Below are 57,671 nucleotides of genomic sequence, written 5' to 3'. Positions count from 1 at the left end.
CAGCAGCGGCTTCTTCAGCTCTTGCGCCAGACCGCGGAAACGCCCCCAGTGGTAGGGCACGGCGCCGCCGCCATGCGGAATCAGGAAGCGCAGCGTGGGGAAGTCTTTGAACAGATCGCTGGTCAGGCACTGCATGAAGGCCGTGGTGTCGGCGTTCAGGTAGTGCGCGCCGGTGGTGTGGAAGCAGGCGTTGCAGCTGGTGCTGACGTGGATCATCGCGGGGATGTCGTACTCCACCATCTTCTCGTAGATCGGGTACCAGTGCTTGTCGCTCAACGGCGGCGAGGTCCAGTGGCCGCCGCTGGGATCAGGGTTCAGGTTGATGCCGACGTTGCCGTATTCCTTGACGCACTTTTCCAGCTCGGGGATGCAGGTCGCGGGGTCCACGCCCGGGCTTTGCGGCAGCATGGCCGCGCCGATGAAGTTGTCGGGGAACAGCTGGGCCACGCGGTAGCAGAGCTCGTTGCAGATCGCCGCCCAGGTACTGGACACATTGAAGTCGCCAATGTGGTGGGCCATGAAGCTGGCGCGCGGGCTGAAGATGGTCAGGTCGCTGCCGCGCTCTTTCATCAGGCGCAGCTGGTTGTTTTCAATCGTCTCGCGCAGCTCGTCGTCGCTGATCTTCAAATCCGCCACTTTGGGCATCAGGGCCGGGTCTTTGATGCCGGCGATCTGCTGGTTGCGCCAGTTCTCCAGCGCCTTGGGCGCCGTGGTGTAGTGGCCGTGGCAGTCGATGATCAGAGGTTTTTTCATGCAATGTCTCCTGGGGGTTCAATGTCTTAAATGGGGTCCATGCCCTGGCTGCGCTTGACGCCGGCCGCGTCGGGCGAATTCATGTAGTCCAACATAGCGCGCACAGCGTCGGCCTGCAAACTACCCGTGGCCACTGCGGCCGAAAAAGTGGTGATGACCTGGATCGCCGGGGGCAGTGGCCCCAGCACGGTGATGCCGTCGAGGTTCAGCAATTCGCTCAGCTGCTGAAAGCCCAGCTCGACCTCGCCGCGCGCCACCAGCGTGCCGACGGGCACACCGGGCGGGGCTTGGACGATGCGGCCTTTGATTTCCTCGGCAATGCCCCAGCGCTCGAACAGCTTGGCCAGCGCCACGCCGCTGGGGCCGGTGGAATAGCTGATGCTGCGCGCTGCGCGCACGGCGTCGCGCACGGCGTCTTCGCTCGCAATATCGGGCCGGGGCGCGTCGGCCCGCACCGCCACCGCCACGCCCGAGCGCACAAGGTCCACCTTGGAGCCGGCCTGCAGATGGCCGGCCGCCAGCAGTTTGTCGATGGCGTCCGAGGCCAGAATCACCACATCAAAGGCCTCGCCGGCCTGCACCCGCTTGGCCGCGTCCACGCCGCCCACGGATTCGATGTCGACCCGAAAACCCGAGTGCAGCTGGAACCCGGCTACCAACTCCGCCAGCAGCTGGCGCGTGGCCATGGAGGAAATACCTTTGATTACCGTGGTCATGCAAGTCAGGCGGCAGAGTTGAACATTGCAAGCATTGTGGCAACGCCAGCGTATGCAGCCAAGGCCACGCAGCCTCTATCAGATATTGCAAATCGGCATAATCACGAGAAAGGTATTCAATAAGTCATCCGCACGACACCACGTCCCCCATGAATCTGAAACAGCTCGAATACTTTGTGCGCGTGGCCGAACTGGGCAGCTTCACCCGTGCCTCGTTAGCCCTGAACATCGCCCAGCCGGCCCTCAGCCGCCAGATCCGCCTGCTGGAGGTGGAGCTGCGGCACAACCTACTGGTACGCAACGGCCGGGGCGCGGCGCCCACCGAGGCCGGCAAGCTGCTGCTGGAGCACGGCCGCGGCATCCTGCACCAGGTGGAGCGCGCGCAGGAAGAGCTGGGCCGGGTCCGCGGTGGCCTGGCCGGCCGGGTGGCGATTGGCCTGCCCAGCAGCCTGGCGCGGGTGCTCACCGTACCGCTGACCCGCGCATTCCGCCAGCAGCTGCCCGATGCAGCCTTGTCGATCCGCGAAGGCCTGTCGGTGGAGCTGCAGCGCTCGCTGGTGGCCGGCCAGCTTGATATTGCCGTGCTGTACAACGCCCAGGCGAATGCCGACATCGAAATCGCCCCGCTGATGACCGAAGAGCTGCTGCTGGTACAGGCGCGCCCGCCCGGCCTGCCCGAAGACCCGCCGCCCGGCCCCATCGGCCTGCGCGAAGTGGCCCAGCTGCCGCTGGTGATCCCCAGCCGGCCCAACGCCATCCGCATGCACGTGGAGACCGAGATGGCGAATATCGGCTGCCGCCCGCGGGTGGTGCTGGAGATCGACGGCGTGGCCGCCATCCTGGACCTGGTGGCCGATGGCGCGGGCTGCGCCCTGCTGTCGCGCAACGCCGTGGCCAGCTCGATCCGCCCCTCGGCCTTTACCACCCGGGCGGTGGAGCCGGCTTTGCAGACCCAGGTGGCGCTGGCTACCAGCTCGCTGCGGCCCAGCACGCTGACCCAGCAAGCCACCTTGGAGCTGATACGCCGCACCGTGGCACAAGGCAATAGCGGATAAGGATATGCCTAAAAGTGGATGTGAACCCACGCATAATCCAGCCCTGCTTTATTCCCAACTCACCATAAGCCGCCTTGCGCGGCCTCTTGCCATGCATTTCAAACGCCATTTCCTCCTGTCCGTTGCCGCTCTGTCCGTGGGCGTATTGCTCAGCGCCTGCAACAAGCCCGCGTCCGAACCCGCCGCTGCGGCCCCCGCCGCTCCCGCTCCCGCGCCAGCCGCCCGCGTGGTGACCGTCGGCACCGACCCGACCTACGCGCCCTTCGAGTTCCAGAACGAAAAAGGCGAGATCGTGGGCTTCGATATCGACGTGGTACGTGCCGCCGCCCAGAAAGCCGGGCTGGAAGTGAAGTTTGTCAGCACCCCCTGGGAAGGCGCGATCAACGCCCTGACCCAGGGCGACCGCGACCTGCTGGTGTCGGCCATCACCATCACCGACGAGCGCAAGCAAAGCATCGATTTCACCGAGCCCTACTTCGAGGCCAGCCAGCTGATCGCCGTGTCCGCCAGCTCCACCGCCACCCAGCTGGCCGATCTGAAGAAAAGCAAGATCGGTGTACAGACCTCCACCACCGGTGAAGAAGTGGTGGTCAAGCTGCTGGGCAAGACCAGCAGCAACATCAAACGCTTTGAATCCACGCCGCTGGCCCTGTCGGAGCTGGCTGCGGGCGGCGTCGATGCCGTGGTGGCCGACAACGGTGTGATCAGCCATTACCTGGCCAACAACCCCAGTGCCAAGTTCAAGGCCTTGAGCGACCCCAGCTTCGCCCCCGAGTTCTATGGCCTGGCGCTGAAGAAAGGCAATACCGAACTGCAAACCCTGCTGAACAAAGGTCTGGCCGACATCAAGGCCGATGGCAGCTACCAAAAAATCTACGACCAGTACTTCGCACCCGCAGCCAAGTAAAGCTGCGTAGACAAGGAGCACACAGTGGTGTGGCGTTGGGACATTCTGGCCGGCTACGGCCCCCTGTTTGCACAGGCCCTGTGGATGACGGTGCAGCTCACCGTGATCGCCACCGGGGCCGGCATGCTGCTGGGTGCGGCCATAGGCCTGGTCAATACCAATAGCCTGGCGCCCGCCGCCCCACCCTGGTCGCTGGCCTGGGCGCTGAAGCTGCTGCGCCTGCTGGCCACGGCCTTCGTTACCTTTTTCCGCGGCACGCCGCTGTTCGTGCAGATCCTACTGGTGCACTTTGCGCTGATGCCGTTGCTGGTGCATCCCGACGATGGCTGGCTGCTGCGCGGCGAGCTGGCGCGCGAGTTCCGGCAGAACCACGGCGCCTTTTTGTCCGGCGCGCTGGCGCTGACCCTGAATGCCGGGGCTTATATCTCCGAGATCTTCCGCGCCGGCATCCAGAGCATCCATGGGGGCCAGACCGCCGCCGCCCAAAGCCTGGGCATGACGCCCTGGCAGAGCATGCGCTACATCGTGCTGCCGCAGGCCTTCCGGCGCATGGTGCCGGCGCTGGTGAACGAAAGCGTAGCCCTGGTCAAAGACACCTCGCTGGTCTCGGCCATCGGCCTGTTGGAGCTGGCCATGGCCGCCCGCACCGTGGCCGGCGCCTATTCGCGCTACTGGGAGCCGTACCTGGCGATCTCGGCCATGTACCTGGTGCTGACCTGGACTTTGTCGCGCCTGGCGAAAAAACTCGAAGTGCCCGAACATGCACGCGGACGCTGAACGTACACACTAGAACATGCAAAACTCTCCTCTTGACGACTTTTTCGCCCAGCGCGCGCTGGTGATACTCGACGGCGCCCTGGCCACCGAATTGGAGCGCCGCGGCGCCGACCTGAACGACCCGCTGTGGTCGGCCAAGCTGCTGATCGAGCGGCCCGAGCTGATCCGCCAGGTACACCTGGACTACTTCCTGGCCGGCGCCGATGTGGCCACCACTTCCAGCTACCAGGCTACCTTCGAGGCCTTCGCCAAGCGCGGCTTCGACCACGCGGCCTCGGCCCAGCTGATGCGCGACTCGGTACGTCTGGCGGTCGAGGCGCGCGATGCGTTCTGGGCCGAGCCGGCGCACCGCGTAGGCCGCAAGCAGCCCATCATTGCCGCCTCGGTCGGCCCCTACGGCGCGATGCTGGCCGACGGCTCCGAATACCGCGGCCACTACGGCCTGGGCGAAGAAGCGCTGATGGACTTCCACCGGCCCCGCCTGCAGGTGCTGGTCGAGTCCGGCGCCGACCTGCTGGCCTGCGAAACCATCCCCTGCCTGGCCGAGGCCCGGGCCATCGCCCGCCTGCTGCCCGAGTTTCCGGGCGCCGCGGCGTGGATCAGCTTCTCCTGCCGCGACGGCCTGCACACCAGCCAGGGTGAGCTGCTGGCCGACTGCGTGGCCGCGCTGGAAGGTTTTGACCAGGTGGTGGCGGTGGGCGTCAACTGCACTGCGCCCGAGCACATCGCCTCGCTGGTCGACCAGATGCATGCCCACACCCGCAAGCCCATCCTGGTCTATCCGAATTCGGGCGAACACTACGACGCCGCCCACAAGCAATGGCATGGCAATCCCAGCGCCTCGCACTTTGCCGAACAGGCACGCGGCTGGCACGCCCGCGGTGCACGCCTGATCGGCGGCTGCTGCCGCACCGGGCCGGACGACATCGCCGCCGTGCGCCAATGGGCCGCGGCCTCGCTGCCGCCGTCCAACGCCAGCGCATGATCCTCTGGCGCCGCACGTTGCACACCGCCTCCCTGCTGGCGCTGGCAGGCTTGGCGGGCACCGTGCAGGCCATCAGCTTTGAACAGGTGCAGCGCATCAAGGCGCAAGAGGCCATACCGCGCTGGAAGATCGAAGCCCTGCGCGCCCAGGCTCTACGCAACACCCCGCCCGATGCCGCCACCGCCAGCGCTTGGCGCGCGCTGGATGCGCAAACCGACCCGCAGGTCGGCAAGGCCCCGCTGGAGCAGGTGGCCGCCGCGCGCGACGAAGACGAGCTGTTGACCAACGCCAGCTGGCTGCGCTGGCGCATCCTGTCCGAGAACGCCGATGCCCGGTTTTCCTTTGTCTACGCCGCCCAGCTGAGCCGCATGCGCGACGAGCAAGGCAATTTCGACCAGGAAGCCACGATCTTCTACTTCCACGCCAAGCTGGCGCTGACCCTGGACGGCATGCGCTGCAGCGACCGGACCAAGGCCGAACACCTGAGCAGCTGGTACGCCCAGCAGGACGATCTGCAGGCCCTGGCGCAAAAGTCCAGCCGCATGCCCGCCGCCGAAAAATCCGCCGCCATCCTGGAAGCCATCGCCATCGAAGAAATGCTGGGCGAGCGGCCACCCATGGGCTGGCTGTGTCCGCGCCGCGGCGCCGACGACAACAGCGGCCCGGCCCGCTACCTCAACGACACCGAGTGGCGCAAATACCGCGCCGACCAGCTGGAGCAGCTGACGCGCAACGCCATGCGCGATTTATAAGAAATACGGCTCTAGCGCAGGTATATAGTGCGCCACCAGCTACCATATTTATAGCAATTACAACTATGCCCACAGACCACCCCACCCTGCTCGCCTGCCTGCGCTGGCGCCCCGCCGCTATCGGCCTGGCCTGCAGCCTGCTGTGGGCCGCTGCCAGCGCGCAAACCGCCCCCAGCCTGCAGCCCAGCAGCGGGCCCTGGGACAGCGGCGCCGGCTTCCATTTCGACCTGGGCAAGAAGAAGGCACTGAAAACCCGGCAGTCGCTCAGCGGCCTGGCCTGCACCCTGAATGCCGCCCAGCAGCGGATTTGCCTGGCGGCATTTGACGAAGGCGTGGAAGCCCGCTTTGCCACCTTGGGCAAGCAGGCGCTGATCCCTGACGCCGAGCCCGTGCGCCTGCGCAGCGAGGACGGCGAGTTGGACGCCGAAGGCGCAGCCACCGACGGCCAGATGGTCTACATCACCGGCTCGCATTCGGCCAAGCGCAATAGCTGCGACAGCAACCCCGACAGCCGCCACGTGCTGCGCTTCCGGCTGGACCCGGCCACCGGCCGCGCACTGCGCAACCCCAACGGCAGCCTGGTGGATTACGCCGACACGCAAAACCTCTGGTCGGTGATGCAGGCCCAGCCCGGGCTGCAGGCCTATGTGGGCGAACGCAAATGCCTGGGCTCCGAAGGCGCGGGGCAGAACGGCGTCAACATCGAAGGCCTGGCGCTGCAGAACGGCCGCTTGTACTTCGGCTTCCGCGGCCCGGCGCTGGATGGCGCGGCCGGCGTGCTGGCGGTGGATGCCGACGCCTTGTTCAGCGGCGGCGAGGTGCATGCCAGCCTGACGCCGCTGGCCCTAGGCCCGGGCCGCGGCATCCGCGACCTGGTGGCCGTCAAGACCGGCTTTCTAGTGCTGGCCGGCCCGGACGATAACGACGGTCACAAGAAGCGCAGCTGGACCATCTCCTGGTGGGACGGCCTCCACAGCGCCGCTACCGCCACGCCCAAGCTGCTGGCGACGCTGGACCTGTCCAAGGTCATGCCACGCGCCTGCGACAAAGAGCTGAAACCCGAAGCCATCACCGTGCTGGCCGAAACGCCCAAGGCCTACCAGGTGCTGGTGCTATCGGACGGCATGTGCGACGGCGGGCCGCTGGCGTTTACGCTGCCGCGTTAGTAGGCAGTCAGCCGGCCATCGGCCAACTGCAGACTCAGGGTGCGCCCGCCCGCGGGTAGCAGCAACTGCCGGCCATCGGTGCTCCAACGGGGTTCGCCGGCCAGCCAGGCGCCCTGCACCGCGTGCTGCGCCACCGTCTTGCGCGGCAGCTGCAATATGCCGACCAGTTCGTCAAAGTTGTAATGGGCGCGGCGCCGCCCTTGCGGGTCGAGCAGCAGCAGCGCATGGCGCGACGGCACGTTGATCCATTCGTCCAGCAACACCACCTCGCCGCCATCGGCCACTACCGCGGTGCGCGGCCCTTGCTCGTGCGGCAAGGCCTGGCGCCAGAGCGGGCGCCGCCCATCCGCCGCCACGGCAAACAGCTCGGCCTGTGCGGACTGGCCTTGGCTGGGCGCCGACAGCACCAGCTCGAACGCCGCCGACGGCGAGGCAAACACGCGTTGCGCGTATGGCAGTGAACGGGCATCGTTCATGGCAGGTGGTGCAGCCAGGGCCGGCAACGTCGCCACGACACTGCACAGCAGCAGAGCACGGCGGCTGGGCACAGGCCGGCTTTCAGCCAAGGCTGCGGCGCCGCCAGGCCAGCACCAGCAAGCCAGCCGCCAGCAAGGCCAGGCTGGAGGGTTCGGGCACATTGTTCACCGCCACATCCTGCAACAGGCTGCTGCGCTGCGCCAGGGCGATCTGGTCGGCGGGTAAAAAGTCGTACCCCAGGCCGTCGGGCGCGATATCGTTCAGCGAGCCCGGCACCAGGCGGATATTGCCCCCGGCCATCAGGTAGTTGGGAACGCTGGAATGCGCATTGCTGCCGCCCAGGCTGTTCGGCACCAGGCCCAGGTTGTGGCCCAGCTCGTGGGCGATGGTGTCGATCCGGCCGATGCCGCCGTTGAACGCGCTCACCAGGTCCATGTCGATCGCCAGGCCGCCCACGCCTATCCAGCCTTCGCCGTAAGCGGTGCCGCCGTTGATCGAATGGACCAGGAACATGTTGACCACCGTGCTGCTGAGGTTGCTGCCCGGCGTGTAGGTCTGGCCCAGATTGAACAGGCTGTTGCCCGCCGAATCGTTGATGGTGCTGAAGAAAGTGCTGTTGATCTGCTGCACGAAGTTGAACAGCACGCTGATGCCGGCCTGGGCCCAGATCTTGTTGGTTTCGGCCGCAAAGTAGCTATTGCCGGCCGGTCCGGTCGAGCTGCAATTCTGACCCGCGTCGTCGCACAGCTGGTAGACCTGCACGGTCAGCGTCTGGGTGACGGGGATGGCCGTCGCCACGCCGGGCAGCAGTACCGCGCATGCCAGCACAAAGGCAGAAATCAGGCGCAAGAATTTGTGGGGCATGGTGGGTGTCTCCGAGGTGTCAGCGGTTTACTTTACTCCACAGCCGTTACAACGCGACACATTCATCCCCTGTTTGGAGGATGTCCCAGGCTCGGTGGCCGTGCCTAGGCTTGCATCAGCGACAAGGCCCGGGCTGCCTCCAGCAAATAGGCCCGGGCGTCTTCTTCGGTCGGGCCGGCATGCAGGTCGATGCGCCGGATATACGGGCAGGTCAACGCGGCCAAGGCATTGCCATCCACGCCCAGGATCGGGTACGAGATGTCCACCACGCCAAACGACTGCAGGCTATTGCCCTGGCGGTAGCCCTGCTGGCGCACGGTGTGCAGCACGGCGGCCAGGTCGGCACTGTTCATAGGCACTTCGCCGTCCAGCGAGGTGTGCTCGGCCAGCATGCGCTGGCAGCGCTCGGCGTCACTGAAGGCCAGCAGCACATGGCCCGAGGCCGAGTCCAGCAGGCCGACGCGCGCGCCCAACCGGGTCGACATACCCCAGGCACTGGGCCCGTTCACCTGGGCGGTGATCAGCACGCTACCCCGGTCGTACACGCCCATGTGGCAAGACTGCTCGGCCCGGCTGGCGAACACATCCATCACCGGCAAAGCCTGCGAGACCAGGCGGTTCAGCGGCGGATGCATGTGGGCCAGGGCAAACAGCTTCAGGCTCAGCGCGTAGCGGTCGCCCGACAGCGAGCGCATCACGTACTGGCGCACCACCAGGCGCTCCAGCATGCGGTAGATCTCGCTGGCGCCGCGGCCCGTGGCCTTGACGATCTCCGCGCGGGTCAGGCCCTGGGGCTGGCTGGCCAACAGCTCCAGGATGTCCAAGCCCTTATCGAGGGCGGGCGCCCGGTAGCGGTCGTCCGGCGCATCGGCGGCGGCGCGCGTGGGGGCAGATGGAGCGGTGGGCTTGGTCATGGCGAGTCAGACAAGAAAAGATCAAAAGGCGCGGAAATGGATGGAAGTTACACGCTACGCGGGTGCGGCCTACAAGGGAAAGTACCAGCATCTTGTGCATCGAAACCCACTAACATGAATGTTCATATTTAAACACTTTGTTCGCTTATGAACAAAAAAACATTCGCCGCCATTCTCACACCCGTTTTGAGAGCCCCATGAACAGCACAGGTTTTGACAGCACAGAAACACCGATGGCGGACACCTCTCCTTTGATTTCCATCACCCACCTGAGCAAGTCCTTTCCGGGCGTGCGGGCGCTGAACAACTGCCAGTTCGAACTGGCGGCCGGCGAGGTGCATGCACTGATGGGCGAAAACGGCGCGGGCAAGTCCACGCTGATGAAGGTTCTGGCCGGGGTCTATACCAAGGACGAAGGCGAGATCCGCATCGACGGCCAGGTGGTGAACATCCCCACCCCGCGCGCCGCGCAGGCCCTGGGCATCAGCATCATCCACCAGGAACTGAACCTGATGAACCATCTGAGCGCCGCGCAGAACATCTTCATCGGCCGCGAACCACTGGGCCGCATGGGCTTGTTTGTCGACCAGGACAAGATGGCGGCCGACACGCAGAAGATCTTCGACCGCCTGCACCTGCAACTGGACCCGCGCGTCGAGGTCGGCGAGCTCACCGTGGCCAAGCAGCAGATGGTGGAGATCGCCAAGGCGCTGTCGTTCAACTCGCGCGTGCTGATCATGGACGAGCCCACCGCCGCGCTGAACAACGCCGAGATCGACGACCTGTTCCGCATCATCCGTCAGCTGAAGGCCCACGGCGTGGGCATCGTCTACATCTCGCACAAGATGGACGAGCTGAAGGTGATCTCCGACCGCGTGACCGTGATGCGCGACGGCGAATACATCGCCACCGTGCCCACGGCCAGCACCAGCATGGACACCATCATCGGCATGATGGTGGGCCGCGCACTGGAGAGCAACGACAACCCGGCCCGCTACACCCACACAGACGACAGCCACGAGGTGATGCTGGAGGTCAAAGGCCTGAACCGCGGCCGCAGCATCAAGGACGTGAGCTTCAGCGTGCGCAAGGGTGAGATCCTGGGCTTTGCTGGCCTGATGGGCGCCGGCCGCACCGAAGTCGCACGGGCCATCTTCGGCGCCGATGCGCTGGACTCGGGCGAGGTCTGGGTCAAGGGCCAGAAGGTCGCGATCAAGGCGCCGTCGGATGCTGTCAAGGTCGGCATCGGCTATTTGTCTGAGGACCGCAAACGCTACGGCCTGGCCACCGGCATGGACGTGCAGTCCAACATCCTGCTGGCGAACTTGAAGAACTTCGTCTCCATGGGCTTCTGGCTCAAGCAGGACGCGATCGAGGCCGTGGCGCAGAAATATGTGACCCAGCTGGGCATCAAGACCCCGTCGATCTTTCAGCTGGCGCGGCTGCTGTCGGGCGGCAACCAGCAAAAAATCGTTATCGCCAAATGGCTGCTGCGCGACTGCGAGGTGCTGTTCTTCGACGAACCCACACGCGGTATCGACGTAGGTGCCAAGAGCGAAATCTACAAGCTGCTGAATGCACTGGCCGAGCAAGGTCGGGCGATTGTGATGATCTCCAGCGAGCTGCCCGAAGTGCTGCGCATGAGCCACCGTATCGTGGTGATGTGCGAAGGCCGGGTCACCGGCGAGCTGTCGGCCGCCGAAGCCACGCAAGAAAAGATCATGCAGTTCGCCACCCTGCGCGAGACCAATACCGCCACCGCCGCGACCACCCATTAAAAAACCCAAGAGACGCATCCCATGTCCGACCTCACGCCCATGCAACGCCTGAAGAACAAGCTGTTCAGCCAGAGCACCCGCCAGAAGCTGCTGGCTTTTGCCAGCCTGGTGGGGCTGATGGTGTTCTTCAGCGCCGCCTCGCCCAACTTCCTGCAAACCGACAACCTGGTCGGCATCCTGCAAGCCACGGCCGTGAACGGCGTGCTGGCGATTGCCTGTACCTTCGTCATCATTACCTCGGGCATCGATTTATCGGTCGGCACGCTGATGACATTTTGCGCGGTGATGGCCGGCGTCTTCATGACCTACTGGGGCCTGCCCATGTATGTGGGCGTTCTGGCGGCGATCCTGTTTGGCGCACTGGCGGGCTGGGTGTCGGGCTTTCTGATCGCCAAGCTGAAGATCCCGCCCTTCATCGCCACCCTGGGCATGATGATGCTGCTCAAAGGCTTGTCGCTGGTGATCTCGGGCACCAAGCCGATCTACTTCAACGACACGCCGAATTTCAGCTACATCTCGCAGGAGTCGTTCATCGGCTACTTCTTCCCCAGCCTGCCGATTCCGAACGCGGTGCTAATCCTGTTCGTGGTCGCCGTGGTGTCCAGCCTGATCCTGAACAAGACCATTCTGGGCAGCTATACCTTCGCGCTGGGCAGCAACGAAGAGGCGGTGCGCCTGTCGGGTGTCAACGTAGACCGCTGGAAGATCATTATCTATTCACTGAACGGCGCAATCTGCGGCGTTGCCGGATTGCTGATTGCCTCGCGGCTGAATTCCGCCCAGCCGGCTTTGGGCCAGGGCTATGAGCTGGACGCGATTGCCGCGGTGGTGATTGGCGGCACCTCGCTCAGCGGCGGGGCGGGCACGATCTTGGGCACCATCATCGGCGCCTTCATCATGAGTGTGCTGACCAACGGGTTGCGCATCATGTCGGTCGCCCAGGAATGGCAGACCGTGATTACCGGGATCATCATCATTCTGGCGGTGTACGCCGATATTTTGAGGAGGCGCAAATAACGATAAAGCATTTTCTCTTCACCCATCCAAGCAATACAAACAGGAGACATTCCATGGTTACGAAAAGAACATTACTCAGCACCCTTATCGCTCTCGGCTTATCGGCAGGTTTTGCAGGCAACAGCTTCGCCGCCGATGAAATCTATATTCCGCTGGTCTCCAAAGGCTTCCAGCACCAGTTCTGGCAAGCCGTGAAATCCGGCGCCGACCAGGCCGCCAAAGACCTGAAGGTCAAGGTCACCTTCGAAGGGCCTGAAACCGAAGCCATGGTCGACAAGCAGATCGACATGCTGACCTCGGTGCTGGCCAAGAAGCCGGCCGCCATTGGTTTTGCCGCGCTCGACAGCAAGGCTGCCATTCCGCTGTTGAAAAAAGCCCAGGCCGCCAAGATTCCGGTCGTGGCCTTTGACTCGGGCGTAGACAGCGACATCCCCGTCACCACCGCCACCACCGACAACAAAGCCGCCGCCGCCCTGGCCGCCGACAAGATGGCCGAGCTGATTGGCAAAGCCGGTGAAGTCGCCCTGGTGGTACACGACCAGACCAGCCGCACCGGCGTGGACCGCCGCGATGGCTTTGTGGAACGCATCAAGTCCACCTACCCGAACATCAAGATCGTCAGCGTGCAGTACGGCGGCGGCGACCAGCTGAAGTCCACCGAAATCACCAAGTCCATCCTGCAGGCCAACCCGAACATCAAAGGCATCTTCGGTGCCAATGAAGGCTCGGCCATCGGCGTGCTGAACGGCGCCAAGGAGATGAAGCGCACCATCGTGATCATCGGCTACGACTCGGGCAAACAGCAAAAAGACGCGGTGCGCAGCGGTGCCATGGCCGGCGCCATCACCCAAAACCCCGTGGGCATTGGCTACAAGACGGTGGAAGCTGCGGTCAAGGCGCTCAAGGGCGAAACCTTGCCGAAGATCATCGACACCGGTTTCTACTTCTACGACAAGTCGAACATGAACGATCCCAAGATCGCCGCCGTGCTGTACGACTAAGCACTCGCCGGTCCCCGAGGCACCTGGTGGCGCCTCGGGCTTTTCCTTCCCCCTTTTTTAGAGTATTTACATGGCAGTCATCCAATCCCTGCGCGTCGTCGACTTGCGCTTCCCCACTTCGCAGCACCTGGACGGCTCGGACGCCATGAACCCCGACCCCGATTATTCGGCCGCCTACGTCATCCTGGAAACCGACCAGCCGGGCCTGAACGGCCATGGCCTGACCTTCACCATCGGCCGTGGCAACGACATCTGCTGCGCCGCCATCCTGGCCATGAAGCACCTAGTCATCGGCCTGGACCTGGACTGGATCGCCGCCGACATGGGCCGCTTCTGGCGCCACATCACCTCCGACAGCCAGCTGCGCTGGATCGGCCCCGATAAAGGGGCGATCCACCTGGCCACCGGCGCGGTGGTCAACGCGGTATGGGACCTTTGGGCCAAGTCAGTAGGCAAACCGGTATGGCAACTGGTCGCCGAAATGAGCCCGGAAGAGCTGGTGCGCTGTATAGACTTCCGCTACATCACCGACTGCATCACCCCCGATGAGGCGCTGGCACTGCTGACCGAACGCGCCGCCGGCAAGGCCGAGCGCCTGGCCATCCTGCAGCGCGAGGGCTACCCCTGCTACACCACCTCGGCCGGCTGGCTAGGCTATGGCGACGAGAAGCTACGCCGCCTTTGCCAGGAAGCGGTGGACGCGGGCTTCAACCACGTCAAGCTCAAGGTGGGCCGCGACAAGGAAGACGACATCCGTCGCCTGCGCATCGCCCGCGAAGTGCTGGGCCCGAACCGTCAGCTGATGATCGACGCCAACCAGGTCTGGGACGTGGGCCAGGCGGTGGACTGGCTGAAAGACCTGGCCTTCGCCAAGCCCTGGTTCATCGAAGAGCCGACCAGTCCCGACGACATCGAAGGCCACCGCGTAATCCGCGAAAGCGTGGCGCCCATGCAGGTTGCCACTGGCGAGATGTGCCAGAACCGCATCATGTTCAAGCAGTTCATCATGCGCGGCGCCATCGACGTGGTGCAGATCGACTCCTGCCGCTTGGGTGGAGTCAACGAAATCCTGGCCGTCATGCTGATGGCCGCCAAATACAACTTGCCGGTGTGCCCGCATGCGGGCGGCGTGGGCCTCTGCGAATACGTGCAGCATCTGTCGATGATCGACTACCTGTGCATTGCCGGCACCCGAGAAGGCCGGGTCATCGAATACGTCGACCATCTGCACGAGCATTTCAAGGAGCCCTGCGTGATCCAGAATGCCGCCTACATGCCCCCCACCGCCGCCGGCTTTTCCATCGAGATGCTGCCCGCTAGCCTGGTGCAATACGCGTTCAAACCATGATCCGCAAGATCGACAGCCACCAGCATTTCTGGCAGTTTGATGCCAAGGCCTTTCCCTGGATCGGCCCGGGCATGGCGGTGCTGGCGCAGGACCGGGGGCCGGGCGACTACGCCCCGGCCATGCAGGCCTGCGGTGTGGGTGGATCGATCGCGGTACAGGCCCGCACCGAGGTGGCCGAGACCGACTATTTGCTGGATCTGGCCGCCCGCCACCCCAGCATCGTTGGTGTGGTCGGCTGGGTCGATCTGGCCGGTGACGCGCTGGTCTCGCAGCTCGAAACCTGGTCGCAGCAGCCCAAGCTGCGCGGCTTCCGGCACATCCTGCAGGACGAGCCCGATGTGGCGCAGGTGGTCAACAACCCGGCGTTCCGGCGCGGCGTGGCCTTGCTGCAGCGCCAGCAACTGGTCTACGACGTGCTGGTGTTCGCACACCAGATGCCGCTGGTGCTCGACTTCTGCCGCACCCAGGACGCCCATTGGCTGGTACTCGACCACCTGGGCAAGCCGCCGCTCAAACACCCCGAGCAAATGCCGCACTGGGTGCAGTCGCTGAAGGCCCTGGCCGCCCTGCCCCATGTGGTGTGCAAACTGTCCGGCCTGGTGACCGAAACCGCCTGGCCCTACCCCGGCGGCCTGCCCGGCGTGGTGCAACAAGCTATTTGGGACTGCTTTGACCAGGCCCTGGACGCCTTTGGCCCGGAGCGCCTGCTATTCGGTTCCGACTGGCCAGTCTGCGAACTGGCCGCGCCCTACCCCACGGTGGACCTGCTCGCGCATACCTGGGCCAGCCAGCGACTCTCAGTGACAGAACAAGCCGCATTCTGGGCCGGCAACGCCACCCGCTATTACCAACTCCCCATTTCCTGAAAGAGCCTCACCCCATGGATCTGCATCTAAAAGACAAGGTCGTCATCGTCACAGGTGGCGGCAGCGGCATCGGCGCGGCCATCTCGATGACGTTGGCGCAGGAAGGCGCGATTCCCGTCGTCCTCGGCAAGAGCGCGCTGAACCCCGAATTTGGCGCCCAACTGGCCGCCGTGCAGCCGCAGTTTCAGTTCATCCAGCTGGAACTCGGCGATGACGCCGCCTGCGGCGCCGCCGTGGCGCAGACCCTGGCCCGCTTCGGCCATATCGACGGTCTGGTGAACAACGCCGGCATCAACGACAACGTGGGCCTGGATGCGGGCCGCGATGCCTTTGTAGCCTCGCTGGAAAAGAACCTGATCCACTACTACGTGATGGCGCACTACTGCGTGCCGCACCTGAAGGCTTCCAAGGGCGCCATCGTCAATGTGTCGTCCAAAACCGCGCTCACCGGCCAGGGCGATACCAGCGGCTACACGGCGTCCAAGGGCGCGCAGCTGTCGCTGACGCGTGAATGGGCGGCTTCGCTGCTGAAAGACGGCGTGCGCGTGAATGCCGTGATCCCCGCCGAGGTGATGACACCGCTGTATGAGCGCTGGATCTCCAGCTTCCCGAATGCCGAAGAAAAGCTGCTGAGCATCACCCGCAAGATCCCGCTAGGCCAGCGCATGACGACCTCGGAAGAGATCGCCCGCAGCACGGTGTTTCTGCTGTCCGATGCGTCCAGCCACACCACTGGCCAATGGATTTTTGTCGATGGCGGCTACACACACCTGGACCGCGCGCTATCCTGAGCAAGATTTATAAAAAATAGGTCTCTAGCACAGGTAGTACCTGCGCAAGCAGCTATTTTTTATGTAGCAAATGGCAAATGACTCAATGCCACACTTGCCCGGCCACGCGCAGCATATTGCCGCCCATCACCAGCGCCGCATCGTCGGCTGACATGCCCACATCCTGCAGTGCCTGCGCCAGCAGCTGCCAGGTTTCGACCGGGGTGTAGGTGGCGCGCAGGATGGTGCGGTCATAGCCGGCAGACTTGGGCCACCAGTAGCCAGGGTCGTAGTCGCCGGGCGGGTTATCGTTCAGTTCGGGCTGGTGAAAGCTGATGTCCAGCCCTATGCCCACATGCTGCACACCCACCAGGTGGGCCACATAGGCTGCATGGCGCGCCACGTCCTGCGCCGTCGGCGCGGTATTGCCCAGGAAAAACGAGACGCCCGACACACACACCACACCGCCCGTAGCCGCGCAGGCGCGGATCTGCTCGTCGGTGATATTGCGGCCATGCGCCACCAGCGCCAGCGGATTGGCGTGGCTAAAGATCACCGGCTTGGCGGACGCGGCCATGATGTCCAGGCTGCAGCGCCGGCCGGTGTGCGAGCAGTCCATCAGCATGCCGGCGGCGTTCACCGCCTGCACCATGCGCACACCCAGCGGGGCCAGGCCGCGCGCCACATCGTGGCAGCCGTCGGCCACACTGTTGTTGCGGTTGTAGGCAAAGTGGATCTGCCGCACGCCCAGGGACGCATACAGCGCCACCATCTCGGGTTGCTCCAGCAAGGGCATCGCGCCTTCCAGGTCAAAGCCGATGGCGATTTTTCCGTTTGCCCGGGCCTGTTCGATGTCGGCCACACTATTCGCCAAGACGTACTTGTCCGGGTGCGCGACCAGCGTGGCACGGAAGCCGGCGATCACCGCCATCACCTGCTGCACCGGGTTCATGTCCATGCCGACGTTGATCGACACATAGTCGACCCCGGCCGCATGCAGCCGGTCGATGGGTGCAAAACTGGCCTGCGGATGCAATGGCAGGCAGGCGTGGGATTCCCAGTGGATCATGGTGTGGCTCCGTGTCTTTGAAAACCGGTGGAGGCCTGCATCAGCTGGCGGGTATAGGGCTGGGCCACGCGGCTGGCGGCCAGGTCGGCAGACGCCAGCATCTCCACCGTTTGCCCGCGCTGCATGACCATCAGGCGTTCGCACAGGTGCGTAACCACCGCCAGGTCATGGCTGACCATGATGAAGCTTAAACCGCGGCGGGCCCTCAGGGTTTCCAGCAGGTTCAGCACCTCGGCCTGCACCGAGGCATCGAGCGCCGAGGTCGGCTCGTCCAGCAGCAAAATCTGTGGCTCCAGGATCAGCGCGCGGGCGATGGCGATGCGCTGGCGCTGACCGCCCGACAGCTGATGCGGGTAGCGGAAGCGGAAACCCGCGCCCAGGCCGACTTCGTCCAGCGCGCGCTCGATGCGCTGCTGCTCGTCGCCCATGCCGTGGATGGCCAGTGGCTCGGCCAGCAGCCGGTCCACCGTGTGGCGTGGGTGCAGCGAACCATAGGGGTCCTGGAACACCATCTGCACCAGGCGCCGGAACGGTTTGCTGCCGGGCAAGGGCTGGGGGCCAGGCCCCAGCAGTTCAACCGTGCCCGATTCGCGCCGCGCCAGGCCGCAGATGGCTCGCAGCACGGTAGATTTGCCCGAGCCCGATTCGCCCACGATGCCAAAGCTCTCTCCCGGCTGCACGCTGAACGAGGTATCGGCCACGGCCACAAAGCCGTCAAAACTCACGCGCAGGCCTTGTACCTGCAAACCAATGGACTGGCTCATAGCGCCCACGCCGGTTGCCGGTCCAGTGTGGGCAGTGGATGCCGATCCGCGCCGAGTTGCGGCAGGCAGTTCAGCAGGCCCAGCGTGTACGGGTGCTTGGCGTGGGCCAGGCCGCCGGCGCTGAGCTCTTCGACCACCCGCCCCGCATACATCACCAGAATCCGGTCGCAGAAGGTGGACACCAGGCGCAGGTCGTGCGACACAAAAATCAGGCCCATGCCGCGCTGCAGCACCAGCGCATCCAGGATCGCCAGCACCTGCAGCTGCACGGTCACATCCAGCGCCGACGTCGGTTCGTCGGCAATCAGCAGGTCGGGGTTGGCGATCAGCATCATGGCGATCATTGCGCGCTGGCCCATGCCGCCCGATACCTCGTGCGGATAGAGCTTGTAGACGCGCTCGGGGTTGTCGATCTGCACCTGCTCCAGCGCCGCCAGCGCCTGTTGTTTGGACTCGGCTTTGGACAGCTTGGTATGCGCACGCAGGGCTTCCACGATCTGCTCGCCAATGGTCATCACCGGGTTCAGCGAGAACTTCGGGTCCTGCAGCACCATGGCGATGCGCCCGCCGCGCAGCTCGCGCCGCTGCTTGGGTGCGCAGTTCAGCAGGTCGATGCCATTGAATGCCAGCCGCTTGGCCGTCACCCGGCCCTCGGGCGCCGTCAGGCCCAGGATCGCGCGGCCGGTTTGCGACTTGCCCGAACCCGACTCGCCGACGATGCCCAGGCGCTCCTTACCCAAGGTGAACGACACACCACGCACCACCTCGACCCAGCCGCCATCGCGGTTCGGAAACGCGACCCGCAGGTCATCTACCACCAGCATGGGTTCGCTCATTTCACGCCCTTTGGATCTAAGGCGTCACGCAGTCCGTCGCCGACCAGATTGAAAGCCAGACTGACCAGGAAAATCGCTGCCCCCGGCGCGGCCGCCACCCACCATTGGTCCAGCACATACTGCCGGCCATTGGCGATCATCGCGCCCCATTCGGGGGTCGGCGGCTGGGCACCCAGACCGAGGAAGCCCAGGCCGGCAGCGGTCAGGATGATGCCGGCCATGTCCAGCGTGACCCGCACGATCACGGACGACAGGCACAGCGGCATGATGTGGTGCAGCACGATGCGCCAGGGCGATGCGCCGATCAGCTGCACCGCGGCAATATAGTCGGCCTGGCGGATGGTCAGCGTCTCGGCGCGCGCCATGCGTGCATACGGCGGCCAGGCGGTGATGGCGATGGCGATCACCGCGTTCTCGATCCCCGGGCCTAGCGCCGCCACAAAGGCCAGCGCCAGAATCAGCCGCGGAAAGGCCAGAAAGATGTCGGTGATGCGCATCAGCGCCGCATCCACCATGCCGCCCGCATAGCCTGCCACCGTGCCCACCAGCAAGCCTATGGGCGCGGCCAGCACCGCCACCAGGATCACCACCATCAGGGTTATGCGCGAGCCATGGATCAGCCGCGACAGAATGTCCCGCCCCTGGTCGTCCGTGCCCAACCAGAACTGGCCGGATGGCGGCAGCAGCCGGGTGGTGCGCAAGTCGCCCACGGTGGGTGAATACGGCGCAAACAGTGGCGCGAAGATGGCCACCAGCACCAGCAGCGCCACGATGGCCAGGCCCAGCATCGCCAGGCGATTGCGGGTGAAGATGCGCCAGGCGCCATAGGCCCGGCCCCAGGCCGCCTGGCGGCGCGAAGCGGGGCGGTCGGACATCAGCCAGCTGTGCAGGCTTGTGGTAGAAGATTTCATGGAATGTAGTTGCCCGCCAGCCCTGCTGCGGCACCAACGCTCGCAACCCAGAAACACCGCGGAACCGGCTTCGCCGGACCGCTGGTGTTGCCCCCTGCAAGGGGGTTGGCGAAAGACGCGTAGCGCTGCAGTCTGGGGGTGTGCATCATGTTCAACGGATACGGGTGCGCGGGTCGAGCGTCTTGTAGAGCACGTCGGAGAGTAAGTTCAGGCCGATAAAAACCGAGCCCACCACGATGGTGCCGCCCAGCACCGCGTTCATGTCGGCGTTCTGCAGCGAATTGGTGATGTACAGGCCCAGGCCAGGCCAGGCGAACACGGTCTCGGTGAGCACCGAGCCCTCCAGCAGGCCGGCATACGACAAGCTGATCACAGTGACCAGCGGCACCATGGCATTGCGCAGCGCGTGGCGCCAGATGATGCGCGCCTCGCTCAGGCCCTTGGCGCGGGCGGCCACGATGTACTCCTGCGACAGCTCGTGCAGCATGAAGGAGCGCGTCATGCGGCTGATGTAGGCCAGCGAGAAATAACCCAGCAGCGACGCCGGCAGGATCAGGTGCGACAGCACATTGCCGAACGCATCCCACTGCCCGGCCATGGCCGCGTCCAGCAGCAACAGGCCGGAGACATTGGCCAGGGTGTATTCATAGACCACGTCGATACGCCCCGGCCCACCGACCCAACCCAGCTTGGCGTAGAACAGCACCAGGCCCATCAGGCCCAGCCAGAAGATGGGCACCGAATAACCCACTAAGCCCATCACCCGCACGATCTGGTCGACCACGCCGCCGCGGCGCACCGCCGCCCACACGCCCAGCGGCACGCCAAAACTCACGCCGATCAGGATGCCGAGAGTGGCCAGCTCCAGCGTGGCCGGAAAGGCCCGGCGGATGTCGTCCATCACCGGGTGCGAGCTCAGCACCGAGGTGCCAAAGTCGCCGCGCAGCACCTTGCCGATGTAGATATAAAACTGCTCCCACAGCGGCTTGTTGAAGCCCATTTCTTCGCGCACCCTGGCTACCAGCTCACCCGAAGCCCGGTCGCCGACGATGGCTAGCACCGGGTCTATGGGCATGACACGGCCTATGAAGAAGGTGACGGCCAGCAGGCCCAGGTAGGTCAGGACGATGACGACCGCAAAGCGGCCCACAGTCTTGAGCCTACGCATCCAGCGAGCGGGCATGCGTTTTAACGCTTGCTGGCGGTAAACATGTAGTCAGAACCGAACGTAGGGCCTAGCTTGAAGCCGTCCACATTGCTGCGCACGGCCGCCACTTCCACCTGCTGGTACAGCATGATGAAGGGGCTGGTCTTGCGAAATTCGGCCTGCATGTCTTCGTAGATCTTCTTGCGCTTGCCGGTGTCGCGCTCCAGCACGGCGGCATCGGCCATTTTTTCGAGCTCGGGGGCTACCCAGGCATTGCGCCAGGCCAGGGGTTTGGCTTTGGCATCGTCGCTGTTATCGGTGTTCTGCACAAAGGTGGCGTTGCTGTGCGGGTCCCAGTAGTCGGCACCCCACTGGCCGATGTACATATCGTGGGTGCGGGCGCGGTATTTGGTCAGCACCTGCTTGCCGTCGCCGGGGATGATCTCGATATCGATGCCCGCGCGCTTGGCGGTTTGCTGGAAGGCCTCGGTAATGCCTTGCACAGGCTGGATAGTGCGCATGTCGATGGTCACCTTGAAGCCATTGGGCAGCCCTGCCTTGACCAGCAGCGCCTTGGCCTTGTCCACGTCCAGTTTGTACGGGTTGACCGTGCTGGCGCCCAGCAGGCCCACGGGCAGGAAGTTCTGGTCCACGGTGCCGATGTTCTTGATCAGAGTGTCGCCGATGGCGGCATAGTCCAGCAGCCATTTCAGGGCTTCACGCACCTCGGGTTTGGCCAGGTTGGGGTTCTTCTGGTTCAGGCTGATGTAGTAGACCGTGCCCTTGGGGGCAGATTCGATCTTGACGTCCTTGTTGCCTGCCATGGCGGCCAGATCCTGCGGGGCCAGGTTGCGGGCCATGTCGATGTCGCCCTTCTCGAGCAGCAGGCGCTGGGTACTGGATTCCTTGATGTGGCGGTACAGCACGCGGGCCAGCGGGGCTTTTTTACCGTAATAACTGTCGTTGCGCTCCAGCGCCACCACTTCGTTGGCCCGCCATTCGCGCAGCTTCAAGGGGCCAGAGCCTGCGTAATGGGTTTTGAGCCAGGCATAGCCCAGGTCGCCCGCCACTTCGTTGGCCAGCACCAGCTTTTTATCCACCACTGCACCCACGTCAGCGGTCAGGCAGTTCATGACAAACGACGGGGCGTAGGCCTTGTCGGTTTCCAGCGTCAGACTCAGTGGTCCGGTGGCCTTGATCTTGTCTTTGACGTTGGTTTTACTAAACCCAAACTGCGTGAGGATGAAGGCCGGAGATTTGTCCAGCAGCACCGCCCGCTGCAGCGAGAAAGCCACGTCTTCGGCCGTGAGGGGATTGCCAGAGGCGAATTTCAAGCCAGGCTTGAGCTCGAAGCTGAAGGTCTTGCCGTCCGCAGACACGGTCCACGACTTAGCGATGTCGTTGATCAACTTGGACGGGTCGCTGGTATCGAGCCGCACAAGGCGGTCATAGGTATTGCCCATCACCTCGCTGGCCGAGATTTCAAACACCTCCGCCGGGTCCATGGTGATGATGTCGTCGAACGCAAACGCCACCACCAAGGTGTCCTTGGGCGTGGCGGCCCAGGCTGTCCCCAGCATCAGGGTGGACGCAGCGGCTGCAACCAGTCCGCGGCGGGAAAGCAGAGGTGTCGAGAAACGCATCGGATCTTCCTTTGGGTGTGAAACGGACAAAAACCTAAACCAGCTTACCGAATCCCCTGCGTTGCAAGAAGCATGCTAACCCTGTATAGACATCGGTCCCAGATCGCCCAGAAGCGCACTGTCGATCAGGCCGTAGTGCCCGGGCAGCGCGTAATGCCACCACTCGTGGGCCAGGTGCACAAAGCCCGCGTCTTCCATGATGCGCAGCAACAGCTGCCGGTTCGCCTGGGCCTGTACAGACACCTCGGGGCTGAAGTGGTGCGAAGCGGTCGTCATGTCGTCGAAACCGGTGCCCATGTCCAGCTCCTCGCCCTGCGCATCCACCAGGGTCAGGTCCACCGCCGTGCCGCGCGTGTGGTTGGAGCCGATTGCAGGGTCGGCCACATAGGCCTGGTCGGGGGCGGTATGCCACAGCAGCACCTGCGCCTCGTGCGGGCGGAAGGCGTCAAAAATCTTCAGCCGATAACCGGCCGCGGCCGCCGCCAGCACCGCCCGGCGCAAGCAGACCTCGGCATCGCGGTGCAGCAGGCAGTGCGCGCGGTCGTAGATCGGCCGGCCGGCAATATTATTGGCCGTGGCGTAGGCCAGGTCGAGCACCACCCCATGGGTTTCGGGGTGGACCGGTACGAGGGGATGGGGCATGGGCATCACAATTTATAGAAAACAGGGCTCTGGCGCTTATAGCAATTGCACGGGCAGCTAGCAACTTTATAGCAAACCTACATCCTGCTAGCGCCAACGGGAATCGCCCGGCCAAAGCCTCAGGGCGTAGCGCTGGCGGGCACAGCCGGCGGCATGGCAAGCGCGGCGGGCTCCACGGGCGGCGGGCTGGGCGGCAAACGCAGATAGGCCGCGGCCTGCGTAGGGTCCAGGCCCCAGGTCAGGCTGGTCGGGCTGGTTTCACTGCTGCCATACGCGTAGCCGCTGACCGGGCTCACCGCGACAAAGCGCAGGCGCGCATCCACCCCGCCCGCGCAGTGCAGCACGATCTCGCCCTGGGTGGTCGAGCTGTAGCGCAGGTCGCCCACGCACAGCCGGTCGGCCGCCTGGGTCGACGCCAGCTGCAGCGTGCCCGTGCGGTCGGTGAACAGCGTGGCCCGGCCCTCGAACACCACACCATCCACCACCGCATAGGCAGGTGCGTTGGAGCCCATCCAGCCCCGGGTCTTGGCATCGATCTGGGCGCAGCCAGCCAGGGTCAGGGCGATCAGCAGAGTGGGGGCAAGGGCTTGCATGGCGGCGTCCGGGTTTTTTTAGGTTCAGTCGTCGTCGGCCGGGTCGAGGCCGGGGAACAGCACCTCGGTATAGCCGAGCTGCGTCAGGTCGCGCATGCGCGTGGGGTAGAGCCTGCCGATCAGGTGGTCGCATTCGTGCTGCACCACGCGGGCATGGAAGCCGTCCACCGTGCGGTCAATCGGGTCACCATACTGGTCAAAGCCGGTGTAGCGGATCTGCGACCAGCGCGGCACCAGGCCCCGCAAGCCGGGCACGGACAAACAGCCCTCCCAGTCCTCTTCTTCCGCATTGCCGATGGGCGTGATGACCGGGTTGATCAGCACCGTGGGTGGCACCAGCGGCCGGTCCGGGTAGCGCGGATTCGCATCCGGCGTACCAAACACCACCAGCTGCAGGTCCACCCCGATCTGCGGCGCCGCCAGCCCCGCGCCATTGGCCGCGCGCATGGTGTCCAGCATGTCAGAGACCAGCAGGTGCAACTCGTCGGTATCGAAAGCGGTGATTTGCTGGGCCACGCGCAGCAGGCGCGGGTCGCCCATTTTGAGAATTTCACGAACCGTCATGCATCAACTCCTTGCGATAACAAGGCCAACATCCCGGCCTCGTCCAGCACAGTAACACCCAATGCCAGCGCCTTGTCCAGCTTGCTGCCGGCTTCCTCGCCGGCGACGACGTAATGGGTCTTCTTGCTCACCGAACCGGCCACCTTGGCGCCGGCGGCTTCGAGCAGATCCTTGGCCTGGTCGCGGCTCAGTGTGGGGAAGGTACCGGTCAACACAAAGGTCTGGCCGGCCAGCGGCTTGGGCGCCACGGCCGCCGGCTCGCCCTCTTCCCAGGTGATGCCGCAAGCGCGCAACTGTTCAACCACTTCGCGGTTGTGCGGTTGGTCAAAAAAGGTGCGGATCGCCAGCGCCACGATGGGGCCGATATCGGCAACTTCCAGCAGCTGCTCGACGCTGGCATCCATGATGCTGTCGAGCTTGCCGAAATGCCGGGCCAGCGCCTTGGCGGTGGATTCGCCGACGTGGCGGATACCGAGGCCGAACAGAAAACGCGGCAGGGTCGTGTCCTTGGACTTCTCCAGCGCGGCCAGGATGTTCTTGGCCGACTTGTCGGCCATGCGGTCCAGCTCGGACAGGGCCGTCAGTCCCAATTTGTACAGATCCGGCAAGGTGCGGATGATGCCGGCGTCCACCAGTTGCTCGACCAGCTTGTCGCCCAGGCCTTCGATCTCCACCGCGCGGCGGTGGGCGAAATGCAATATCGCCTCCTTGCGCTGCGCCGGGCAGAACAGGCCGCCGCTGCAGCGGTGGTTCATCTCGGTCTTCTCGCGCACCACGGCGCTGCCGCAGATCGGGCATTGGCGCGGCATGCGGAAGTTGGGCACGTAGGTTTCACGCGCCTTTTCGACGACCCCGACCACCTCGGGAATCACATCGCCGGCACGCCGCACGATGGCGGTGTCGCCCACGCGCACCCGCTTGCGGCGCAGCTCGAACAAGTTGTGCAGCGTGGCATTGGTCACCGTCACGCCACCGACGAAAACCGGCGCCAGCCGCGCCACCGGCGTCAGCTTGCCGGTGCGTCCCACCTGCACGTCGATGGCTGTCACCGTGGTCAATTGTTCCTGTGCCGGGTATTTGTGCGCCACGGCCCAGCGCGGCTCGCGCGACACAAAGCCCAGCTGGCGCTGCAAGGTCAGCGCATTCACTTTGTAGACCACGCCATCAATGTCGTACGGCAGCTGGTCGCGCGCAGCACCTGTCTGCTGGTGGTACGCTACCAATTCCGTAGCGCCCTGCGCAATCTGTACCTGCGCTGCAACCGGAAATCCCCAAGATTTCAAGGTCTGCAGCATGGCGTAATGGGTGTCGAAGACCGGGCCGCCCTGCTCCGCTGGCGTCAGCTCGCCCAGGCCGTAGGCGAAGAACTTCAGCGGGCGCTTTTGGGCGATGCCCGGGTCCAGCTGGCGCACCGCGCCGGCGGCCGCATTGCGCGGGTTCACAAAGGTTTTCAGGCCGGCTTCGCGCTGGCGCTCGTTCAGCGCATCGAAGTCGTCGCGCCGCATATAGACCTCGCCGCGCACCTCCAGCACGGCAGGGGCATCGCCGTGCAGTCGCAGCGGAATTTGCCGCATGGTGCGGATGTTCTGCGTCACGTCTTCGCCGTACTCGCCGTCGCCGCGCGTGGCGGCTTGCACCAGCACACCGTGCTCGTAGCGCAGGCTCATGGCCAGACCGTCGAACTTGGGCTCGGCCACGTACTCGACCGGCGCATCGCCCTCGGCCAGACCCAGCTCCTTGCGGATGCGGGTGTCGAAATTCAGCGCGCCGCTGGGTTCGGTATCGGTCTCGGTGCGTATGCTCAACATGGGCACGGCATGGCGCACCGAGGCGAACTCGGGCAGCGGCTTACCGCCCACGCGCTGGGTCGGCGAATCGGCGCTGCGCAGATCGGGATGGGCTTCTTCCAGCGCCTGCAGCGCGCGGAACACGCGGTCGTACTCGGCGTCCGGCACGATAGGCGCATCCAGCACGTAGTAATGGTGCCCCCATACATGCAGCTGCGTCCGCAGCGCTTCTATTTCGATAGCTACTGGCGCAGGTGGAGTCTGCCCTGCAGCACTAAAAAGCTCTAAGTTTTCCGGCATATCAACTGAATAAACGTCGCGCCAATGCAGAACCGGCCGCCAGCTCGCGCGACTCCAAGGTGTCGTACAGCTGCTCCAGCGAGGCGCCGATGCCGTCCAGCGCGTCGCGCTGCAGCGGGTAGCCGCGGTCGTCGGTCAGCGCGCCGTCCATGGCCTCGGCCAGCGCGGCGGCGGTATCGCGCATGCGCACAAACGGCTGCTCGGCGCGGTCCACCTGGGGCACGTCCAGGCTCAGGGTGACTTCGCGCAAGGCCGACTGGTCCAGGTCCTCGGCCAGCGCAGCCTGCGTGTCGAAAGCCAGGCCCAGAATCGGTGGCATGCCCGGCGTACCGCTGGGCAAGACCATGCGGCCCGGGATCAGCGAAGGCACAAAGCCCAGCCGCGCCGCATGCTGCTGCACATAGCCAGGGCTCCAGGCCGCGTGCACTGCGCGCAGGGTGAAGCCCAGTTGGGCATCGTGGTCGTTGGCGAACTGGTCGAGCTCGCGGCCACGCGCGACTTCTTCGCGCATCTCGGGGAACTCGGGCAGGCCGTTGACCGCATCGGCAAACGCCTGGGTCTTGATCACGAACTCGGAAAACTCGATCTCGTTCAGCGCGCCGGTGCGGTTCGCCAGTTGCACGCCGGCCTGGAACTGGGTGTAGCGCTGGCCGGCGGCTGGGGTTTCCCACTGGCCGCTGATGGCGTTCAGGCCTTCGATGGCAAACGGCTTGCTGCCGACACGGCGGGTCGGCGGCATGCCGGCCAGGGCGGCATCGCCCGACACCGGCTGCTCGACGGCGATGGCGGCCAGCACGTCGATCAGCGCGTCCATGCCGGGCTTGCGCTCGGGCACCGGCAGCGGCGGCAAGTCGTCGCCCTCGAACGCCGGGTCGCGGCGCTCCAGGTCGTCGGCGCTGGGCTCGGTCTGCACGCTGCTGGGCGGCAGAGGGTCGGGCTGCTTGGGGGCGTTCTTGCGGGCGGTCCAGGTGTTGTAAGCCACGACGGCGACCAATACCAGCCCGCCCCCCACGGCCAGACCCAGTTGCAGGGTTGTTGTCATGTTGCTTCGGCCATGGAAAGGGCCGACTCCATATCGACTGCCACGATGCGCGAAACGCCCTGCTCCTGCATGGTCACACCAATCAGTTGCTGGGCCATTTCCATGGCAATTTTGTTGTGGCTGATGAAAAGAAACTGGGTTTCACGGCCCATGCTGGACACCAGTCTTGCGTAGCGCTCGGTGTTGGCGTCGTCCAGCGGCGCGTCCACTTCGTCCAGCAGGCAAAACGGTGCGGGGTTCAGCATGAAGATCGCGAACACCAGGGCGATGGCGGTCAGGGCTTTTTCGCCGCCCGACAGCAGGTGGATGGTCTGGTTCTTCTTGCCCGGCGGCTGGGCGATGACCTGCACGCCCGAGTCCAGGATTTCGTCGCCGGTGATCACCAGGCGCGCATTGCCGCCGCCGAACAGCTCCGGGAACATCTTGCCAAAGTGGCCGTTGACGATGTTGAAAGTGCCCGACAGCAGTTCGCGGGTTTCGGCGTCGATCTTCTTGATCGCGTCTTCCAGCGTGGTCATCGCGTCCACCAGGTCGGCGGTCTGCGCGTCCAGGAACTGCTTGCGCTCGCGCGCCACCGTCAGTTCGTCCAACGCGGCCAGATTGACGGCACCCAGGGCGGTGATTTCGCGGTTCAACCGGTCGATCTCGCTCTGCATGCCGTGCATGCGTACATCACCGTCGGCGATGGACTTGGCGATGGCCTCCAGATCGGCCTGGGCCTCGGCCAGCAGCTGGGTGAACTGCTCGGAACCCAGCCGCGCGGCCTGCTCTTTCAGCTGGAATTCGGTGATGCGCTGGCGCAGCGGCTCCAGCGCACGCTCGTTCTGCATGCGGGCCTCGTCGCTGGCGCGCAGGCGGATGGTCAGGTCGTCGTACTGGCTGCGCTGCGCGCCGAGCTCGGCCTCGCGCTCCAGCTTCTGCGCAAGAGCAGTTTGCAGGCCACCCTGGGCGGCCGCGTCGTTCAGGCGCCCCAGTTCGTCGACCGCGCGCTGCTGCTCGTCGGTCAGCGACAGGGTTTGCTGGACCGCCATGTCGACCGAGCGCGTCAGCTCGGCGCGGCGCGCACCCAGGCTGCGCTGGGCAAACGCGGCCTCTTGCGCCTGCCGCTCCAGGCTGCGCTGCTGCTCGCGGCATTCGGACAATTTGCGCTGCACCTCGATCACGCGCTCGTCCAGCTGGGCGTGGCGCTCCTGGCTGTCGGCCAGCTGCATGTCGAGTTCTTCGAAGCGGGCTTCGGCATTGACGCGGCGCTCCTGCAGATCGTCCAGCTGGGCCTCGACCTCGGCCAGGTCGCCTTCCAGCTGCTGGCTGCGCACACGGGCCTGCTCGGCCAACTGGCCCAGGCGCAAGGTCTCGACCTGTAGCGCATGGGCCTGGGTTTGCGCCTCGGTGGCTTCGCGCCGGGCTGTCACCAGGCGCTGCGAGGATTCGTTGTAGGCGGCCTCGGCACGCACCAGGGCGTAGCGGGTTTCCTCGTTGATCAGGGTCTGGGCGCGCAGCTGCTTTTCCAGGTTTTCAATCTCTTGGGCACGCGCCAGCAGGCCGGCCTGTTCGGAGTCCTGCGCGTAAAAGGCCACGCTGTGCAGGCCGACCGCGTGGCCGCTTTGCACATAGATCACTTCGCCCGGCTGCAGCTGGCTGCGCTGCAGCAGCGCGTCTTCAAAGCTGGGCGCGGTAAAGCAGCCGTACAGCCAGTCGCCGAGCAAGGCGGCCAGGCCGGCGTCGTTCAGGCGCAGCAAGTCGGCCAGGCGCGGCAGGCTGCGCTGCGGCAGCGCGGCGCCGGCCGGCGGCGGGCTGTAGAAGGCCAGCTTGGCGGGAGGCACGTCGCGGCCGTCCAGGCCGGCGAAGGCGCGCACCATCTCCAGCCGCGAGACTTCGAGCGCGCCCATGCGTTCGCGCAAGGCGGCTTCCAAAGCGTTCTCCCAGCCCTGCTCGATGTGCAGCTTGCTCCATACGCCTTGCAGGCCTTCCAGGCCGTGGCGGGTCAGCCAGGGCTTGAGCTTGCCGTCGGTCTTGACCTTTTCCTGCAGCGCCTTCAGCGCCTCCATGCGCGCCGATATATCGGCTTGGCGCGCGGATTCGGTGTTCACCGCCGCCTGCTTGGCGCGGCGCTCTTCGTCCAGCTGGGGCAGATGCTCCTGCAGATCGTGCAGGCGCGCGTCGGCCACGCTGGCGGCCTCGGTGGCCTCGTCCAGCTGGCTTTGCAGCTGGCCCAAACGCGCTTCGTCGGGTGCGGCCAGGGCTTTCTTGTCGACCAGCAGGCGCTCGCGGCGCTGGTCGAGCTGGCGGCTTTGTTCTTCGATGCTGCGCTGCTCGGCGGCCAGCACCTGGATCTGCTGCTGCACCTGGACCACGCCGCTGCGCTGCTCGTTGGCGGTGCGGCTGGCGCTTTGCAGCGCGTCTTCCAGGTCCGGGATCTGCGCGGCCTGCTCTTCGACCTGGGCGGCCAGCAGCTCGGCTTTTTCTTCGGCCTCGATGCCGGTGGCTTCCAGGTTTTCCAGCTCGAAATGCGCGTCTTCCTGGCGTGTCGCCCACTGCTGGATTTGCTCCTTCAGGGTGGCCAAGCGCAGCTCGACGCGCTGCCGGCCTTCGACCACAAAGCGGATTTCGCCCTCGAGACGGCCCACTTCGGCGCTCGCCTCGTAGAGCTTGCCCTGGGCGTGGTTGACTGCATCGCCGGCGTCGTAATGCGCCTGGCGTATGGTTTCCAGCTCGGCCTCGACATGGCGCAGGTCGGCGATGCGCGACTCCAGGTCGTTCACCGCCTGGGCCGCGTCGGCCTTGACCTTGCTCTGATCGGCTTCGCTGTCGACCTTCTTCAGGTACCAGAGCTGGTGCTGCTTGAGGGTGGCGCTGGCGTGCAGGCTGTTGTACTTGTGCGCGACCTCGGCCTGCTTTTCCAGCCGCTCCAGATTGGCGTTCAGCTCGCGCAGGATGTCTTCCACGCGGGTCAGGTTCTCGCGCGTGTCGCTGAGGCGGTTCTCGGTCTCGCGGCGGCGTTCCTTGTACTTGGACACACCCGCGGCTTCTTCGAGGAACAGGCGCAGCTCTTCAGGCCGCGACTCAATGATGCGGCTGATCGTGCCCTGGCCGATGATGGCGTAGGCGCGCGGCCCTAGGCCGGTGCCGAGGAACACGTCCTGCACGTCGCGACGGCGCACCGGCTGGTTGTTGATGTAGTAGCTGCTGGTGCCGTCGCGGGTCAGCACGCGCTTGACGGCGATCTCGGCAAACTGGCCCCACTGGCCGCCTGCGCGGTGGTCGTTGTTTTCGAACACCAGCTCCACGCTGGCGCGGCTGGCCGGTTTGCGGCTGGTCGTGCCGTTGAAGATCACGTCCTGCATGGACTCGCCGCGCAGCTCGGAAGCCTTGCTCTCGCCCAGCACCCAGCGCACCGCATCCATGATGTTGGACTTGCCGCAGCCGTTCGGCCCGACCACGCCAACCAGTTGCCCGGGCAGGTGGAAGGTGGTGGGTTCGGCAAAGGACTTAAAGCCCGCGAGCTTGATGGATTGGAGACGCACCGGAGGTTGACGTGGCTAATACTTTGATTTGAAACCGCTTTGTATGCAGCCCGCGGCCTGCGGGAAGCCAATTGAGTTTACCTGAGCCCCTGGGCGGCAGGCTTAGCCTCCAGCACAGCGAGCTATATTTTCAATAGCTGCCTGCGCTGATTGAATAAGCGCTAGATGCCAATTTTATGCCTAAGTTACAGGCTTGCCGGAAAGAGCTGCACAGGGGGTGCACACCGCGCTTTATGGTCAAATTATTCCAACAAGCATAAAATTACCCTCGTCAAAATAATTCCTCCATAAAAGCGAGCATGCCCATGGCCGAAGCCTTTACCTACCGCCGCACCGCCCTCGCCGCCAGCTACTGCGACGCGCTGGAGGGCCGCGGCATTCTGGACGCCACCTCGGGACTGTTCCTGGCCGCGCCACGGCGCACCGGAAAATCCACCTTTCTGCGCGAAGACATGGTGCCCGAGATGCGTGCGCGCGGCTGGCAGACCCTGTATGTAGACCTGTGGTCGGACCGCAGCCGCGACCCGGCCGAGCTGATCATCGGCGTGGTGCGCGAGACCCTGGCCCAGCTGGACGGCCCGGTGCTCAAGGCCGCCAAGAGCGTGGGCCTGGACAAGCTGAATGTGCTCGGCACCCTGTCGCTGGACCTGGGCAAGATCGGCCAGCCCGGCGGCGCCACCCTGGCCGACGCGCTGGAGCGGCTGCACGCCAAGAGCGGCAAGCCCCTGGTGCTGCTGGTCGACGAAGCCCAGCACGCGCTGTCCAGCGACGCCGGCACCCAGGCCATGTTCGCCCTGAAAGCCGCGCGGGACCGGCTCAACCAGGGCACGGCCCGTCGCGGCCTGCACCTGGTGATGACCGGCTCGAACCGCGACAAGCTCACGCATTTGGTGCTGCGCAAGAGCGAGCCGTTCTACGGCGCGGGCGTGACCCGCTTCCCGCTGCTGGACCGCGGCTTTGTCGAAGCCTATGCAGCTTGGCTGAACCCGCAGTTTGCCGACGGCAAGGCGTTTTCGGTGGCGACGCTGGAGCGGGCCTTCGAGCTGGTCGGGCGCCGGCCCGAGATGCTGAAGCGGGTGGTCGGCGAGGCCGTGGCCGATCTGGGCGGCGCGCAGGCGCTGGACGCGCTGATAGAGCGCAACGCCCAGCACATACAGCACCGGGCCTGGCAGGAATTCGCTTCCACCTACAACGGCCTGCCCGACCCGCAGAAGGCCGTGCTCGACGCCATCGCCCGCCTGTCGCCCGACTACACGCCCTTCGCCGAAGCCGCGCTGGCCGCCTACCAGGCGGTGCTGGGCAAGCCGCTGAGCAACTCGGCGATCCAGGGCGCGCTGGATGCGCTGCGCGACAAAGAGCTGATCTGGCGCGCCGGCCGCGGTGACTACGCGTTCGAAGACGATGGACTGCGCGCCTGGTACCTGGAACAGCATCCGCAGCCGCCCACGCTGGTGGACTGACTGGTTCAGGTTTGCTATGCATTCCATAGCTTCTCGCACAGGCAGAACATGCGCCAGAGGCCGATTTAGTGCTTGTTTTTCAACATCGTTATTCAAATATCGTATGTTGATTTTGTTCTATATCCACATACCCGTCTAAACCTAAGATCCAGTCCAAGGCCGCCGTTTGCCGCGGCCGAACTGTATCCAGGAGCCAGACGCATGCAATTCGTGAAAAAACTGTTCGCCGCCGCCGCCATCGGCGCACTCGCGGTGGCCGCTGCCACATCGGCCTTTGCGGTCGACAAAAAGGTCGTCATCGGCTACCAGACCGACGCCCTGCCCTCGTCGGTCGGCATTGCCAACGGCGACTACGCCAAAACCACCGGCTACCAGATCGACTTCCGCCGCTTCAACTCGGGCGCCGACATCTTTGCCGCCATCGCCTCCGGTGATGTGCAGATCGGCTACGTGGGCTCCAGCCCCTACGCTGCTGCTACCTCGCGCGGGCTGGACGTGAAGGCCTTCTACGTGGCATCAATCTCCGGCACCGACGAGGCGCTGGTGGTGCGCAACGGCTCGGGCATCAACAGCCTGGCCGACCTGAAGGGCAAAAAGCTGGCCGCCGCGCCGGTATCCACCGACCACTACCAGCTGCTGGCGCTGATCAAGAGCCAGGGCCTGACCGAAAAAGACGTGCAGGTCTTCGCCATTCCGCAGCCCGAGATCGTGGCCGCCTTCAACCGCGGCGACATCGACGGCGGCTTCGTCTGGGACCCGGCGCTGACCGAGCTGAAGAAAAACGGCAAGGTGCTGGTCACCTCCAAGGACGTGGCCGACAAGGGCGCCCCCACCTTCTCGGCCTGGGTCGCCACCGGCGCGTTTGCCAAGGAGCACCCTGAATTCCTGAAGTCCTTCTCCAGCGTGGTCGACAAATACACCAGCTCGTTCACCAGCAACAAGGCCGCCTGGACGGCCGACAGCGAAAACACCAAGCTGCTGGCCAAGCTGCTTGGCGGCACCTCGGCCGACCAGGCCGCGGCACTGCAAAACCTGTCGCTGCTGAGCCTGAACACCCAAGCGTCTGACGCCTGGCTGGGCGGCGGCGAAAAGTCCGGCGTCGCCAAGATCCTGAAGGAAACCTCGGTGTTCCTGAAGGAGCAAAAGAAGATTTCCGACGTGCTGCCCAGCTACGCTGCGTTTGTGACGCCGGCCGCCGTGGTCGCGCTGAAGAAGTAAGCGCCCCAGATGCTCCGCGTCCATAACGCCAGCGTTTTTTTCGAAGCCCGGGATGGCCGACCGGTCCAGGCCCTGGACCGGGTGTCGCTGGAGATTCCGCAAGGCGGCTTCGTCGTGGCGCTGGGTACCTCGGGCTGCGGCAAGTCGACCCTGCTGAACGCCATGGCCGGCTTTCTGCCGCTGTCCGACGGCAGCATTACGCTGGACGGCCGGCCGGTTGGCGGGCCGGGCGCCGACCGCGGCGTGGTGTTCCAGAAGGACACGCTGCTGCCCTGGAAATCGGTGGCCGAGAACGTGGCCCTGGGCCTGCAGTTCGCCGGCGTCCCGCGCCGCGAACGGCGCGAGCGCGCGCTGGAGCTGCTGCGCCTGGTGGGCCTGCAGGACTTTGCCGATGCCGCACCCTACGAGCTGTCGGGCGGCATGCGCCAGCGCGTCGGCCTGGCCCGGGCGCTGGCACCCAACCCCGACATCCTGCTGATGGACGAACCGTTTGGCGCGCTCGACAGCATGACCCGCGAGCAGATGCAGGAGCTGCTGGTATCGGTCTGGGCGCGCACCGGCAAGCGGGTTTTCTTCATCACCCATTCGATAGAGGAAGCGCTGTTTCTGGGCACCGAGCTGATCGTCATGTCGCCGCGGCCGGGCCGCATCGTGGCCCGCTTCCAGCTCGACTTTGTGCGCCGCTACGCACGCGACGGCGACGCGCGGGCCATCAAGACATCGCCCGCATTTGCACTGCTGCGCGAGGAAATCCGCGCCATCGTGCACCAATCTGAAACGCTGGAAGAAACCACCGTATGACCGAGCTGAGTATCCAGAATATTGCCAACACCGCGGCCCTGCAGAGCCCGGTGCCCGAGGCCGCCCCGGCGCCGGCGCCCACCGCGCCGCGCCTGGTGAAGATGCGCAGCTTCGGCATCGGCGAGCATTCCACCGTGACCACCAGCGTCGCCACCGGTGCGGCGATTTTGCTGCTGTGGTGGGCCGTAGCCCTGTCGGGCAAGGTATCGCATTTGTTCCTGCCGACGCCGGCCGAAGTGCTGGCGGTGGCGAAATCGATCCTGGAAGACGGCTATGCAAATGCCACGCTGTGGGAGCATGTGTCGGCCAGCCTGACGCGCATCCTGTCGGCCGCGGCCATCGCCATCGCGCTGGGCATTCCCATCGGCCTGTTCATGGGCTTGAACCGCTGGGCCAAGGGCATTTTCGACACGCCCATCGAGTTCTACTGGCCGCTGCCGCCGCTGGCCTATTTGCCGCTGATGATCATCTGGCTGGGGATTGGCGAGACCTCGAAGATCGCGCTGCTGACGCTGGCGATGTTTGCGCCCATCGTGCTGTCGGCCCAGGCCGGGGTGCGCGCACTGCCGCTGGAGCGGGTGAACGCCGCGCTGTCGCTGGGTGCCAGCCGCTGGCAGCTGTTCAGCGCCATCGTGCTGCCCTCGGCCCTGCCCGAGATCCTGACAGGCATCCGCATCGCGCTGGGCGTGGGCTGGGGCACGCTGGTCGCCGCCGAGCTGATCGCATCGACCCGCGGCATCGGCTATATGGTGATGTCGGCATCGCACTTTTTGGCCACCGACGCCGTGTTTGTCGGCATCGCAGTGATCGCCGTCTGCGCCTTTGCCTTCTCGTCGACCATGCGCCTGCTCGAGAGCTGGCTGGTGCCGTGGAAGGGCAAGCACTAAACGCTATTGTTTACATAGCTGCTCGCGCAGGTAGTACCTGCGCTAGAGCCCTATTTTCCTAAAATTTCAGCACCCACCGGGTGCGTGGGCGCTTCATGCGCCTCGGCGGTATTGGCGCCGGGCACGCTGCTGCGCGCAAACAGCGAGTACATGACGGGCACCACGAACACGGTGAGCAAGGTGCCCAGCGACATGCCGCCGACGATCACCCAGCCGATTTGCTGCCGGCTCTCGGCACCGGCACCGGTGGCAATCGCCAGCGGCACCGCGCCCAGCACCATGGCGCCGGTGGTCATCAGAATCGGCCGCAGGCGCTGCGAAGAGGCCTGTACCAGCGCGTCGACCATGCTCTGGCCCTGCTCGCGCAGCTGGTTGGTGAACTCGACGATCAGAATGCCGTGCTTGGTGATGAGGCCGACCAGAGTAATCAAGCCGATCTGCGAATACACGTTCAGCGAGCCGCCCGACCATTTGAGCGCCAGCAGCGCGCCGATCATCGACAAGGGCACCGACAGCATGATCACCAGCGGGTCGATAAAGCTCTCGAACTGCGCGGCCAGCACCAGGAAGATGAACACCAGCGCCAGCACAAAGACGATGACCAGCGCGCCCTGCGAGTTGCGGAACTCGCGCGAGGTGCCATTCAGGTCGGTGGTGTAGCCGGGTTGCAGCAGCTTGTTGGCCGTGGCTTCCATGAACTTCAGCGCCTCGCCCAGTGCGTAGTCGGGTGCCAGATTGGCCGAGATGGTGGCCGAGCGGCGCTGGCCGAAGTGGTTGAGTTCGCGCGGCGACACATCTTCGCGCACCTTGACCAGGGCCGACAGCGGGATCATGGTGTCGTTGCGGCCGCGCACATAAATGCCGGCAATGTCTTCGGGCGTGCTGCGGCCGCTGGCCACGGTCTGCACCACCACGTCGTACTGCTCGGCGTCGCGCTTGTAGCGGGTCACATTGCGGCCGCCCAGCATGGTCTCAATCGCCTTGGCCACCACGTCGACGGCCACGCCCATGTCGGCGGCCTTCTCGCGGTCAATGTCGATGCGCAGCTCGGGCTTGTTCAGCCGCAGGTCCACGTCGGGCGCCAGGATGCCGGGGTTCTTGGCGATCTCGTCCATCATCTGGCGCACCACCTTGTTCAGGTTCTGGTAGCTGTCCGAGGTCTGGATCACGAAGTTGACCGGCCGCTCGCGGAAGCCCTGGCCCAGCGAGGGCGGCGTGATCGGGAAAGCCGTCACACCGGGCAAGCCGCTGAACTTGGGGCCCATCTCGCGGGCCAGGTCCAAGGTGGTGCGCGAGCGCTGCTCCCAGTCGGTGGTGCGGAAGATCACACTGGCCTGCGACACCGTAGGGTTGCCAGCGGTGGTGAAGATGCGGTCGAACTCGGGATACGGTTTGCCCAGGGCCTCGATGGCCTTGGCATAGCGGTCGGTGTACTCCAGCGTGGCGCCATCGGGCGCGGTCACGTTGGCCAGGATGGTGCCGCGGTCTTCGAGCGGCGACAGCTCCTGCTTCATGCTCGGGTAGACAAAGTAGATGGCGGCGGCGCTGGCCAGCATCACGGCGATAACGATCCAGCGCGCCTGCAGCAGCACGCGCTTGAGGGCGACACCAACGCCGCGCTGGTCCGCCCTGGGCTGGTAGCCGGTGGCGACCAGCCAGCGGATCATCCGGCCATAGCCGTCCGAGATGCGGGTGAGCAGCCGCTCCATGCCGCTGTCGAAGCGGTTTGGCTTGGGGTTGTGCTTGAGCAGCAGCGAACACATCATGGGCGTCAGGGTCAGCGCCACAAAGCCCGACACCACCACCGCGCCGGCCAGGGCCAGCGCGAACTCGACAAACAGCCGGCCGGTACGCCCCGGGGTAAATGCCAGCGGCGCATACACCGCCACCAGCGTGGCCGTCATGGTGACGATGGCAAAGCCGATTTCGCGCGCGCCCTTGATGGCGGCGGAGAACGGGTCCAGCCCTTCTTCGATATGCCGAAAGATGTTCTCCAGCATGACGATGGCGTCGTCCACCACCAGGCCAATCGCCAGCACCAGGGCCAGCAAGGTCAGCGTGTTGATGCTGAAGCCGGCCAGCGACATCAGCGCAAAGGTGCCGACCAGGCTGACCGGAATGGTGACGATGGGGATGATGGAGGCGCGCAAGGTGCGCAGGAACACGAAGATCACCAGCGCCACCAGTACCACGGCTTCCACAATGGTGCGGTAGACGTTCTTGACCGAACGGTCGATGAACAGCGAGTTGTCGTTGGCCACGTCGATCTGCACGCCGGCGGGCAGGTCTAGCTGCAGCCGGGGCAGCATTTCGCGCACACCGGCCGACAGGGTCAGCGGATTGGCCGTGGCCTGGCGGATCACGCCCACGGCCACCGCGTCGCGGCCGTTCAGCCGCACGGCCGAGCGCTCTTCGGCCGCGCCCTCCTGCACCCGGGCGACGTCGCGGATCTTCACCGGGAATCCGTTCACGCTCTTGATGGTGATGTCGGCAAACTGCGCGGGCCGCACCAGATCGGTTTGCGAGGTGACGCTGAATTCGCGCTGCTGCGACTCGATGCGCCCGCCCGGCACCTCCAGGTTGCTGCGCCGGATCGCGTCTTCCACGTCCTGCGTGGTCAGGCGGTAGCCGGCCAGCTTGTTGGCATCCAGCCAGACGCGCATCGCGTATTTGCGTTCGCCAAAAATCCGCACATCGGCCACGCCGGTGACGGTTTGCAGGCGCGGCTTGGCCACGCGATTGATCAGGTCGTTGATCTGCAGCGGGCTCAGGGTGTCGCTGGAGAAAGCCAGGAACACCACCGGAAACGCATCGGCCTCAACCTTGGCAATCACCGGCTCGTCGATGGCCTGCGGCAGGCGATTGCGCACCCGGGCCGTGCGGTCGCGCACCTCGGCGGCTGCGGCGTCGGCATCTTTTTCAAGCCGGAAACGCACCGAAATCTGGCTTTGCTCGGCACGGCTGATGGAAGTGATCACGTCCACCGCGTCGATGCCGGCAATCGAGTCTTCCAGCGGCTTGCTGATCTGCGATTCAATCACCTCGGCCGAGGCACCGGGGTAGCGCACGGTCACGGTGACCACGGGCTCGTCGATCTTCGGGTATTCGCGCACCGCCAGGCGGTTGAAGCTGACCGCGCCGACCAGCAGGATCAGCAGCGACAGCACGGTGGCAAACACCGGGCGGCGGATGGAGGTTTCAGCGAGTTGCATGGCGTATCGACCCGGCCATCACACCGGCTTGGCCGCACCCGCGGCCTGTGCCTGCAGGCAAGGATTGGGGCCGACCAGGGCCTTGGCGGGCGCTGCAGTGGGGGGGGAGGCCTGGGCCACTTGCGGCGCGGAGGCTGCCGACGCCGGTTGCGCTGCAGCTTTGCTGGCCAGATCCACCACCCGCACCGCGGTACCGTCTTTTTGCAGCCGCTGCTGGCCGGCGGTGACCACGCGGTCGCCCTCGTTCAGGCCTTCCAGAATTTCGACCTTGCCGGGGCGGCGCACGCCGACCTTGACCTCGGTACGTTGGGTGACCAGGGTATCGACCTCGGCGCCAGGCACCAGCTTCAGCACAAACTGCTTACCGCCCTGCGGCACGATGGCTTCTTCGGGCACCACCAAGGCCTTCTCACGCTCGCCAAACACGGTGTTGACGCGGGCAAACATGCCCGGACGCAGCTGCATCTGCCGGTTGTCGATGCAGGCGCGCACGCCGACGGAACGGCCATTGGCGTCGAGCAGCGGGTCGATGGCTTGCACGATGGCCACAAACTTGCGCCCTGGCAAGGCGTCGATATCGATGCTGGCGCGCTGGCCGCGCTGCAGCTTGGTCTGGAAGCGCTCGGGCAGGCGGAAGTCCACGTAAATGGCTTCCAGGTCTTCCAGGTTCACGATGTCGGCGCCGTCTTTCAAATAGTCGCCGACGTTCACTACGCGGATACCGGCGATGGCATCGAAGGGTGCCACGATCTTCAGGCGCTCGGCGGTAGCGCGGGCCAGGGCCAGCTTGGCCTGGGCGACTTGCAGATTGGCGCCGCTCTCGTCTACCGAGCGTTGGCTGATGAAGTTTTGCGCCACCAAGTCCTGGTTGCGCTGGTGGTTGGCCGTGGCAATCGACAGCTCGGCCTGGCTTTGCTGCACCTGGGCACGGGGCAACTGGTCGTCAAACTGCACCAGCAGCTGGCCTTTGCGGACCCGCTCCCCATCGCGGAAATTCAGCGCCGTGATGCGTCCGCTGACTTCGGGGCGCAGCACCACGCTCTGGCGCGAGCGCAGGCTGCCCACCGTTTGGCTGTCGTCCACGATGCGGGTGATGGCCACCGTGGCCGCCTCCACCGCCGGCGGACGGCTAGCGCCTGCCGGTGCCGACGCATTGCTTGCCGCCGGAGCGAGCTGCATCTGGGCTTGCGGGCCACGCTGCAGCCACCAGGCGGCCGCAGATGCGACAAGAATGCCAACTACTGCCACCGCTGAGTACCTAATCTTCGAAGCCATGCAAACACCCAACCATAAAGGGATACACAATGAGTGTCGGAATGTAACAGGGCTGGTGTAAGCCCATGTGACTCCCGGCAATGCCATAGGGGCTTTCCTGTTTTAAACCGTTCTTTTTTCTTGTTACATCTGGATACTGGCACGCTTATTGATACCAGACCTTCAAGTCACCTGCCTGCGCACACCGAACCATTTGCATAAACCACCACCGCCATGAATCCGCTCAACCGCTTCTCGATACGTTTTCGCTTGTACTTCAGCACCGCGTTCTCGCTGCTGCTGCTGGTGGCCGTGGGCCTTTTGGGCTATTGGGCTCTGGAATCGACCCGCAGCACGGTCAAGGTGCTGGTCGAGGAAAAGGTGCAAACCCTGACCGACATGAATGAGCTGCGCATCACGCTGGCCCAGGTGCGGCGCAACGAAAAAGACATCATCATCAGCTTCAACAATGCCGTGGAGGTCGCCACGCTGCGCGAATCCTGGCAGAAGTCGCTGCAAAGCTTCAACAAAGGTCTGGTCGAGCTACGCCGCACCCAGGGCTCGGACACCACCTATACCAAGATGCTGGACACCTCGCAAGCCGAGATCAAAGCCTATACCGAAGGCATGGGCCCGGTGCTGGCGCAGATCGAAGGCGCGCAGATTGACGGCTCGGTCGGTGGCGCCTATGCCGAGAAGCAAAAAATCCATGTGGACGCCATCGACAAGCTGTTGCAGCAAGCAGCCACCACCTCGCGCGAAGAAATGCAGACCGCGCAGGCCGGCATTGACCAGCGCACCGTGCTGCTGTCGGGTGTGCAAATCGGCATCCTGGTGCTGGCCTTGCTGGTATTGATACCGCTGACCTTCTTCAGCGTGCGCAGCCTGACCAAGTCGCTGGCCGAAGCCTGCGCTGTGGCGGAACAGATCGCCCAGGGCAATCTGTTTGTGCCGGTGCAGGCCCAGCAGAACGACGAAATCGGCCAGCTGGTCGGCGCCATGGGGCGCATGCAGACCTTCTTGCGTGAACTGGTCTCGCAGGTGCAGCTGTCGGCGCGCAACATCCACGCCTCCAGCACCGAGATCGCTGCCGGCAACCAGGATCTGAGCCACCGCACCGAACACACGGCCGCCAACCTGGAAGAAACCGTGGCCTCCATGGCCGAGCTGACCGGCAATGTGCAGCAAAGCGCGGATGCCTCCCATGAAGCCAATCAGATGGCCCAGTCGGCAGCCCAGGTCGCCACGCGCGGCGGCGAAGTGGTGTCGCAGGTGGTGGTCACCATGACCGAGATCAACGCCAGCTCCAAGAAGATTGCCGACATCATCAGCGTGATCGACAGCATCGCCTTCCAGACCAATATCCTGGCGCTGAACGCCGCGGTAGAAGCCGCCCGCGCCGGCGAACAAGGCCGCGGCTTTGCCGTGGTGGCTAGCGAAGTGCGGCTACTGGCCCAGCGCTCGGCACAGGCGGCCAAGGAAATCAGCAGCCTGATCAATACCTCGGTGGCCAAGGCCGACGAAGGCGCACGTTTGGTGGCCCGCGCCGGCACCACCATGGACGATATTCTGGGCAGCGTGAAACAGGTGACGACCATCATCCGCACCCTGTCGACCCAGGCCGCTGGTCAAAGCAGCAGCATTGCCCAGATCAGCGAAGCCGTTGGCCAGGTGGACCAGATCACGCAGCAGAACTCGGCCCTGGTGGAAGAATCCGCCGCGGCATCGGAGTCGTTGCGCGAACAAGCCAATCTGCTGGCCAACGCCGTCAGCCGGTTCAAGCTGGAAGCCTGAGCGCGGCTCCAGGCCCAACAGCTAGCGCGCCACGCCCAGGAGTTTATTCAGCAGCTCTGGCTGCTGCTGCAAGCTCTCGGCCGTGCCCGCATACACCACGGTACCGCGGTCCAATACGGCCGCGGTATCCGAGATGGCCAATATCGCCTGCGGATGCTGTTCCACAATGATGGCCGACAGGCCTTCTTCGCGGGTGATGCGGCGGATCGCGCGCAGTAGCTCCTGCACGATGATGGGCGCCAGGCCCTCGCAAGGTTCGTCCAGCAACAACAATGTCGGGTTCAGCACCAGGGCCCGGCCCAGGGCCAGCATCTGCTGCTCACCGCCCGACAACTGTGTGCCCAAATTGGTCTTGCGCTCGGCCAGCCTAGGGAACAGGCTGTACACGCGCTCGGGTGTCCAGGGGCTGGAGGCCCGCCCCGCACGGGCCGGCCGCTCCACCGCCGTCAGGTTTTCATGCACGGTCAAAGATTTGAAGATGTTGCGCTCTTGCGGCACCCAGCCTATGCCGACGGCTGCGCGCTCGTGCGAAGGCAGTTTGTGCAATGCCACACCGCCCAGGCTGATGCTGCCCGCATGCTGGCGCGTGGCACCGGCCAGGGTATTGATCAGCGTAGTCTTGCCCGTGCCGTTGCGGCCCAGCAAGGCCAGGGTCTGGCCTTCATCCAAAGCCAGGGAAACCCCATTCAGCACCACGGCCTCGCCGTAGCCGGCACTCAGGCCCTGGACGCGCAATAGCTCAGCCATGGGCGAACCCTCCTGCTGCAGTGGCATGGGCGTCATCGCCGTGGCCGAGGTACACGGCCTTGACCTGCGGGTCGTTGGCAATGCTGTCCGGGTCGCCCTCGGTCAGCACCGTGCCATTGACCAGCACCGTCATGCGCTTGGCGAAGCTGAAGACCAGATCCATATCGTGCTCGATCAACAAAATCGACACCTCGGCGGGGAGGTCGGCCACGGTCTGCAGCAGCTCCTCGCGCTCACCCGCAGGCACGCCCGCCACAGGCTCGTCCAGCAACAGCACGCGCGGCTCGCAGGCCAGGGCAATGGCGATCTCCAGCAGCCGGCGCTTGCCATAGGCCAGCACCCGGGTTTCCTGGGCCATTACGCTGGTCAAATGGAATTGCTCCAGCAGTTGTTCGCAGCGCTGGGTTACATCCCGATTCGCGCCCAGCGCCTGCCACCATTTAGCACCCAGGCCGCGGTGTTGCGACACGGCCATGGTCAGCGTTTCCAGCGGCGTCAAGGTGTCGAACAACTGGTTGATCTGGAAGGTGCGTACCATGCCGCGGCGTACCCGTTGGTAAGGTGCGAGCTGGGTAATGTCTTGCCCCTCCAGCACGATGCGGCCGGCCGTGGGCTGCAGCACGCCGGTGAGCAGATTGATCAGAGTCGTCTTGCCCGCGCCATTCGGGCCAATCAGTGCGTGGCGCGCGCCCTTTTGCAGATGCAGGGTCACGTCGTTGGCGGCGGTGATGCCGCCAAACTTCATCACCAGGCCCTGGGCCGACAGCACGGTATCGGGGTTAAGGGTGCTCATGGATGGCCTCCGCGCGAGCGAGGCATACGCCAGGTCCAGGGGCGCAGCAGGCGTTCGCGTCCTACCAGTACCAGCACCACCAGAAACAGACCGATCCAGAAGGTCCAGTACTGCGGCGTAATGCTCGACAAGGCATCCTGCATCAGCTTGAACACGATGGCCCCCAGCACGCCGCCATACAGCCAGCCCACGCCGCCCACCACCAGGATCAGCATCACATCGGCCGAACGATGGAACTCAAACAGATCGAGCGAGGCAAAGCCCGAGGTCTGCGCCAGCAAAGCCCCCGCCGCCCCCGCCATGCCGGCGGCAACGGTGTACACCACCACCAGGCGCTGGCTGACCGGAATACCAATCGCCATGGCGCGCAAGCGGTTGTCGCGTATGGCTTTCAGGGTGGCGCCGAACGGCGAATGCACCAGCCGCCGGGCCAGCACAAACAGCAGCAACAACACGCTGAGCGAATACCAGGCCGCGGTACGCCCCATCAGGTCAAACTCAAACTGGCCCAGCACCGGCCCCAGCACCACGCCCTGCAGGCCGTCGGCGCCGCCGGTCAGCCAATCCAGCTTGTTGGCCAGCTCCATCAGGATCAGGCCCACGCCCAGGGTCACCATCAGGCGGGTCAGGTCGGTGCCGCGCAAGATGGTGGCGCTGCACAGCGCCCCCAGCAGGGTGGCCGTCGCAATCCCCACCGCCAGGCCCACCAAGGGATCGGGCATGACGAACTTGGCAAACAAGGCTGCGGAATAGGCGCCCATGCCGAAGAATGCCGCGTGGCCCAGCGACACGATGCCGGTGTAGCCCAGGATCAGGTCCAGCGACAGCGCGAACAAGGCCACGATGGCGATCTCGTTGATGATCAGCGCATGGCTGGCCAGCAGCCAGGGCGAGGCCAGGGCCAGCAGCCACAAGGCATATTCCCAGGGCTTCCAACGGCCACCCTTGAGCAACAGGTTGTGTGCATCCGTGTCCATCACTTGCCTCCCCGGCGAACGAACAGGCCTTGGGGCCGCCAAATCAGAATCACGATCATCAGGCTGTAGACGATGAACGCCCCCAGCTTGGGGATGTAGTACTTGCCCGCCACATCGGCGATGCCCAGCAGTAGCGCGGCCAGCAACGGCCCGGTGATGCTGGAGGTGCCGCCCACGGCGACCACGATCAGAAAGTAAATCATGTACTTCAGCGGAAAGCTCGGGTCCAGCCCCAGCACCTCGGCCCCGAGCGCGCCGCCCAGCCCAGCCAGGCCCGAGCCCACGGCGAAAGTGCTGAGAAACACCAGGTTCACATTGATGCCCAGGCCGGCCGCCACCCGCTGGTCGTCCACCGAGGCGCGCAGCCGGCTGCCGAAGCGGGTACGCGCCAGCACGTACTGCAGCGCCACCGTCAGCGCCGCGCACACAGCGATGATGAACAGCCGGTAGTGCCCCATGCCCAGCATCCAGGCGCCCTCGCCGATCTCGGTGCGGCCCTTCAGCCATTCGGGCAGTTGGATGATCTGCTGGCTGGAGCCGATGAAGTAGTCGGCACTGGCCACCGCCATGAAGGTCAGGCCGATGGAGAACAGCACCTGGTCCAGATGCGGCTTGTGGTACAGCGGCCGGTACAGCGTACGCTCCAGCAGCCCACCCAGCAGGGCCGAGCCCAGGAAGGCCAGGGGCAGGCAGAGCAGGAACGGCACACCCAGGCGCTGCATCAGCAGCACCGTGATGTAGCCGCCCACCATGGCAAAAGCACCGTGCGCCAGGTTGATGAAATTCATCAGCCCCATGGTCACCGCCAGGCCGACCGCCAGGATGAACAACAGCATGCCGTAGGCAATGCCGTCAAAAAGAATCGTCAACATGCGATAGCCAATCTCTCAAGTATCCGCAGGCATTCGAGCCCGCCGGAGGCGCGACTGCCTTACCCAGAACAACCGCGGAACCGGCTTTGCCGGGCCGCAAGTTGTGCCCCCTGCAAGGGAGGTGGCGGAAAGTGCGCAGCACTGTAGCCTGGGGGTGTTACTTCGCTTTCCCCGGGTCCTTCACGTCTTTGATCACGGCGAACTCGACGTTGTACAGCTGGCCGTTCTTGCGCTCCACCTTGCGCATATAGATGTTTTGCACCACGTCGCGGGTTTGCGCGTCGATGAACATCGGGCCGCGCGGACTTTCAAAAATCTGCCCCTTCATCGCCGCGAGCAAGGCATCTCCGCCGCCCTGCCCTTTGGAGGCGCGCAGCGCTTCGTAGATCACCCGCATGCCGTCGTAGCCGCCCACGGCCATGAAGTTGGGGCGCAAGCCGCTATTGGCCTTGCCAAAGGCCTCGACAAACTTGGCGTTCAGGGCCGAGGGATGGTCGGTGGAATAGTGGTGTGCCGTTACCACGCCCAGGGCGCCGTCGCCCATGTCGTTCAGCTGGTCGTCATCGGTCACGTCGCCGGTGCCGATCAGCTTGATACCGGCCTTGTCCATGCCGCGCTCCAGGAACTGCTTCATCACCGCCGCGCCCGCGCCAGAGGGCACGAAGACGAACAGCGCATCGGGCTTCAAGTCACGTACTTTTTGCAGGAAGGGCGCAAAGTCCGGGCCGCGCAAGGGCACGCGCAACGACTCCGGTACCTGGCCGCCGTTGAACTGGAAGCGCTCCTTGAAATACTTCTCGGCATCCAACCCCGGGCCGTAGTCGCTGACCAGGGTGACCACGGTCTTGATGCCGTTTTTCGGCGCCCAGTCGGCCATGCTGACTGCCGCCTGCGGCAAGGTAAAACTGGTCCGCACAATATACGGCGAAGCCTGGGTGATGCTGCTGGTGGCAGCCGCCATCACCACCTGGGGCGTCTTGGACTGGGTGGCAATCGGCGCGGTGGCCAAGGCCGAAGGCGTGATGCCAAAGCCGGCCAGCACATTCACCTTGTCATTGACCACCAGCTCCTGCGCCAGGCGTTTGGTCACGTCGGGAATACTGGTGTCGTCCTTGACGATGAGCTGGATCTTCTTGCCGGCAACCGTGTCGCCGTTCTGCGCCATGTAGAGCTTGGCCGCCGCTTCGATCTGCCGCCCGGTGGAAGCCTGCTGCCCGGTCATGGGCAAGATCAGTCCGATCTTGAAAACATTCTCTTGCGCTATGGAATACGTAGCACCCAACGCAGTAATGGCAAGCACGGTAGCCCGCAGAAAGAAGCGCTTTTGCATTTTTGTCTCCTGATGGATGGTCGGATCTCAGATTCTTATAACCGGCAGCCTATAACCGCCCCGCAACTGCGAGTTACCAGTGCGGTACGAGTGTAAGCGTGTGAAACAAGAAATGAATCCCCTCTGACCATGCCCCTCAACTAAGGCTATCCCGCTTGCGTAAAGCCACGGGTAGACGTAAGGGGCCGCAGCCCGCCCTCAGGAATACGCCATCGCCAAGCTGCGCACCTGCGTGGCGGTTGCGGCTACCGCCGTCGGTGCCGGGTCGGCACCCAGCGTAAACACCGACACCACCTGCACCAGGTCGCTGGCCTGGCCCTTGAGGCCGCTGGCGGCAGCCGCCATTTGCTCGACCAGCGCGGCGTTCTGCTGGTTCACCTGGTCCATCTGGGTCACGGCTTCGCCGATCTGCGAGACACCGGTGCTTTGCTCGGAACTAGCGGTGCTGATCTCGCCCATGATCTCGGTCACCTTGCGGATGCTGCCCACCACCTCGGCCATGGTGCTGCCGGCCTGGTCCACCAACACCACGCCCTGCTCCACCCGCTGCACGCTGGCGGCAATCAGCAGCTTGATCTCCTTGGCCGCATCGGCCGAGCGGCTGGCCAGCGAGCGCACTTCGGACGCCACCACCGCAAAGCCCCGGCCCTGTTCGCCGGCCCGGGCTGCTTCCACCGCCGCGTTCAAGGCCAGGATATTCGTCTGGAAAGCGATGCCATCGATCACGCCGATGATGTCGGCAATCTTGCGCGACGACTGGTTGATGCCCTGCATGGTCTCGACCACCTTGCCCACCACCTCGCCGCCGCGGATGGCCACCGCCGACGCGCTCTGCGCCAGCTGATTCGCACTGCGCGCGCTGTCGGCATTCTGTTGGACGGTGGCGCTCAGCTCTTCCATCGAAGCCGCAGTTTGTTCGAGCGCGCTGGCCTGGTGCTCGGTGCGCGCGCTCAGGTCGTGGTTGCCCTGGGCAATCTCCGAGCTGGCCGTGGCCACGCCGTCGGCACCCTGGCGGATGGACTGCACGATCTGCGTCAACGAGGCCTGCATGCGCGCCATGGCAAACACCACGCTGCGCTCGTCGCCGGGCCGCAGTTGCACCACGCTGCTCAGATCGGCCTGGCTGATGGAGGTGGCCAAAGCCGCCACCTCGCCCGGTTGCCCGCCCAGCTGGCGCAGCAGATGCCGACTGATCAGCCAGGCCAGGACTATCGACAACAGCACCGAAGCCGCGGTAACACCGGCCAGCACCAGATTGGCCTGCACCACCGCCTGCCGGCCGCGGGCCTTGTCCTGCTCGGCCTGGTTCAGTTGGTCCTGCCAGAGCTTTTGCAGCGCCTGGTAGGCGGCCTGGTAGACCTGCTGGCTCGGACCGTCAAAGAAGTCGCTGGCCTCCATCGCCCGCTCGCCCTCGGCGCCGGCGGCGGAATTCGACATCTGGAAAAAAGTGCTGCGCAGCCCATGGAACTTGCCGATTGCCGTCGCCAGATCGGCCTGCAGCGCCGGGTTGGCCTGGGCTCCGCTGCGGGCCTTGTAGCGGGCCAGTGCGGCGTCCAGCTCTTTGACGGCAGCCTTCACCGCCACCTCCTCGCGGTCCTTGGACGGCATGTTCAGCGCCGCCAGGTGCTTGAGCTCGGAGATGCGCACCAGCTGCAATTTGTCGTTCGCCTCGCCCAGCGCGGTCAGTGCCGGCAAAGTGGTGTCGACCAGCGATTCGAAGTCCTGGTGCATGGCCGCCATGCGGCTCCAGGCCGTGACGGCCAGCACCAGCACCAGAACCACCACCATGCCAAAAGCCAAGCCCAACTGACGCCCCACACTGATTCTCGAAAGCATGATTGATTGCACCTAAAAATAGATACATCAGCTTACATTTCACCCGTTTCCACGACCGATACCGGCTCGCCGATTGCTGATACGAAAGCGGCGATCCGCATGGGGGAATGCCCTAGGCCAAAACGCCGGACGTAAAAAAGCCGCAGGGCCGGCGACGACCCTGCGGCGGATGGAGGCCGTAGTCGGCCTCTTGGCGTAGCGCTTAGCCCAGCCAGCGGCGCGCGTTGTGCCAGAGCTGCATCCAGGGGCTGGAGCTGCTGACATCGCCGCTGGTCCAGCTCTTCTGCACGTTGCGGAACACGCGCTCGGGGTGCGGCATCATGGCGGTGAAGCGGCCATCGGCCGTGGTCACCGCGGTCAGGCCACCAGGGCTGCCGTTCGGGTTGAACGGGTAGGCCTCGGTCGCCACACCATGGTTGTCGGTGTAGCGCATCGCCGCAATCGCCTTCGATGCGTCGCCACGGTAGGCGAAGTTGGCATAGCCTTCGCCGTGCGCCACGGCAATCGGCATGCGGCTGCCGGCCATGCCTTGCAGGAACACGCTGGGCGATTCCAGGATTTCCACCATCGACAGCCGCGCTTCGAAGCGCTCGCTGCGGTTGGTGGTGAAGCGTGGCCAGGCTTGCGCGCCGGGGATGATGTCGGCCAGCTCGGCAAACATCTGGCAGCCGTTGCAGACGCCCAGCGCCAGGGTGTCTTGCCGGGCAAAGAAGGCCTTGAATTCTGCCGCCAGCACCGGGTTGAAAGTGATGCTGCGCGCCCAGCCTATGCCGGCACCCAGGGTGTCGCCGTAGCTGAAGCCACCGCAGGCCACCACGGCCTGCATATCCTGTAGGTGTACGCGGCCGGTTTGCAGATCGGTCATGTGCACGTCGAAGGCATCGAAGCCCGCCTCGGTGAAGGCGTAGGCCATCTCGGTGTGCGAATTCACGCCCTGCTCGCGCAGCACGGCAACCTTGGGGCGCGTCAGCTTCAAGGCCGGCGCCGCTACGGTTTTCGTAGCTGCTGGCGCAGACAGTACCTGCGCCAGAGCACTGTTTGGCTCTATAAACACATGCAAGCCCGGGTCGTTGGCCGCACCGGCTGCGGCGTGTTCGGCATCGGCGCAGGCCGGGTTGTCGCGCTGCTGGCATATCTGCCAACTCACGTTGTCCCACACCTGGTGCAGATCGGCCAGCTTGGCGCTGAACACGGCTTTCGCATCGCGCCAGACCTGGACTTCGCCGACGCCAGCGGCAATCGCGCTGCCGGCAGGACGGGTCTTGCCGACGATGTGGCTCAGCTTGCCCAGGCCATGCGCGCGCAGGGTCTGGACCACGGCGTCACGGTCAGACGTGCGTACCTGCAGCAGCACGCCGAGTTCTTCGTTGAACAGCGCCTTCAAGGTCAGCTCTTCACGGCGCGGGCCGACCTGGCCTGCCCAGTTCTTGCTGTCGCCCACGTCCATGCGGCTGTCGGAAATACCGTCGCCTTCAGTGACCAGGAGATCGACATTCAGCGCCACGCCGACATGGCCGGCAAACGCCATTTCGCAGGCTGCGGCGAACAGGCCGCCGTCGCTGCGGTCGTGGTAGGCCAAGATCTGCGGACGCACGGCGTTGACGGCGTTCACCAGGTTGACCAGGTCTTGCGCATCGTCCAGATCGGGCACGGCATCGCCGACCTGGTTCAAGGTCTGCGCCAGGATGCTGCCGCCCATGCGGTTCTGGCCCTTGCCCAGGTCGACCAGGATCAGCGTCGTGTCTTCCGTCGCGTTCAGCTGCGGCGTCAAGGTGCCGCGCACATCGGGCAGGCTGGCAAAAGCGGTGACGATCAGACTGACCGGGGATGTCACCTTCTTTTTGTCCGCATCGTCGGTCCATTGCGTGCGCATGGACAAGCTGTCCTTGCCCACCGGAATCGAGATGCCCAGCGCCGGGCACAGCTCCATGCCCACGGCCTTCACCGTGGCGTACAGCGCGGCGTCTTCGCCGGGTTCACCGCAGGCGGCCATCCAGTTGGCGGACAGCTTGACGCGGGGCAGATCGAAGGGTGCAGCCAGCAGATTGGTGATGGCCTCGGCCACCGCCATGCGGCCAGAGGCAGGCGCATTCACGGCTGCCAGCGGCGTGCGTTCGCCCAGGGCCATGGCTTCACCCGCAAAGCCCTTGTAGTCGGCCAGGGTGACGGCACAGTCCGCCACCGGCACCTGCCAGGGGCCGACCATCTGGTCGCGGTGGCTCATGCCACCCACGGTGCGGTCGCCGATGGTGATCAGGAAGCGCTTGCTGGCGACCGTCGGGTGGGCCAGCACGGCAATGGCGGCTTTTTGCAGATCCACGCCGGTCAGTTCCACTGGCGCAAAGGTGCGCGCCACGGTCTTCACATCGCGGTGCATCTTGGGCGGCTTGCCCAAGAGCACGTTCATGGGCATGTCAACCGGGCTGGCCGCGCCGTCATCGGCCACGATCAGCTGGCGCTCTTCGGTAGCCACGCCAACGACAGAAAACGGGCAACGCTCACGTTCGCACAGCGCGGTAAACGCCGCCAGCGACTCCGGCGCGATGGCCATCACATAGCGTTCCTGGCTCTCATTGCACCAGATTTCCTTGGGGCTCATGCCGCTTTCTTCCAGCGGCACGGCGCGCAGGTCGAAGCGCGCGCCCCGGCCGGCGTCGTTCGTCAGCTCGGGGAAGGCATTGCTCAGGCCGCCGGCGCCCACGTCGTGGATCGCCAAAATCGGGTTCTTGTCGCCCTGCATCCAGCACTGGTTGATGACTTCCTGGGCCCTGCGTTCGATTTCGGGGTTGCCACGCTGTACCGAGTCGAAGTCCAGCGAGGCCGCATTCGCGCCGGTAGCCATGGAGCTGGCCGCGCTGCCGCCCATGCCGATGCGCATGCCCGGGCCACCCAGCTGCACCAGCAGCGAGCCGGCGGGGAATTCGATCTTGTGGGTTTGCGTGGCGTCGATGGTGCCCAGGCCGCCGGCGATCATGATGGGCTTGTGGTAGCCGCGGCGGATGCTGTCCACATCGGAAGTCACGGTCTGCTCGTATTCGCGGAAGTAGCCGAGCAAGTTCGGACGGCCGAATTCGTTGTTGAAAGCCGCGCCACCCAGCGGGCCCTCGACCATGATTTGCAGCGGGCTGGCGATGTGCTCGGGCTTGCCGATGGACACGTCGCCATCCTGCGGCCAGAGCTTGGAGACGGTGAAGCCGGTCAAACCCGCCTTGGGCTTGGAGCCGCGGCCTGTCGCGCCCTCGTCGCGGATCTCGCCGCCAGCGCCGGTGGAGGCGCCGGGAAATGGCGAGATCGCGGTCGGGTGGTTATGGGTTTCGACCTTCATCAGCACATGGTGCTGGGCGCTACTCTTTTCATAGCTACTCGCGCTGGTAGTACCTGCGCCTGAGGCCAATTTGGCCAAGAATCGCTCGATCTCGAAGCCTTCCATCACCGAGGCGTTGTCCGAGTACGCCACCACGCTGTGCTGCGGCGCCAGCTGGTGGGTGTTGCGGATCATGCCGAACAGGCTTTTCGGCTGCGCCACACCGTCGATAGTGAACTCGGCGTTGAATATCTTGTGGCGGCAGTGCTCGCTGTTCGCCTGGGCGAACATCATCAGCTCCACGTCGCTGGGGTTGCGCTTCAACGTCGTGAAGGCGTTGACCAGGTAGTCGATTTCGTCGTCGGCCAGGGCCAGGCCGAATTCGGTATTCGCCGCCTCCAGCGCGGCGCGACCACCGCCGAGCACGTCGACCTGGGCCAGGGGCGCGGCTTCCAGCGAGGTGAACAGCTCTTGCGCCTGGCTGCGGTCCAGCATGGCACTTTCGGTCATGCGGTCGTGCAGCAGGTCGGCCACCCGGGCCAATTGTTCGGCGGACAACACAGTTTTGCCCAGCAAGGGCTGCTTGACGGTCAGGCGGTATTCCACAAAGCGCTCGACCCGGCGCACAGCCAGGCCGCAGTTGTGGGCGATATCGGTGGCCTTGGAGGCCCAGGGTGACACGGTGCCGAAGCGCGGGGTGACCACCAGCAGCGGGCCTTCGGCCGGGCCGGCGTAGGGGTCGCCATAGGTCAGCAGGCCGTCCAATTGGGACTTGACGGCGTCCGTCAGGGGCGCATCGCTGGCCACCAGATGCACAAAACGCGCGGCAACACCGCTGATCTTGTCGTGGATGGCTTGCAGCCGGGGAAGAATTTGTTGAACGCGGAAGTCGCTGAGGGCATTGCCGCCCTCAAACTGGGAAATGTGCAAGGTCACGTTGGCGGCCTGGGTTGGGGAAGTTAGCCTTCGATTTTAACGGCACGGTCAACGCGCACCTGCCGCATCTAGGATAATTACGGCCATGACTATCACCTACAAAGACGCAGACGGCATCGCAGGCATGCGCGTCGCAGGCCGCCTGGCATCCGAAGTGCTCGATTACCTGACACCCCATGTGGTGCCGGGCGTCACCACCAACCAGCTCGACAAGCTGGCCCACGACTACATCACCCAGGTGCAGGGCGGCATTCCTGCCCCCTTGAACTACACCGGCGGCGGCAATATCCCCTACCCCAAGTCGATCTGCACCTCGGTGAACCACCAGGTCTGCCACGGCATCCCGAACGACAAGCCGCTGAAAAAAGGCGACAGTGTGAACATCGACGTGACCGTCATCAAAGACGGTTGGCACGGCGACACCAGCCGCATGTTCATTGCCGGCGAGGGCTCTATCCTGGCCAAACGCCTGGCGGCACTGACCTATGAAGCCATGTGGCACGGCATCAAGATCGTCAAGCCCGGCATCCACCTGGGCGATATCGGCCACGTGATCCAGCGCTTTGCCGAGAGCAATGGCTTCAGCGTGGTGCGCGAATTCTGCGGCCACGGCATTGGCCGCGTGTTCCACGAAGAACCTCAGGTGCTGCACTACGGCCGCCCCGGCACGCTGGAGATGCTGAAGCCCGGCATGACCTTCACCATCGAGCCGATGATCAATGCCGGCAAGAAGGAAATCAAGGAAGGCCCGGAAAAAGACGGATGGAGCATCGTCACCAAGGACCACTCTCTGTCGGCCCAGTGGGAACACACGGTGCTGGTCACCGAAACCGGCTACGAAGTGCTGACCGTGTCTGCCGGCAGCCCGCCGATCCCGGCTTTCGTGCCGGCCCAGTCCTGAAGCGCGCCAGCCTTTTTCGATGAGCGATGTCCAGGCGCTGCGGGCGCATTACCTGCACGAGAAGTCGTTGCTGCTGCAAGCCGTGCGCGACAGCGGCGCCAGCACCCGCGGTGTACGCAAAGCACTGCAAGACCTGTCGCAACTCAGCGATGCGACGCTGCGCAGCCTGTGGGCGCTGTCGGGCTTTACCGCCTCGTTCGCCCTGCTGGCGGTGGGCGGGTTTGGCCGCGGCGAGCTGTTCCCGCACTCCGATATCGACGTGCTGCTGCTGCTGCCCGAAGGCGTGTCGCCCGAGCTGGACCCGGCGCTGAAGGCGCGCATCGAAGGCTTCATCGGCAACTGCTGGGACACCGGGCTGGAAATCGGCTCCAGCGTGCGCACGCTAGAGGAATGCATCGCCGAGGCCGCCAAGGACGTGACGGTGCAGACCTCGCTGATCGAGTCGCGCCTGGTCACCGGCGATGCCCGGCTGTTTGCCGAGTTCTCGGCCCGCCTGTCCACCGCCTTCGACCCCCGCACATTCTTTATGGCCAAGACCCTGGAGATGCGCCAGCGCCATAACAAGTTCGAAAACACGCCCTACGCGCTGGAACCCAACTGCAAGGAATCGCCGGGCGGCCTGCGCGACCTGCAAACCATTCTGTGGGTGGCCAAGGCCGCCAAGCTGGGCAAGAGCTGGGACGACCTGGTGCGCAGCGGCATCGCCACGCCGCACGAGGCCAAGCAGCTCAAGCGCAACGAATCGCTGCTGTGCCTGATCCGCGCGCGCCTGCACCTGATCGCCCATCGCCGCGAAGACCGGCTGGTGTTCGACCTGCAGACCGCGGTGGCCGAGTCGTTTGGCTACCAGACCGTGTCCGACGACGAAACCGGCCTGCCGGTGCGCTCCAGCGAGGCGCTGATGCGCCGCTACTACTGGGCCGCCAAGGCGGTCTGCCAGTTGAACCAGATCATGCTGCTCAACATCGAGGAGCGCTTGAATCCGTCGACCCATACCCTGCGCCCGATCAACGAACGCTTCTTTGAAAAGGCCGGGATGATCGAGGTCAGCAGCGACGACCTGTACCACCGGCATCCACACGCGATTCTCGAAACCTTTCTGCTCTACCAGACCACGGCCGGCCTGCACGGCCTGTCGGCCCGCACGCTGCGCGCGCTGTACAGCGCCCGGGGCCTGATGACGGCCAAGTTCCGCAGCGACCCGGTGAACCGCGCGACTTTTCTAGCCATCCTGCAGCAGCCGGCCGGCATCACCCACGCACTGCGGCTGATGAACGACACCTCGGTGCTGGGCCGCTACCTGTGGGTGTTCCGGCGCATCGTCGGGCAGATGCAGCACGACCTGTTCCACGTCTACACCGTGGACCAGCACATTCTGATGGTGCTGCGCAATGTGCGCCGCTTCTTCATGGCCGAGCATGCGCACGAATACCCGGCCTGCTCGCAACTGGGTGCGGGCTGGGACAAGCCCTGGATTCTGTTTGTCGCCGCGCTGTTCCACGACATTGCCAAAGGCCGCGGCGGCGACCATTCGGACCTGGGCGCACTGGAAGTGCGGCGCTTCTGCAGCCAGCACGGCATCAACCGCGAAGACAGCAAGCTGATCGAATTCCTGGTGAACGAGCACCTGACTATGAGCCGCGTGGCGCAGAAGGCCGACCTCAGCGACCCGGACGTGATCGCCGACTTTGCCAAGCGCGTCGGCAACGAACGCTACCTGACCGCGCTGTACCTGCTCACGGTGGCCGACATCCGCGGCACCAGCCCCAAGGTCTGGAATGCCTGGAAGGGCAAGCTGCTGGAAGACCTGTACCGCTACACCATCCGCACCCTGGGCGGCCGCGCGCCCGACCCGGGCGCCGAGATCGAAGCCCGCAAGCGCGAGGCGCTGGTGATGCTGGCGCTGCACGCCCAGCCCTTCGAGTCGCACAAAGCCCTGTGGAGCACGCTGGACGTCGGCTACTTCATGCGCCACGACGCGGCCGACATCGCCTGGCATACCCGCCAGCTGTCGCGCCACATCTCACTGAATGCGGCGCAGGCCGCCAGCAACACCGCCGAAGCCAAGCCCGTGAAGCCCATCGTGCGGGCCCGCCTGTCGCCGGTGGGCGAAGGCCTGCAGGTGATGGTCTACACCCCCGACCAGCCCGATCTGTTTGCGCGCATCTGCGGCTTCTTCGACCAGGCGGGGTTCAGCATCGTCGATGCCAAGGTGCATACCGCCGGCAACGGCTATGCGCTGGATACCTTCCAGGTGGTCACGGCCATGCTGCCCGAGCACTACCGCGAACTCACCAGCATGGTGGAAAACGACCTCGACCACACGCTGGCCCAACAAGGCCCACTGCCCACACCCAGCCGTGGCCGGGTCTCGCGCCGGGTCAAGAGCTTCCCCATCGCCCCGCGGGTGGATCTGCGGCCGGACGAAAAAGCCCAGCGCTGGCTGCTCAGCATCTCGGCCAGCGACCGTGCGGGTCTGCTGTACCTGGTGGCCCGGGTGCTGGCGAAACACAACCTGAGTGTGCAGCTGGCCAAGGTCACCACCCTGGGCGAGCGGGTGGAAGATAGTTTTCTGGTCCAAGGCCCAGAGCTGCAGTACAACCGCAAGCAGATCGAGATCGAAACCGAGCTGCTGCAGGCCCTGGCGGCCTGAAGCTGCTGGCATCCATTACGCCGTGAACGGCGGCTCGGGCGGTGGCTGCACCTTGTCGGCCACGCTGGGGCTGCTCAGCAGGTCCACCGGGCCGTCCTGGCGCAGCAGCATGGTCGAGGGGTGCGACATCGGCAGCTTGGCCTCGCGCAGGCGCTTCAGCACCTCGAACAGCACATCGCTGCGCACGCCATAGGCCATGCGCGGCGAGCCCACATAGGCCGTAGCATTGAACACCAGCTTGCCATTGTCTATGCCGTCCAGCGCCACGCTGGGCGCGGGGCTGGACTGCACCTCGGCATGGTCCCGGAAGGCGCCCAGCAACAGGTCGTAGACCTGCTGCACATCGGTATCCAGCGGCATGGGCAGTTTGATCTGCACCAGGCCCTGCGGGCTCGCGTGGGTGATGTTGCGCACGGTCTTGGTAATGAACTCCGAGTTCGGCACGATCACGGTCGAGCGGTCGCTCATCTGGATCTCGGTGGCGCGCACATTGATGCGGCGGATATCACCCTCCACCGTGCCCAGCACCACCCAGTCACCCACCTTCACCGGCCGCTCGGCCAGCAGGATCAGGCCGGACACAAAGTTCTGCACCACCGCCTGCAGGCCAAAGCCGATACCCACCGACAGCGCACTGGCCACCCAGGCCACGCGTTCCAGCCCTATGCCCACGGCCGACATCGCCAGCGCCACCACCAGTACCGCGCCGCCGTAGCCAAACAAGGTGCTGGCCGACATCTGCATGCCCGCATCCAAGCTGGTGGTGGGCAAGAAATGCCCTTCCAGCCAGCGCTTCAGCAGCCGCACCAGCAGCAGACCCAGCACCAATACCGACAGCGCCAGCAGTACCGCCGCCGGCCGCACCTGCACCTCGCCGATCGCCAGGCCATCGCCAAACAAGGTCGCGCGGTGCAGCAGCTCGGGTGGCCCATCGCCAAACGGCGACAACACCAGCACCAGGGCCACCAGCGCCACCAGTGCCCGCCCAATACCCGACACCAGCACCGCCAGCTGGTCGCGCATACGCCAGCTGCCCGGCGTGGGCGTAAGTTCGGGCGCCGAGGCCAGCCACCCCATGCACATATCGTCGATCAACAGCACCAGCAGATAGGCTGTGCTGGAGACGATGGCAAACCATGCCACCTGGCGCACCACGAAGCCACCCAGTGCCACATAGCCCAGCAACAGGCCGACCACACTACCGGCCAGTGCCAGCCAGACCAGCAGCGCCACCACGCTGAGCCACAGCGGGCGCGATGGCATCTTGGCAGCATCGGGTTCGTTGGCCGACAGACGGCGCAGGCGCTCGGCGCGCAGCACACCCATCACCATGGTCAGGCCCAGGGCCAGCGCCAGGATGCAGTTCAGCGCCACCGTAGTCGCCAGGCTGGCATTCACCAGCGCATACAGGCGCTCGGCCAGCCAGCCCGCGGTGGTCACCAGCGCCATTACCAGGGGGAAACGGCCCATGCCGCTGGCCACCGCATCCGGCAGCGGCGGCAGCCGCCAGGTCGGCCGGTCCGGCGACAGCAGCGCCCGGCCCAGCCCGGCCACGTAGCCGCCAAAGCAGGCCAGGCCGACGCTGCTGATCAACAGCGTGTGCGGCAGCGTAGAGAGATCGCTGTTCCATTCCAACCCCTGGCGCAGCACCAGTGCGATAGCGCCCCAGGCCAACACCGACAACGCGATGCGCAGCACCGCAAACAAGGAGCGGCGTAGCCGGCCACC

46 protein-coding genes (2 of these 46 cut by a window edge) are annotated in these 57,671 nt (G+C 65.0%); 19 read left to right on the top strand and 27 right to left on the bottom strand.

Features of this window, described 5'->3' with window-relative positions:
* Positions 1–741 carry the 5' portion of an amidohydrolase family protein gene (locus tag J2X19_RS07670; protein WP_116608186.1) on the bottom strand. The gene continues 288 nt to the left of window position 1, outside the view, so only the first 741 of its 1,029 coding nucleotides appear in the window; the start codon lies at positions 739–741; its stop codon lies off the left edge, out of view.
* A 38-nt stretch (positions 742–779) separates the two neighbouring features.
* A complete protein-coding gene (locus tag J2X19_RS07665) occupies positions 780–1,469 on the bottom strand; it encodes a substrate-binding domain-containing protein (RefSeq protein ID WP_310372110.1) in 690 nt (229 codons plus the stop codon).
* Between the two features lie 149 nt (positions 1,470–1,618).
* Between J2X19_RS07665 and J2X19_RS07660 the strand changes: the two genes are divergently transcribed.
* The 6 genes from J2X19_RS07660 to J2X19_RS07635 all read left to right on the top strand — a co-directional run bounded on the left by J2X19_RS07660 (position 1,619) and on the right by J2X19_RS07635 (position 7,111).
* Positions 1,619–2,524 (top strand): LysR substrate-binding domain-containing protein, encoded by a 906-nt coding sequence (locus J2X19_RS07660; RefSeq protein WP_310372108.1) that lies wholly within the window; start codon positions 1,619–1,621, stop codon positions 2,522–2,524.
* 91 nt (positions 2,525–2,615) lie between these two features.
* Positions 2,616–3,431, top strand: coding sequence for a basic amino acid ABC transporter substrate-binding protein (locus tag J2X19_RS07655; protein WP_310372106.1), 816 nt, complete (start codon positions 2,616–2,618; stop codon positions 3,429–3,431).
* Positions 3,432–3,455: 24 nt separating this feature from the next.
* Positions 3,456–4,208: an amino acid ABC transporter permease gene (locus tag J2X19_RS07650; protein WP_310372104.1), complete on the top strand. Its 753-nt coding sequence runs from the start codon at positions 3,456–3,458 to the stop codon at positions 4,206–4,208.
* Positions 4,209–4,224: 16 nt separating this feature from the next.
* Positions 4,225–5,193, top strand: coding sequence for a homocysteine S-methyltransferase (gene mmuM, locus J2X19_RS07645; RefSeq protein WP_310372103.1), 969 nt, complete (start codon positions 4,225–4,227; stop codon positions 5,191–5,193).
* A 17-nt stretch (positions 5,194–5,210) separates the two neighbouring features.
* The gene (locus J2X19_RS07640) at positions 5,211–5,945 is read left to right on the top strand and encodes a hypothetical protein (protein WP_310372101.1); all 735 of its coding nucleotides are present in this window, start codon (positions 5,211–5,213) and stop codon (positions 5,943–5,945) included.
* A gap of 65 nt (positions 5,946–6,010) precedes the next feature.
* Entirely contained in the window at positions 6,011–7,111 is a 1,101-nt protein-coding gene (locus tag J2X19_RS07635; RefSeq protein WP_310372099.1) for a DUF3616 domain-containing protein, read from the top strand.
* Here J2X19_RS07635 and J2X19_RS07630 read toward each other — a convergent pair.
* The 3 genes from J2X19_RS07630 to J2X19_RS07620 all read right to left on the bottom strand — a co-directional run bounded on the left by J2X19_RS07630 (position 7,108) and on the right by J2X19_RS07620 (position 9,366).
* Positions 7,108–7,587, bottom strand: coding sequence for a hypothetical protein (locus tag J2X19_RS07630; protein WP_310372097.1), 480 nt, complete (start codon positions 7,585–7,587; stop codon positions 7,108–7,110). The genes J2X19_RS07635 and J2X19_RS07630 overlap by 4 nt on opposite strands.
* A gap of 82 nt (positions 7,588–7,669) precedes the next feature.
* Positions 7,670–8,452 carry a PEP-CTERM sorting domain-containing protein gene (locus J2X19_RS07625; RefSeq protein WP_116608088.1) on the bottom strand — a complete coding sequence of 261 codons (783 nt, stop codon included), beginning with the start codon at positions 8,450–8,452 and terminating at the stop codon, positions 7,670–7,672.
* A 104-nt stretch (positions 8,453–8,556) separates the two neighbouring features.
* Complete coding sequence (locus tag J2X19_RS07620; protein ID WP_116608089.1) at positions 8,557–9,366, bottom strand: IclR family transcriptional regulator; 810 nt, start codon at positions 9,364–9,366, stop codon at positions 8,557–8,559.
* A gap of 197 nt (positions 9,367–9,563) precedes the next feature.
* On the opposite strand from J2X19_RS07620, the gene J2X19_RS07615 reads away from it, so the two are divergent.
* From J2X19_RS07615 to J2X19_RS07590, 6 genes are all read left to right on the top strand, one after another.
* Positions 9,564–11,144 carry a sugar ABC transporter ATP-binding protein gene (locus tag J2X19_RS07615; RefSeq protein WP_310372093.1) on the top strand — a complete coding sequence of 527 codons (1,581 nt, stop codon included), beginning with the start codon at positions 9,564–9,566 and terminating at the stop codon, positions 11,142–11,144.
* 21 nt (positions 11,145–11,165) lie between these two features.
* Complete coding sequence (locus tag J2X19_RS07610) at positions 11,166–12,161, top strand: ABC transporter permease (RefSeq protein ID WP_092760956.1); 996 nt, start codon at positions 11,166–11,168, stop codon at positions 12,159–12,161.
* A 53-nt stretch (positions 12,162–12,214) separates the two neighbouring features.
* A complete protein-coding gene (locus tag J2X19_RS07605; RefSeq protein ID WP_092760958.1) occupies positions 12,215–13,162 on the top strand; it encodes an ABC transporter substrate-binding protein in 948 nt (315 codons plus the stop codon).
* A 70-nt stretch (positions 13,163–13,232) separates the two neighbouring features.
* A complete protein-coding gene (locus tag J2X19_RS07600) occupies positions 13,233–14,510 on the top strand; it encodes an L-fuconate dehydratase (protein WP_310372090.1) in 1,278 nt (425 codons plus the stop codon).
* Positions 14,507–15,376: an L-fucono-1,5-lactonase gene (locus J2X19_RS07595; RefSeq protein WP_310372088.1), complete on the top strand. Its 870-nt coding sequence runs from the start codon at positions 14,507–14,509 to the stop codon at positions 15,374–15,376. The genes J2X19_RS07600 and J2X19_RS07595 overlap by 4 nt, the downstream gene beginning before the upstream one ends.
* Positions 15,377–15,390: 14 nt before the next feature.
* Positions 15,391–16,167, top strand: coding sequence for an L-fucose dehydrogenase (locus J2X19_RS07590; RefSeq protein WP_310372086.1), 777 nt, complete (start codon positions 15,391–15,393; stop codon positions 16,165–16,167).
* Between the two features lie 82 nt (positions 16,168–16,249).
* On the opposite strand, the gene J2X19_RS07585 is transcribed toward J2X19_RS07590, so the two are convergent.
* The 12 genes from J2X19_RS07585 to smc form a co-directional block, all read right to left on the bottom strand.
* A complete protein-coding gene (locus J2X19_RS07585; RefSeq protein ID WP_310372084.1) occupies positions 16,250–17,215 on the bottom strand; it encodes a dipeptidase in 966 nt (321 codons plus the stop codon).
* A complete protein-coding gene (locus J2X19_RS07580; RefSeq protein ID WP_310372082.1) occupies positions 17,212–17,979 on the bottom strand; it encodes an ABC transporter ATP-binding protein in 768 nt (255 codons plus the stop codon). The genes J2X19_RS07585 and J2X19_RS07580 overlap by 4 nt, the downstream gene beginning before the upstream one ends.
* Positions 17,976–18,815, bottom strand: a complete 840-nt coding sequence (locus J2X19_RS07575) for an ABC transporter ATP-binding protein (RefSeq protein WP_310372081.1) — start codon at positions 18,813–18,815, stop codon at positions 17,976–17,978. The genes J2X19_RS07580 and J2X19_RS07575 overlap by 4 nt, the downstream gene beginning before the upstream one ends.
* The gene (nikC, locus tag J2X19_RS07570) at positions 18,812–19,726 is read right to left on the bottom strand and encodes a nickel transporter permease (RefSeq protein WP_310372079.1); all 915 of its coding nucleotides are present in this window, start codon (positions 19,724–19,726) and stop codon (positions 18,812–18,814) included. Before nikC ends, J2X19_RS07575 begins: the two co-directional genes overlap by 4 nt.
* A gap of 151 nt (positions 19,727–19,877) precedes the next feature.
* The gene (locus J2X19_RS07565) at positions 19,878–20,909 is read right to left on the bottom strand and encodes an ABC transporter permease (RefSeq protein WP_116608097.1); all 1,032 of its coding nucleotides are present in this window, start codon (positions 20,907–20,909) and stop codon (positions 19,878–19,880) included.
* Between the two features lie 5 nt (positions 20,910–20,914).
* Positions 20,915–22,516: an ABC transporter substrate-binding protein gene (locus J2X19_RS07560; RefSeq protein ID WP_310372076.1), complete on the bottom strand. Its 1,602-nt coding sequence runs from the start codon at positions 22,514–22,516 to the stop codon at positions 20,915–20,917.
* A 75-nt stretch (positions 22,517–22,591) separates the two neighbouring features.
* The gene (gene ddpX / locus J2X19_RS07555) at positions 22,592–23,167 is read right to left on the bottom strand and encodes a D-alanyl-D-alanine dipeptidase (protein WP_405048606.1); all 576 of its coding nucleotides are present in this window, start codon (positions 23,165–23,167) and stop codon (positions 22,592–22,594) included.
* Between the two features lie 110 nt (positions 23,168–23,277).
* Positions 23,278–23,751 (bottom strand): hypothetical protein, encoded by a 474-nt coding sequence (locus J2X19_RS07550; RefSeq protein ID WP_310372072.1) that lies wholly within the window; start codon positions 23,749–23,751, stop codon positions 23,278–23,280.
* Between the two features lie 24 nt (positions 23,752–23,775).
* On the bottom strand, positions 23,776–24,315 hold the full coding sequence (gene def / locus J2X19_RS07545; RefSeq protein WP_310372071.1) for a peptide deformylase: 540 nt from the start codon (positions 24,313–24,315) through the stop codon (positions 23,776–23,778).
* Positions 24,312–26,402 carry an NAD-dependent DNA ligase LigA gene (gene ligA, locus J2X19_RS07540; RefSeq protein WP_310372069.1) on the bottom strand — a complete coding sequence of 697 codons (2,091 nt, stop codon included), beginning with the start codon at positions 26,400–26,402 and terminating at the stop codon, positions 24,312–24,314. Before ligA ends, def begins: the two co-directional genes overlap by 4 nt.
* A gap of 1 nt (position 26,403) precedes the next feature.
* Positions 26,404–27,444 (bottom strand): cell division protein ZipA C-terminal FtsZ-binding domain-containing protein, encoded by a 1,041-nt coding sequence (locus tag J2X19_RS07535; RefSeq protein ID WP_310372067.1) that lies wholly within the window; start codon positions 27,442–27,444, stop codon positions 26,404–26,406.
* Positions 27,441–30,968: a chromosome segregation protein SMC gene (gene smc / locus J2X19_RS07530; RefSeq protein ID WP_310372065.1), complete on the bottom strand. Its 3,528-nt coding sequence runs from the start codon at positions 30,966–30,968 to the stop codon at positions 27,441–27,443. Before smc ends, J2X19_RS07535 begins: the two co-directional genes overlap by 4 nt.
* 305 nt (positions 30,969–31,273) lie before the next feature.
* Here smc and J2X19_RS07525 point away from each other — a divergent pair, with 305 nt between their 5' ends.
* The 4 genes from J2X19_RS07525 (at position 31,274) to J2X19_RS07510 (ending at position 35,334) form a co-directional block, all read left to right on the top strand.
* A complete protein-coding gene (locus J2X19_RS07525; protein WP_310372063.1) occupies positions 31,274–32,428 on the top strand; it encodes an AAA family ATPase in 1,155 nt (384 codons plus the stop codon).
* Positions 32,429–32,629: 201 nt separating this feature from the next.
* Positions 32,630–33,646: a taurine ABC transporter substrate-binding protein gene (gene tauA / locus J2X19_RS07520; RefSeq protein WP_310372061.1), complete on the top strand. Its 1,017-nt coding sequence runs from the start codon at positions 32,630–32,632 to the stop codon at positions 33,644–33,646.
* A 9-nt stretch (positions 33,647–33,655) separates the two neighbouring features.
* Positions 33,656–34,447, top strand: a complete 792-nt coding sequence (locus J2X19_RS07515) for a taurine ABC transporter ATP-binding protein (RefSeq protein ID WP_310372059.1) — start codon at positions 33,656–33,658, stop codon at positions 34,445–34,447.
* Entirely contained in the window at positions 34,444–35,334 is an 891-nt protein-coding gene (locus J2X19_RS07510; RefSeq protein ID WP_310372057.1) for an ABC transporter permease subunit, read from the top strand. Before J2X19_RS07515 ends, J2X19_RS07510 begins: the two co-directional genes overlap by 4 nt.
* A gap of 50 nt (positions 35,335–35,384) precedes the next feature.
* Here the strand turns inward: J2X19_RS07510 and J2X19_RS07505 are convergent, their stop codons facing one another.
* Together J2X19_RS07505 and J2X19_RS07500 are read right to left on the bottom strand one after the other, a co-directional pair.
* Positions 35,385–38,546, bottom strand: coding sequence for an efflux RND transporter permease subunit (locus J2X19_RS07505; RefSeq protein ID WP_310372055.1), 3,162 nt, complete (start codon positions 38,544–38,546; stop codon positions 35,385–35,387).
* Between the two features lie 18 nt (positions 38,547–38,564).
* Positions 38,565–39,821 (bottom strand): efflux RND transporter periplasmic adaptor subunit, encoded by a 1,257-nt coding sequence (locus tag J2X19_RS07500; protein ID WP_310372053.1) that lies wholly within the window; start codon positions 39,819–39,821, stop codon positions 38,565–38,567.
* 213 nt (positions 39,822–40,034) lie between these two features.
* Between J2X19_RS07500 and J2X19_RS07495 the strand changes: the two genes are divergently transcribed.
* On the top strand, positions 40,035–41,594 hold the full coding sequence (locus J2X19_RS07495; RefSeq protein WP_310372051.1) for a methyl-accepting chemotaxis protein: 1,560 nt from the start codon (positions 40,035–40,037) through the stop codon (positions 41,592–41,594).
* 21 nt (positions 41,595–41,615) lie between these two features.
* On the opposite strand, the gene J2X19_RS07490 is transcribed toward J2X19_RS07495, so the two are convergent.
* The 7 genes from J2X19_RS07490 to purL form a co-directional block, all read right to left on the bottom strand.
* Complete coding sequence (locus J2X19_RS07490; protein ID WP_207776389.1) at positions 41,616–42,341, bottom strand: ABC transporter ATP-binding protein; 726 nt, start codon at positions 42,339–42,341, stop codon at positions 41,616–41,618.
* Positions 42,334–43,134: an ABC transporter ATP-binding protein gene (locus tag J2X19_RS07485; protein WP_310372047.1), complete on the bottom strand. Its 801-nt coding sequence runs from the start codon at positions 43,132–43,134 to the stop codon at positions 42,334–42,336. The genes J2X19_RS07490 and J2X19_RS07485 overlap by 8 nt, the downstream gene beginning before the upstream one ends.
* A complete protein-coding gene (locus tag J2X19_RS07480; protein WP_116608112.1) occupies positions 43,131–44,111 on the bottom strand; it encodes a branched-chain amino acid ABC transporter permease in 981 nt (326 codons plus the stop codon). The genes J2X19_RS07485 and J2X19_RS07480 overlap by 4 nt, the downstream gene beginning before the upstream one ends.
* Positions 44,111–44,983, bottom strand: coding sequence for a branched-chain amino acid ABC transporter permease (locus tag J2X19_RS07475; RefSeq protein WP_092761009.1), 873 nt, complete (start codon positions 44,981–44,983; stop codon positions 44,111–44,113). The genes J2X19_RS07480 and J2X19_RS07475 overlap by 1 nt, the downstream gene beginning before the upstream one ends.
* A 157-nt stretch (positions 44,984–45,140) precedes the next feature.
* Positions 45,141–46,313, bottom strand: coding sequence for an ABC transporter substrate-binding protein (locus J2X19_RS07470; protein ID WP_310372042.1), 1,173 nt, complete (start codon positions 46,311–46,313; stop codon positions 45,141–45,143).
* 198 nt (positions 46,314–46,511) lie between these two features.
* Positions 46,512–48,149 carry a methyl-accepting chemotaxis protein gene (locus tag J2X19_RS07465; RefSeq protein WP_310372040.1) on the bottom strand — a complete coding sequence of 546 codons (1,638 nt, stop codon included), beginning with the start codon at positions 48,147–48,149 and terminating at the stop codon, positions 46,512–46,514.
* A gap of 202 nt (positions 48,150–48,351) precedes the next feature.
* Positions 48,352–52,389 carry a phosphoribosylformylglycinamidine synthase gene (gene purL / locus J2X19_RS07460; protein WP_310372038.1) on the bottom strand — a complete coding sequence of 1,346 codons (4,038 nt, stop codon included), beginning with the start codon at positions 52,387–52,389 and terminating at the stop codon, positions 48,352–48,354.
* Positions 52,390–52,474: 85 nt separating this feature from the next.
* On the opposite strand from purL, the gene map reads away from it, so the two are divergent.
* On the top strand, positions 52,475–53,290 hold the full coding sequence (gene map, locus J2X19_RS07455; protein ID WP_116608116.1) for a type I methionyl aminopeptidase: 816 nt from the start codon (positions 52,475–52,477) through the stop codon (positions 53,288–53,290).
* Positions 53,291–53,309: 19 nt separating this feature from the next.
* On the top strand, positions 53,310–55,943 hold the full coding sequence (locus J2X19_RS07450; RefSeq protein WP_310372035.1) for a [protein-PII] uridylyltransferase: 2,634 nt from the start codon (positions 53,310–53,312) through the stop codon (positions 55,941–55,943).
* Between the two features lie 15 nt (positions 55,944–55,958).
* Here the strand turns inward: J2X19_RS07450 and J2X19_RS07445 are convergent, their stop codons facing one another.
* Positions 55,959–57,671, bottom strand: partial view of a DUF3772 domain-containing protein gene (locus J2X19_RS07445; RefSeq protein WP_310372032.1) — the 3' portion only. 675 nt of this gene lie beyond the right edge of the window; 1,713 of the gene's 2,388 nt are visible here — the last part of the coding sequence; its start codon lies off the right edge, out of view; the stop codon is at positions 55,959–55,961.

Source organism: Rhodoferax ferrireducens, assembly GCF_031458075.1.
Taxonomy (GTDB): domain Bacteria; phylum Pseudomonadota; class Gammaproteobacteria; order Burkholderiales; family Burkholderiaceae_C; genus Rhodoferax_B; species Rhodoferax_B ferrireducens_A.
Note: the sequence above shows the minus strand (reverse complement) of the source record. Positions and strands in the feature narration are given on the sequence as shown.

Excerpts from the sequence above, each read along its gene's own strand:
- J2X19_RS07605 (WP_092760958.1), top strand. The coding sequence starts at position 12,215 with ATGGTTACGAAAAGAACATTACTCAGCACCCTTATCGCTCTCGGCTTA.
- J2X19_RS07660 (WP_310372108.1), top strand. The coding sequence starts at position 1,619 with ATGAATCTGAAACAGCTCGAATACTTTGTGCGCGTGGCCGAACTGGGC.
- J2X19_RS07500 (WP_310372053.1), bottom strand. The coding sequence starts at position 39,821 with ATGGCTTCGAAGATTAGGTACTCAGCGGTGGCAGTAGTTGGCATTCTT.
- J2X19_RS07450 (WP_310372035.1), top strand. The coding sequence starts at position 53,310 with ATGAGCGATGTCCAGGCGCTGCGGGCGCATTACCTGCACGAGAAGTCG.
- J2X19_RS07465 (WP_310372040.1), bottom strand. The coding sequence starts at position 48,149 with ATGCTTTCGAGAATCAGTGTGGGGCGTCAGTTGGGCTTGGCTTTTGGC.
- J2X19_RS07510 (WP_310372057.1), top strand. The coding sequence starts at position 34,444 with ATGACCGAGCTGAGTATCCAGAATATTGCCAACACCGCGGCCCTGCAG.
- J2X19_RS07655 (WP_310372106.1), top strand. The coding sequence starts at position 2,616 with ATGCATTTCAAACGCCATTTCCTCCTGTCCGTTGCCGCTCTGTCCGTG.
- J2X19_RS07630 (WP_310372097.1), bottom strand. The coding sequence starts at position 7,587 with ATGAACGATGCCCGTTCACTGCCATACGCGCAACGCGTGTTTGCCTCG.
- mmuM (WP_310372103.1), top strand. The coding sequence starts at position 4,225 with ATGCAAAACTCTCCTCTTGACGACTTTTTCGCCCAGCGCGCGCTGGTG.
- nikC (WP_310372079.1), bottom strand. The coding sequence starts at position 19,726 with ATGAAATCTTCTACCACAAGCCTGCACAGCTGGCTGATGTCCGACCGC.
- J2X19_RS07505 (WP_310372055.1), bottom strand. The coding sequence starts at position 38,546 with ATGCAACTCGCTGAAACCTCCATCCGCCGCCCGGTGTTTGCCACCGTG.
- J2X19_RS07535 (WP_310372067.1), bottom strand. The coding sequence starts at position 27,444 with ATGACAACAACCCTGCAACTGGGTCTGGCCGTGGGGGGCGGGCTGGTA.
- J2X19_RS07585 (WP_310372084.1), bottom strand. The coding sequence starts at position 17,215 with ATGATCCACTGGGAATCCCACGCCTGCCTGCCATTGCATCCGCAGGCC.
- J2X19_RS07480 (WP_116608112.1), bottom strand. The coding sequence starts at position 44,111 with ATGGACACGGATGCACACAACCTGTTGCTCAAGGGTGGCCGTTGGAAG.
- J2X19_RS07600 (WP_310372090.1), top strand. The coding sequence starts at position 13,233 with ATGGCAGTCATCCAATCCCTGCGCGTCGTCGACTTGCGCTTCCCCACT.
- J2X19_RS07560 (WP_310372076.1), bottom strand. The coding sequence starts at position 22,516 with ATGCGTTTCTCGACACCTCTGCTTTCCCGCCGCGGACTGGTTGCAGCC.
- map (WP_116608116.1), top strand. The coding sequence starts at position 52,475 with ATGACTATCACCTACAAAGACGCAGACGGCATCGCAGGCATGCGCGTC.
- J2X19_RS07470 (WP_310372042.1), bottom strand. The coding sequence starts at position 46,313 with ATGCAAAAGCGCTTCTTTCTGCGGGCTACCGTGCTTGCCATTACTGCG.
- J2X19_RS07625 (WP_116608088.1), bottom strand. The coding sequence starts at position 8,452 with ATGCCCCACAAATTCTTGCGCCTGATTTCTGCCTTTGTGCTGGCATGC.
- J2X19_RS07575 (WP_310372081.1), bottom strand. The coding sequence starts at position 18,815 with ATGAGCGAACCCATGCTGGTGGTAGATGACCTGCGGGTCGCGTTTCCG.
- tauA (WP_310372061.1), top strand. The coding sequence starts at position 32,630 with ATGCAATTCGTGAAAAAACTGTTCGCCGCCGCCGCCATCGGCGCACTC.
- J2X19_RS07665 (WP_310372110.1), bottom strand. The coding sequence starts at position 1,469 with ATGACCACGGTAATCAAAGGTATTTCCTCCATGGCCACGCGCCAGCTG.
- J2X19_RS07635 (WP_310372099.1), top strand. The coding sequence starts at position 6,011 with ATGCCCACAGACCACCCCACCCTGCTCGCCTGCCTGCGCTGGCGCCCC.
- J2X19_RS07515 (WP_310372059.1), top strand. The coding sequence starts at position 33,656 with ATGCTCCGCGTCCATAACGCCAGCGTTTTTTTCGAAGCCCGGGATGGC.
- J2X19_RS07565 (WP_116608097.1), bottom strand. The coding sequence starts at position 20,909 with ATGCCCGCTCGCTGGATGCGTAGGCTCAAGACTGTGGGCCGCTTTGCG.
- J2X19_RS07580 (WP_310372082.1), bottom strand. The coding sequence starts at position 17,979 with ATGAGCCAGTCCATTGGTTTGCAGGTACAAGGCCTGCGCGTGAGTTTT.
- def (WP_310372071.1), bottom strand. The coding sequence starts at position 24,315 with ATGACGGTTCGTGAAATTCTCAAAATGGGCGACCCGCGCCTGCTGCGC.
- J2X19_RS07485 (WP_310372047.1), bottom strand. The coding sequence starts at position 43,134 with ATGAGCACCCTTAACCCCGATACCGTGCTGTCGGCCCAGGGCCTGGTG.
- J2X19_RS07590 (WP_310372086.1), top strand. The coding sequence starts at position 15,391 with ATGGATCTGCATCTAAAAGACAAGGTCGTCATCGTCACAGGTGGCGGC.
- J2X19_RS07490 (WP_207776389.1), bottom strand. The coding sequence starts at position 42,341 with ATGGCTGAGCTATTGCGCGTCCAGGGCCTGAGTGCCGGCTACGGCGAG.
- J2X19_RS07550 (WP_310372072.1), bottom strand. The coding sequence starts at position 23,751 with ATGCAAGCCCTTGCCCCCACTCTGCTGATCGCCCTGACCCTGGCTGGC.
- J2X19_RS07495 (WP_310372051.1), top strand. The coding sequence starts at position 40,035 with ATGAATCCGCTCAACCGCTTCTCGATACGTTTTCGCTTGTACTTCAGC.
- J2X19_RS07525 (WP_310372063.1), top strand. The coding sequence starts at position 31,274 with ATGGCCGAAGCCTTTACCTACCGCCGCACCGCCCTCGCCGCCAGCTAC.
- J2X19_RS07615 (WP_310372093.1), top strand. The coding sequence starts at position 9,564 with ATGAACAGCACAGGTTTTGACAGCACAGAAACACCGATGGCGGACACC.
- ligA (WP_310372069.1), bottom strand. The coding sequence starts at position 26,402 with ATGCCGGAAAACTTAGAGCTTTTTAGTGCTGCAGGGCAGACTCCACCT.
- J2X19_RS07595 (WP_310372088.1), top strand. The coding sequence starts at position 14,507 with ATGATCCGCAAGATCGACAGCCACCAGCATTTCTGGCAGTTTGATGCC.
- J2X19_RS07610 (WP_092760956.1), top strand. The coding sequence starts at position 11,166 with ATGTCCGACCTCACGCCCATGCAACGCCTGAAGAACAAGCTGTTCAGC.
- J2X19_RS07475 (WP_092761009.1), bottom strand. The coding sequence starts at position 44,983 with ATGTTGACGATTCTTTTTGACGGCATTGCCTACGGCATGCTGTTGTTC.
- J2X19_RS07620 (WP_116608089.1), bottom strand. The coding sequence starts at position 9,366 with ATGACCAAGCCCACCGCTCCATCTGCCCCCACGCGCGCCGCCGCCGAT.